Genomic DNA, 53,325 nt, shown 5'->3' with positions numbered 1-53,325 from the left:
CGTAGCAGCGGCCGCAGGCCGCGTCCAAGGCCTAAAACATCAAATACCAGAACATCGCCACCTCGCTGGTCTGCGGGTCGATGCCGCGGTAGCGCAGGTGGTCGATGCCGCCCAGCTCGAAGCCAAAGCCTTCATACAATCGGCACGCCGCCAGGTTGTTGTTCTGGGTCTCCAGCATGATCCCCGGCAGACGCTTCTTGCGCGCCCACCACTGCGTCACCCCCAGCAAGGCGCGGGCCACGCCATGGCGGCGGGCCGGGGCGTGCACCGCCAGTTCGTCGACGTGGGCCAGGCCGTTCCAGTTGGTGCTCACCACCACGTGCCCCACCGGGCGGCCGTCCAGCCAGGCGACGAAAATCGCGCTGTCGTCCTTGTCGCGGTAGCTGCGGAACTCGTCCGGGTCGATGCCGTAGCACTTCTGGTACGGCGCCACCGCCTGCACCGGCCACTGGGCCACGGGCTTGCCGATCTGCGGGCACGCATAACCGCGCACCTCGAAGGCGTATTCGCTGTCCAGCACATAGGGCGCGAAGGCGTCATCCGCCAGGCGCACGGCAATGGCCGGGTTGACCGTACTCATGACTTCTCGGTCTCCTTGATGCAGTCGACCGTGTAAGGGCCGTATTCGTGTTGCAAGCCGTGCACGTCGGCGACAAAGCCGGGGAAGCCCTGGTCGAACGCGCGGGCGAAGGCCAGGTAGTCGATCACCGAACGCGTGGAATCGCTGAAGCGCTCCCCCGGCATGATCAACGGGATGCCCGGCGGGTAAGGCACCAGCATGACCGCTGCGATGCGCCCCGGCAACTCGTCTATGGGCACGGCTTCCACTTCACCGCGCACCAGCGCGTCGTAGGCGTCGGCCGGGCTCATGGCCGCTTCGGGCAAGGTCGTGTACATGCGCTTGAGGTGCTTGGCCGTGGCGTTGCTGCGGTAGCAGCCGTGCAGCTGGTCGCACAGGTCGCGCAGGCCCATGCCCTGGTAGCGCACCGGGTCCAGGCGCGCCACGCAGGGCAGGCACTGCATCAGTTCGACGTTGGCGTCGTAGCTGCGCTTGAACTCCAGCAGCTCAGTGAGCAGCGTGCTCCACTTGCCTTTGGTAATGCCCATGGAGAACAGCACCAGGAACGAATACAGCCCGGTCTTCTCCACCACCAGCCCGCGCTCCCAGAGGAACTTGCTGACCACTGCCGCCGGTATGCCGTGCTCGCTCAAGGCGCCCGAGGCGGTCAGCCCCGGCATCACCAGGGTCACCTTGATGGGGTCGAGCAGCACATAGTCCTCGGCCACCTCGCCGAAGCCGTGCCAGTCGGCCTCGGGCGCCAGCAGCCAGTCGCCGGTGCTGACCTGCTCCGCGCCCTCCACCCCCGGCGGCTGCCAGATGCTGAACCACCAGTCATCGGCGCCGAACGACTGGCGCAGGTTGGCCAGGGCACGCCTGAAGCTCAAGGCCTCGTCGAACATTTCCTGCAACAGCGAGCGCCCGGCCGGGCCTTCCATCATCGCCGAGGCCACGTCCAGCGAGGCGATGATGCTGTACTGCGGCGAGGTAGAGATGTGCATCATGAAGGCTTCGTTGAAGCGGTCGCGGTCCAGTTGGCGCAGGCCGCCGTCCTGCACGTGGATCATCGATGCCTGGCTGAACGCGGCCATCAACTTGTGGGTGGAGTGGGTGCTGAACACCAGCGGGCTGTCGTCGTTGCGGGTGGTGCCCATGCCGTAGCGGCCGGCGAAGAACTCATGGAAGGCGGCATAGGCGTACCAGGCCTCGTCGAAATGCAGCACCTCGACGCTGCTGCCCAGGGTCCGCTTGATCAGCTCGGCGTTGTAGCACAGGCCGTCGTAGGTGGAGTTGGTGACCACCGCCAGCTTGACCTTGGGCGGCCGCCCGCGCGTGAGCGGGTTGGCGGCGATCTTGGCCTGGATCGACCCCGGGCTGAACTCGCCCAGGGGAATGGGGCCGATGATGCCCAGTTCATTGCGCTCCGGCGTCAGGTACAGCGGGATGGCGCCGGTCATGATGATGGCGTGCAGCACCGACTTGTGGCAGTTGCGGTCCACCAGCACCAGGTCGCCGCGGGCGACGGTGGCGTGCCAGACGATCTTGTTGGCGGTGGAGGTGCCATTGATGACGAAAAAGGTGTGGTCGGCGCCGAAGTTGCGCGCGGCCCGCGCTTCGGCCTCGGCCAGCGGCCCGGTGTGGTCGAGCAGCGACCCAAGCTCGGGCACCGACACCGACAGGTCCGAGCGCAGGGTGTTTTCCCCGAAGAACTGGTGGAACGCCTGGCCCACCGGGCTCTTGCGGTAGGCCACGCCACCGCCGTGGCCGGGGGTATGCCAGGAATAGTTGGATTGCGCGGTGTGCTGCACCAGCGCCTTGAAGAACGGTGGCAGCAGGCCATCCAGGTAATTGCGCGCAGCGCGGGCGACCTGCCGGGCCAGGAACGGCACGGTGTCTTCGAACAGGTAAAGGATGCCACGCAGCTGGTTGAGTTCGCTCAAGGCATCGGCCGAGGCGTTCTCCAGCGTCACCTGCTCGCCCAGGGCGAAAATCGGCAGGTTTGGCGCGCGCACCCGCGCCAGGCGAATCAGCGTCACCATGTTCTTCAGCAGGTGGGTGTGCTCGCCGGCGCCCTCGGCGGCAATCAGCATGCAGGCCAGGCCATGGTGGGTGGCCGCCACCAGCCGCGCTTCGGCGTCGTCGGTGGCCAGCAGGATGCTGAATCCTTCCTGCTCCAGTTCCTGGGCAATGCCCCGCACCCGCGCGCCGGCCACGGTGTCGGCCTTGACGTCGCGGTGCACGATCAGCACGGGAAACTTCAGGTCTTTGTACATCGCAGGCAGCCCCGAGACGGCCGCAAAAAGGCGGCCCATGGTCTCAGGGTAGAAGGTTGGCGGCCTGCGTGTCAGGCAAGACGGTGCGGGTGTAATAAAAGGTCGCCCCTGGATAATTCAGGGGCAAAGCGCTATCAGGCGGGTGCGCCCTGCTCCGCTTCCAGCAGCTGGCTCCACAGCGCCGGGGCACCGGCCGACTTGGCGATGATTGCCAGGCGCGCCTCGTGCTCGGCCAGCTCGGCCTCGCTGGCGCGAATCACCGGGGCGTGGCGGCGGTCGGCGGGCAGGCGGCGAATTTCGCTACCCTGGTTGCCCGAGCCGTCGCCGGCGCCGTCGCTGGAGTTGCCAGCCAGCGACAGGCTGGTCTGGCCACCGGTCATGGCCAGGTAGACGTCCGCCAGAATCTCGGAGTCGAGCAACGCGCCGTGCAGTTCACGGCCGGAGTTGTCTACGCCATAGCGCTTGCACAGGGCGTCGAGGCTGTTGCGCTGGCCGGGGTGGCGCTCACGGGCCATGGCCAGGGTGTCGAGCACCGTGCAATAAGTGGTGACGTCGGCCCGGTCCTGCTGGCCCATCAAGGCGAATTCGTTGTTGATGAAACCAACGTCGAACGCCGCGTTGTGGATGATCAGCTCGGCGCCCTTGATGAACTCGAAGAACTCCTCGGCCACCTCGGCAAAGCGTGGCTTGCCGATCAGGAACTGGTCGGTGATGCCGTGCACGCCGATCGCGCCTTCGTCGCTTGAGCGGTCCGGCTGCAAATAGACGTGGAAATTGCGCCCGGTCAGGCGCCGGCCGATGACTTCGACACAACCGATTTCGATGATCCGGTGACCATCGGTGACCGGCATGCCGGTGGTTTCAGTATCGAGGACTACGTATCTCGTCGCCATGGGTGCAACACTCTCGTCATTTCAACAGCGGGGACAGCCGCGCACTTTAGCATAAGTGGGGGCTGTTAGAGGTGTCGCGGTGCGTCCATTGCCTTGTGCAGGATCCGCACAATGGCGATGCCATAAATCTGTACCGTCAGGTAGACCGTATGATGCTCGATCGTGATAAGGCGGTAAGCCTCTCGAATTTCATTGCACGCCCTTGCTTTGGATGGACGAGCTGCCAAGTCACCGAACGCTCGTGTCAGTGCATCTGTGTAAGCGTTGGCCTGCTCAACGCCCCACCGTTGCTCCGTGTACCGCCATATGCCTTCGAGATCCGCCACGGCAGCTGGCGTCAGACGATATTCAGGCACGTGTGGTGGTCATTCTTTGCTTGAACGCTTCGGCGTCGAAGGGCTGAGGCTCTCCGCTGGCCTCACCGACAATGAGCGCGGCACGAATGGCGTCGCGACTATGCCGATATTCCTGCTCGCGACGAATGAGGTCGCGGATGCATTCACTGTCATTGGTGTATAACCCAGAATCAATCTGGGCCTTGATCCAGCTGTCCTGCGCGTCGGTCAGGGTGATGGTTTTGCGTACCGTGGCCATGATTTCACCTAAGGGTCTGAGTCTGCTGTCGCAGATTATCATACTATTGGTGCAGTCTTGTGCGCGGAGTGTGGAGATGTTTGTTGAAGTCACGATGGCGCTTCCCGTTTGTCAGGCGTCGAGCCTACCAATCAGGGACAGCCAGGCAACGATTGCTTTGTTAGAGGAGATGTCTCCGTAGCAGCTGCCACCAGGCGGCGCCCAAGGCCGGTAGCCGTCTCCACAAGTGCAGCACCAGCAAAAATACCGCATATTATCGCCCTCGCCCGCCCAACCCATGGAGACCCGCGTGGCCAACACATTCAACCTGGACACCGTCCACGACCGCCACAACACCGGCAGCACCAAGTGGAGCCGCTTCCCCGCCGACGTGCTGCCCATGTGGGTGGCCGACATGGACTTCGCCGTGGCACCGGGCATTGTCCAGGCCCTGCAGGATCGCCTGATGCACCCGATGCTGGGCTACAGCGTGGCCCAGGACAGCCTGCGCGGTACTCTGGTCAAGGCCCTGCGCGAGCTGTTCGACTGGCAGGTGGCGCCCGAGGAGCTGGTGTTCCTGCCCGGCGTGGAAGGCGGCGTGAACATGGCGCTCAATGGCCTGCTGGCACCCGGCGCCGGGGTGGTGGTGCAGACGCCCAACTACCGACCGCTGCTGAACGCCGCCGGGCACTGGAACCTGCCACGCATCGACCTGCCGTTCCACGTGGACGCCAACGGCCTGTACCCCACTGACCTGAAGGCGCTGGACCAGGCCCTGGGCCAGGCCGGGGCGATGATCCTCAGCAACCCGCACAACCCGCTGGGCAAGGTGTTCGAACGCGCCGAACTGCAGGCCATCGCCGACGCCTGCGTGGCCCACGACACCCTGCTGATCAGCGACGAGATCCACGCGCAGATCCTGTTCGACGGGCGCAAGCACATTCCCATCGCCAGCCTGAACGATGACATCGCCCAGCGCACCATCACCCTGATGTCGGCCACCAAGGCGTTCAACATCGCCGGCATGAAGAACGCCTTCGCGGTGATCAAGAGCCCCTCGCTGCGCCACCGCTTCAACAACGCGCGGCTGGGCATGGTCGACAGCGTCAGCACCCTGGGCCTGGTGGCCACCGAGGCGGCCTTCACCCATGGCGGCGCATGGCTGGCCGAGGTGACCGCCTACCTGCAGGCCAACCGCGACTACCTGGCCAACGCCGTGGCCACCCGGCTGCCGGGCGTGACCATGACGCTGCCACAAGGCACCTACCTGGCGTGGCTGGACTGCACGGCGCTGGGGCTGAACGACCCGCACGCCTTCTTCCTCAAGGAAGCCAAGGTGGGGCTGAGCCCAGGCACCGATTTCGATGACGCGGTGGGTGGGCAGTTCGTGCGCTTGAACTTCGGTTGCCCGCGGGCGCTGCTGGAGGAAGGGATTGCCCGGATGGAGCGGGCGCTGAAGGCCCGCTAGGCATCACGCAATCTGTAGCCGCTGCCGAAGGCTGCGCTGGCCCGGTGCCTCACTGGGAGCCTGCAGTGTACTCGGGGGCCAGCGCAGCCTGGCGGCAGCGGCTACGGGTTCGAACGTCAGCGCTTGAGCGCGCGAACCTCATCCACCCCACGGTTCGCCAGCTGGTCCGCCCGCTCGTTGCCATGGTGGCCCGTATGGCCGCGTACCCATTTCCAGGTCACGGTGTGGCGCCCCACCTGCTCATCCAGCAGTTGCCACAGGTCGGCGTTCTTCACCGGCTGCTTGGCGGCGGTCTTCCAGCCGCGCTTCTTCCAGTTGACCATCCACTCGTTGATGCCCTTCATCACGTACTCGGAGTCGGTCACCAGCAGCACCTCGCAAGGGCGCTTGAGTTCTTCCAGGCCGCGGATGGCCGCCATCAGCTCCATGCGGTTGTTGGTGGTGGCCGCCTCGCCGCCCCACAGTTCCTTTTCCACGCCCTTGCATACCAGCAGGGCGCCCCAGCCACCGACGCCCGGGTTGCCCTTGCAGGCGCCGTCGGTGAAGATTTCAACGCTATCGCTCATTACTACCTATCCGTCGATGTCAGGGTTCGCTGTTGCGTCGATTGACCTTGGCCATCGGCAACGGAATCAACTTGCCCATGGGTTCGCGACGCACCTGGCGCAGCGGGCGCAGGCCCACCACCAGTTTGCGCGCGACCAATATATAGAAGCCGCCACCGGCACTTTGCCAGTGGCCGGCGCGGCGCTCCCAGCCGGCCAGGCGTGCCTGCCAGGCGGGGGACGCAAGCGGCGGACGATAGCACCCGAACCGGCGTTTCTCCAGCGCAAAGCCCAGCAGGTTGAGCCAGTCACCCACCCGCGAGGCGGAAAAACAGCGCGCCTTGCGCAGGGCATCATGGGCGAAGGCACGGCGCAGGCCCCAGGCGCTCCAGGGGTTGATGCCGACGATGATCAGGTGGCCGCCGGGACGCACGGCGCTGGCCGCCTCGCGCAGCAGCCCATGTGGCGACAGGCTGAAATCCAGGCCGTGCTGCAGCACCACCACGTCGGCGGCGTGCTCGCTCAACGGCCAGGCCTGTTCCTCGCAGACAATCTCCACCCCCGGCAGCGGCGCGCCCAGGCGTACGTTGCGCTGCACCTGCGGGGCCTGGGGTGGCAGCTGGGCGCTGGGGCCGTAATGCACCAGGTAGCCGCCGAAGAAACGGCCCAGCTCTTCCTCCAGCAACGCCTGCTCTTCAGTGAGCAGGAACTGGCCCAACGGGCCCTCGAACCAGTCCCTGGCCTGGCCGATCAACTCCAGCCACTCCGGGTCGGCCTGCGCAAACGCTTTATCGGTCATTGCCTTCTCCCATCGAAGAGGTTCACCAATAGCCCCAACAGGTTCTAAGATGCACCATTATTCAACGCTTAGCGAATCGCGCCATGATACAGATCGACGCACTGCCAGCCTTCACCGATAACTACCTGTGGTTGTTACAAGACGCTGCAAGCAAACGCTGCGCCGTGGTCGACCCGGGCGACGCCGCGCCGGTGCTGGCCTGGCTGGCCGCCCACCCGGGCTGGCAGTTGAGCGACATCCTGGTCACCCACCACCACCACGACCACGTCGGCGGCGTGGCCGAGCTCAAGCAGGCCACCGGCGCCACGGTGTACGGCCCCGCGAATGAAACCATCCCGGCCCGCGACGTGGCCCTGGACGACGGCGCCCGCATCGAGGTGCTGGGCCTGGGCTTCGACGTGATGGCCGTACCTGGCCACACCCTGGGCCACATCGCCTATTACCACGCCCAGGCAGAGACGCCGCTGCTGTTCTGCGGCGACACCCTGTTCGCCGGCGGTTGCGGCCGCCTGTTCGAGGGCACGCCTGCGCAGATGCATGATTCGCTCCAGCGCCTGGCCGCCCTGCCCGCCGCCACTGCGGTGTACTGCACCCACGAATACACCTTGAGCAACCTGCGCTTCGCCTGCGCGGTGGAACCGCAAAACCCGCAGCTTGCCCAACGTTTCGCTGACGTTACCGCCCTGCGCGAGCAAAATCGCATCACCCTGCCATCAAGCATGGCCCTGGAATTGCAGACCAACCCGTTTTTGCGTGTCAATGAAGCAGGTGTCAGAAAAAAAGCAGACGAACGGACAGGCGTCGTAAACCCTTCTCCCGTGGCCGTTTTTGCTGCGCTTAGGGCATGGAAAGATAAGTTCTAAAGCCCTCGCGCTTGCGTCCAAAAATTCTGAAAGGTTGACCCGGGGGTGGGCAGTTTCTAGAATCGCCCGACATTTTTGCCCGGATCACCTTCCCAGCCAATGTCGTCCAACACTCGAAAGCCCTTCAATTCAGACGCATTGACGCGGTTGGCACAGGCCATCGCGCTGACCCTGCCGGTGATTCTGGCGGGCTGCCAAAGCACGGGCCAGGTTCCGGATGCCGAGAGCGTCAGGCTGCACAGCCTGAACGCACGCATCAAGCAGAAACCCATCTTCCCGGATGCCCAACAGGCCCACCAGCAAGCGCCCCAGGACGTCTGGGAACGCATGCGCCAGGGCTTCCAGCTGCAGGATGGCGTGGCGGTGAACCCGCGGGTCGAGCAACAACGCCTGTGGTTCGTCAGCAACCCGTCCTTCCTGGAAAACGCCAGCGGCCGCGGCAGCCTGTACATGCACTACATCGTCGAGCGCCTGGAAGAACGCAACATGCCGCTGGAGCTGGCCCTGCTGCCAGTGATCGAAAGCGCCTACAACCCCATGGCCTATTCGCGCAGCGATGCCCGCGGGCTGTGGCAGTTCATCCCCTCCACCGGCCGTTACTTCAACCTGCGCCAGACCCGTTTCTACGACGGCCGCCGCGACGTGACCGCGTCCACCGCTGCCGCGCTGGACTACCTCAGCCGCCTGCACGACATGTTCAACGGCGACTGGCTGCTGGCCCTGGCCGCCTACAACGCCGGCGAAGGCACGGTCAGCCGTGCCATCGAGCGCAACGAGAAGCTGGGCCTGCCCACCGACTACTGGAACCTGCCCCTGCCCCAGGAAACCCGCGACTACGTGCCCAAGCTGCTGGCACTGTCGGAGCTGGTGATGTCCCCCGAGGCCTACGGCGTGAACCTCAACCCCATCGCCAACCAGCCGTATTTCGAGGTGGTGGAGGTCAACCAGCAGATGGACCTGGGCCGCGTCGCGGCGCTGGCCAACATCGACGAGGACGAGCTGTTCCAGCTCAACCCGGCCCTCAAGCAGCGCGTCACCGTGGACGGCCCCCAGCACCTGCTGGTGCCAACCGCCAAGGCCCACCTGCTGACGGAGAGCCTGGCCAAGATGGGCCCCGAGGAACTGCTGACCCTGGCGCCCAAGCGCAAGCTCGTCGAAGACGTGGCTCGCGTGGACATGCCGGCACGCCGCCGCACCTACAAGGTCAAGCGCGGTGACAACCTGGGCCTGATCGCCCGCGCCAACAAGGTTGACGTGAAAGACCTGCAGCACTGGAACAAGCTGTCGGGCATGCACCTGAAGGTCGGCCAGACCCTGGTGATGCAGGACAACAGCCGTCCTGCCACCAAGGCCCGTGGCAAGACCACCGCCGTGGCCAGCGCACGCACCAGCAAGGGCGGCAAGAGCGGCCAGGTCGCCACCCGCTACAAGATTCGCAAGGGCGATTCGCTGTACGTGGTGGCCCAGCGTTTCAACGTCGAGGTCAACCACCTCAAGCGCTGGAACCCCAACACCGCACGCGCGCTGAAGCCAGGCCAGACCCTGGTCGTCTACCGCGACCGCTGATACCCCCACATCCCCGTAGGAGCCGCGCTTGCGCGCGATGAGGCCGCGCCTGACACACCGCGGCGCTACCATCGCGACCAAGGTCGGCTCCTACGCGAAACCTTTTACGCAAGGCATCTCCATGACCACCGAAACCCCTGAAGCGCTCAAAGCCCGCAAACTCGCCCACCTCGACGCCGTGCTCGAAGCCCTGGCCGCCGAGACTCGCGACGTGTCCCGCGCCTTCTACCACGGCTGGGTGCTGTCCGCCGCCATGGAGCTGTGGGACCGCGGCGTGCTCAGCCAGCAAGAGCGGCTGGACATCGAAGCCAAGGTCAAGGCCATTACCCAACCTCCGGCCGCCACCGAGTAAGCCCGGCGGACTCTTCTTCAACCAGAGACAAACTGTTACTGTACCGGTAATAAATCGGATCTCTGACTTGATGCGTTCGCTCCTGCTCTCACTAGGCCTGGTCCTGAGCTGTCACGCTGGCGCGACGGTGTTCCAGAGCCATGGCTACGCCCAGTTCGGCACCCTCAAGTACCCGGCCAGCTTCACCCATTTCGACTGGGCCAACCCCCAGGCGCCCAAGGGCGGCACCCTGCGGGTGATGGCGTTCGGCACCTTCGACACGCTCAACCCCTACACCTTCAAGGGCAGCAGCCCGGTAAGCACGCCGAACTTCATCCAGTACGGCGTCAGCGAGCAGAACGAAACCCTGATGGTCGGCACCGGCCAGTACGACCCGTCCGGCGACGAGCCCACGTCCAGCTACGGGCTGATCGCCAAGAGCGTGGAATACAGCGAAGATCGCAGCTGGGTGGTGTTCAACCTGCGCCCCGAGGCGCACTTCAACGACGGCGTGCCGATCACCGCGCGCGACGTGGCCTTCTCCTACCGCACCCTGCTCAAGGAAGGCCACCCGCAGTACCGCACCAGCCTGCAGGAAGTGCAGCGCGTGGACATTCTCGGCCCCCAGCGCATCCGCTTCGTGTTCAAGCGCAGCGCCAACCCGCTGCTGATTTTGCGCATGGGCGAGCTGCCGGTGCTGCCCGAGCACTATTGGCAAGGCCGCGACTTCCAGGCCACCACCTTTGAGCCACCGGTCACCAGCGGCCCCTACCGCATCACCCAGGTGGTGCCGGGCCGGCGCCTGGTGTTCGAGCACGTCAAGGACTGGTGGGGCCAGGACCTGCCGGTGAACCGCGGCAAGTACAACTTCGACCGCGTGGAGGTGGAGTTCTACCGCGACAACGACGTGGCCTTCGAAGCCTTCAAGGCCGGCGAGTTCGACATCTACCTGGAACACCAGGCGAAGAACTGGGCCAACGGCTACAACTACCCCGCCGTGCTGCGCGGCGACGTGATCAAGGCGCAGATCCAGCACCAGATCCCCACCCAGACCCAGGGCCTGTTCTTCAACACCCGGCGCCCGGCCCTGGCCGATGTGCGCGTGCGCGAGGCCCTGGGCCTGCTGCTGGACTTCGAATGGACCAACAGCGCGCTGTTCAACGGCGCCTACCGCCGCGCCACCAGCTACTACCCCAACAGCGAATTCAGCGCCAGCGGCCTGCCCGCCGGCAAGGAGTTCCTGCTGCTGGCACCCTACCGTCAGCAACTGCCCGCCACGCTGTTCACCCAGCCGTACAACGTGCCCGTCACCCAGGGCCGCGGCATCGAGCGCGAGACCCTGCGCCGCGCCCTGGGGCTGTTGGCCGACGCCGGCTGGAAGCTCGACAGCCAGCGCCTGCTGAACGCCCAGGGGCAGCCGTTGCGCCTGGAGTTGCTGCTGGTGAACCCGGGGCTGGAAAGGATCCTGCAACCTTATGTCGAAAACCTTCGCGGCATCGGCATCGATGCGCGCTTGCGCACCGTCGACCGCGCCCAGTATAAGCAGCGGCTGGACCAATTCGACTTCGACATGATTCTGATGACCCTCAACCAGACCCTCAGCCCCGGCCTCGAGCAGTGGCAGTACTTCCACTCGAGCCAGGCGACGGTCAAGGGCAGCAAGAACTACGCCGGCATCGCCAACCCGGTGGTCGACCACCTGCTCGACGACCTGCTGGCCGCCCACAGCCGCGATGACCAGGTGGCCGCCGCGCGCGCCCTGGACCGCGTGCTGCTGTCCCAGCACTACATGATTCCCAATTGGTACCTGGACGCCCATCGTCTGGCCTACCGCAACCGTTTCGCTTTCGTCACCACGCCGCCCTATACCCTGGGCCTCAACACGTGGTGGCTCAAGCCTGTGGAGACCCACCCATGACGCGCCTACGCGCCCTGTTGCCGGCCGCCTGCGGGTTGCTGCTGAGCGGGCTGGCCTGCGCCGCCCCGCAGCACGCCGTGACCCTGTACAACGAGGCCCCCAAGTACCCGGCCGACTTCCAGCACTTCGACTACGTGAACCCCGACGCGCCCAAGGGCGGCACCTTCCGCAACGCCGCCTCGGGCGGCTTCGACAGTTTCAACCCGTTCATCAGCAAGGGCGTACCCGCCGACGACATCGGCCTGATCTACGACACCCTGGCGCGCCAGAGCCTGGACGAACCGCTGACCGAATACGGCCTGGTGGCCAAGACCATCGAGAAGGCCCCTGACAACAGCTGGGTGCGCTTCACCCTGCGCCCCGAGGCGCGCTTCCACGACGGCCAGCCCATGCGCGCCGACGACGTGGTGTTCACCTTCAACCTGCTGATGAAGGACGGCTCGCCGCTGTACCGCACCTACTACGCCGACGTCGCCAAGGTGGAAGCCGAAGACCCGCTGCACGTGCGCTTCGACTTCAAGACCCGCGACAACCGCGAGCTGCCGGTGATCCTCGGCCAGCTGCCGGTGCTGCCCAAGCACTACTGGGCCACCCGCGACTTCAGCCGCGCCAACCTCGAATTCCCCCTGGGCAGCGGCCCCTACAAGGTGGCGGCGGTGAATGCCGGGCGCTCGGTGCGCTACGAGCGGGTCAAGGACTACTGGGCCAAGGACCTGCCCATCAACCGCGGCTCGTACAACTTCGACGTGCTGACCACCGACTACTACCGCGACAACAACGTGGCCCTGGAAGCCCTGAAGGCCGGCGCCTTCGACTACTGGCTGGAGATGACCGCAAAGAACTGGGCCACCGCCTACGACGTGCCGGCAGTGCGCGAGAAACGCCTGATCCGCGAAGAGCTGCCCAACGGCAACCCGGTGGGCATGCAGGGCTTTGTCTTCAACCTGCGCCGGCCGCTGTTCCAGGACGTGCGCGTGCGCCAGGCGCTGGGCCTGCTGTTCGACTTCGAATGGAGCAACCGCCAGCTGTTCAACGGCGCCTACACGCGCACCGACAGCTACTTCGAAAACTCCGACCTGGCCTCCTCCGGCCTGCCGGACGCCGAAGAGCTGAAAATCCTCGAACCGTTGCGCGGCAAGGTCCCCGACGCGGTGTTCACCACGCCGTTCAAGAACCCGGTCACCGACGGCAGCGGCATGATCCGCGACCAGCAGCGCCAAGCCTACAAGCTCCTGCTGGAGGCTGGCTGGCACGTGGTCAACGACCGCATGGTGGACGCCAGCGGCAAGCCGGTGAGCATCGAGTTCCTGCTGGCCCAGCCCGAGTTCGAGCGCGTGCTGCTGCCCTACAAGCGCAACCTCGCCGACCTCGGCATCGAGCTGGTGCTGCGCCGCGTCGACGCCTCGCAGTACGTCACCCGCCGGCGCAACCGCGACTTCGACATGATGGTCTCAAGCTTCCCGCAGTCAGACTCGCCGGGCAACGAACAGCGCGAGTACTGGGAGTCGAGCAGCGCCGACCGCAGCGGCAGCTACAACATCATGGGCATCAAGGACCCCGCCGTGGACCAGCTCACCGAGAGCCTGATCAACGCCGACACCCGCAAGAGCCTGATCGCCCACTCCCACGCCCTCGACCGGGTACTACTGAACAACTACTACCTGGTGCCCAACTGGCATATCAAGACCTGGCGCGTGGCCTACTGGAACCACCTGGGCCACCCGGCCGTGTCGCCGCGCTATGACGTCGGCACCATGACCTGGTGGGCCAAGCCGGACGTCAAGCCGGCCATCCCCATTACCACCGACACCGACTCGCCCGGCAAGGAGCGCTGAGATGCTGGCCTATATCTGCAAGCGCCTGCTGCTGATCATCCCGACGCTGTTCGGCATCCTGATCATCAACTTCCTGATCATCCAGGCCGCCCCCGGCGGCCCGGTGGAGCAGGCCATCGCCAAGCTTGAAGGCTTCGAGGGCGCCACCAGCCGCTTCAGCGGCGGCGGCTCGGAGGTGTCCATGGGCGGCTCCAGCTACCGTGGCGCCCAGGGCCTGGACCCGGCGCTGATCAAGGAGATCGAAAAACAGTACGGCTTCGACAAGCCCGCGGGCGAGCGCCTGTGGATCATGATCAAGAACTACGCCCACTTCGACTTCGGCTCCAGCTTCTTCCGCGACGCCAAGGTCACCGACCTGATTCTGGAGAAGATGCCGGTCTCCATCTCGCTGGGGCTGTGGAGCACGCTGATCATGTACCTGGTGTCCATCCCCCTGGGCATCGCCAAGGCCACCCGCCACGGCAGCCACTTCGACGTGTGGACCAGCTCGGCGATCATCGTCGGCTACGCCATCCCGGCGTTCCTGTTCGCCATCCTGCTGATCGTGGTGTTCGCCGGCGGCAGCTACCTGGATTGGTTCCCGCTGCGCGGCCTGACCTCCAACAACTTCGACCAGCTGAGCCTGGGCGGCAAGGTGCTGGATTACTTCTGGCACCTGGCGCTGCCGGTGACGGCCCTGGTGATCGGCAACTTCGCCACCATGACCTTCCTGACCAAGAACAGCTTCCTCGACGAGATCGGCAAGCAGTACGTGGTCACCGCCAAGGCCAAGGGCCTGAGCAACAACCGCGTGCTCTACGGCCACGTGTTCCGCAACGCCATGCTGCTGGTGATCGCCGGCTTCCCTTCGGCGTTCATCGGCATCTTCTTCACCGGTTCCTTGCTGGTGGAGGTGATCTTTTCCCTCGACGGCCTCGGCCTGATGAGTTTCGAGGCCGCGGTGAACCGCGACTACCCGGTGGTCTTCGGCACCCTGTTCATCTTCACCCTGCTGGGGTTGCTGGTGAAACTGATCGGCGACCTGACCTACAGCCTGGTCGACCCACGCATCGACTTCGAACGCCGGGAGCACTGAGATGAGCCTTTCCCCCCTCAACGCCCGTCGCCTGCAGCGGTTCAAGGCCAACAAGCGCGGCTGGTGGTCGCTGTGGCTGTTCATGATTCTGTTCGTGGCCAGCCTTGGCGCCGAGCTGATCGCCAACGACAAGCCCTTGGCCGTGCACTACGACGGCAGCTGGTACTTCCCGGCGTTCCAGCGCTACCCGGAAACCACCTTCGGCGGTGAATTCCCGCTGGAGGCCAACTACAAGAGCCCGTACATCCAGCAGCTGCTCAAGGCCAAGGACAGCTGGACCCTGTGGGCGCCCATCCCGTTCAGCTACCAGAGCATCAACTACGACCTCAAGGTACCGGCGCCAGCGCCACCTTCCGCGCAGAACTGGCTGGGCACCGACGATCAGGGCCGCGACGTGCTCGCGCGGGTGATCTACGGCTTCCGCATCTCGGTGCTGTTCGCCCTGACCCTGACCATCCTCAGCTCCATCGTCGGCGTCATCGCCGGCGCCCTGCAGGGCTTCTACGGCGGCTGGGTGGACCTAGCCGGGCAGCGTTTCCTGGAGGTGTGGTCGGGGCTACCGGTGCTGTACCTGCTGATCATCCTGGCCAGCTTCGTGCAGCCCAACTTCTGGTGGCTGCTGGGCATCATGCTGCTGTTCTCGTGGATGAGCCTGGTGGACGTGGTGCGCGCCGAGTTCCTGCGCGGCCGCAACCTGGAGTACGTGCGCGCCGCCCGCGCCCTGGGCATGCGCGACGCCAGCATCATGTTCCAGCACATCCTGCCCAACGCCATGGTCTCGACCATGACCTTCATGCCGTTCATTCTCACCGGCGCCATCGGCACCCTCACCGCCCTCGACTTCCTGGGTTTCGGCCTGCCGGCCGGCTCGCCGTCGCTGGGCGAACTGGTGTCCCAGGGCAAGTCCAACCTGCAGGCGCCCTGGCTTGGCATCAGCGCCTTTGCCGTGCTGGCGTTGATGTTGAGCCTGCTGGTGTTCATCGGCGAAGCCGCCCGCGACGCGTTCGATCCAAGGAAATGACATGCACCCTGACAACCTGATCGAAATCCGCGACCTGGCGGTGCAATTCGACAACAACGAACGCTCGGCCCGGGTGGTGGAAGGCGTGAACTTCGACATCCGCCGCGGCGAGACCCTGGCGCTGGTGGGCGAAAGCGGCTCGGGCAAGTCGGTTACCGCGCACTCCATCCTGCGCCTGCTGCCCTACCCCATCGCCAGCCACCCCAGCGGCACGGTGACGTACGAGGGCCAGGACCTGCTGCACATGGACGAAAAGCGCCTGCGGCAGATTCGCGGCAACCGCATCGCCATGATCTTCCAGGAGCCCATGACCTCGCTGAACCCGCTGCACAGCATCGAGAAGCAGATCAACGAAGTGCTTGGCCTGCACAAGGGCCTCACCGGCAAGGCCGCCACCGCGCGTACCCTGGAGCTGCTGGAGATGGTCGGCATTCCCGAGCCGCGCCAGCGCCTCAAGGCCCTGCCCCATGAGCTGTCCGGCGGCCAACGGCAGCGCGTGATGATCGCCATGGCCCTGGCCAACGAGCCGCAACTGCTGATCGCCGACGAGCCCACCACCGCCCTCGACGTCACCGTGCAGCTGAAAATCCTCGAACTGCTCAAGTCCTTGCAGCAGCGCCTGGGCATGGCCCTGCTGCTGATTACCCACGACCTCAACCTGGTCAAGCGCGTGGCCCAGCGGGTGTGCGTGATGCAACAGGGCTGCATCGTTGAACAGGGCGACTGCGAGCAGTTGTTCAACCACCCGCAGCACCCCTACACCCGCGAACTGCTGGGCGCCGAACCGCGCGGCGAGCCGGCCGCCACCGTGGCGGGTGAGCCGATGCTGGAAGTCGACGACCTGAAGGTGTGGTTCCCGATCAAGAAAGGCCTGTTCAAACGCACCACCGACTACGTCAAGGCCGTGGACGGCATTCAGTTCAGCCTGCCGCGCGGGCAGACCCTGGGCATCGTCGGCGAAAGCGGCTCGGGCAAATCTACCCTGGGCCTGGCCATCCTGCGGCTGATCTCAAGCCAGGGCGCCATCCGCTTCCACGGCCAGCCGCTGGAGCGCCTCAACCGCGAACAGATACGCCCCCTGCGCCGGCAGATGCAGGTGGTATTCCAGGACCCGTTCGGTAGCCTCAGCCCGCGCATGAGCGTGGCGCAGATCGTTGGCGAGGGCTTGCGCATTCACGGCATCGGCACGCCTGCCGAGCAGGAAAAAGCCATCATCGAAGCGCTCCAGGAAGTGGGCCTCGACCCCGCCACCCGCCACCGTTACCCCCATGAATTCTCCGGCGGCCAACGCCAACGCATCGCCATCGCCCGGGCGCTGGTGCTCAAGCCGGCGCTGATATTGCTGGACGAACCCACCTCGGCGCTGGACCGTACGGTGCAGCGGCAGGTGGTGGAACTGTTGCGGTCGCTGCAGCTGAAATACAACCTCACCTACCTGTTCATCAGCCATGACCTGGCAGTAGTCAAGGCCTTGAGTCATCAGTTGGTGGTGATCAAGTCAGGCCAGGTGCTGGAGCAAGGCCCCGCAGCACAAGTGTTCTCAGCCCCGCAGCACCCCTACACCAAACAGCTGCTGAAAGCCGCCTTCATGGCGTAACCCGTAGCAGCGGCCAAAGGCCGCGTCCCGGGACGCCGCGGTGCCCCAGGTACTGCGTGACGCCCTCGGACGCGGCCTGCGGCCGCTGCTACGGGTTGTTTGCTGCGCCTTTCAACACGGCGTTTGTCGTTGCGAAGAAACTCCACCATTCCACCACACCCTGCGTAGCCGCTGCCGCAGGCTGCGCTGGCCCTGCGCTTCACGGAAAATCTCCAGACACCGGCCAGCGCAGCCTGGCGGCAGCGGCTACGGGTTGTGTGTCGCGCCTTTCAACACGGCGTCCAACAGCGCCTGCGCGCTTTCCACCGACTGCACCACCGACCACACCAGGCCCGGGCAACCGCAGCCGTTGTCTGTCAGTTCATACGCACTTTCATGAGCGCACTTGAGCAACAACGCCAACTGCGCCAGCGCCGTTTCCGCCTTCACGCCTGCGCGTACCTCGAACAGCGGTTCGTCGTTGTCGTCGAGGGGGCCGAAGGTACAACTGGCGGTGCGGGGATCTTGAAGGGATTCTGTAGCGGGGTGATCGAACGTGAGCTTATCCACTAAAACGCTTTCCTTGATCGGTGAAACCGTCCCGAGTCGCTACCAAACGAATAGGGTGGCGGCTGTTTGCAGGTTGGTAGACCGGGGATCAAGAAACCCGGCGCGCACAGGGGCGCCCCGCGCACAGCCGCCATGAAGCAGCGGTACTGACGCGCCTTGATCTGAGCCGGGCTACCAAACCCGATCGCTGAAGGGTTCAGCGACGAAGGGAGGGTATGGAGAGCAGCCGGCCTAAACAAGGCAGCGAGGCGATAATAGACGCTTCCTACGCGTAGGGGTTAGGCTGCCCACAGATTCGGCCATTTCGCCACATCCTGCGTAGCCGCTGCCGCAGGCTGCGTAAGGCAATGCGGTGGTGTGCCAGGCATGACGGATTGTTCACCCCCCAAAAATTGTGGGCGCAGCAACGGCACATTAAAACTAAGGCTGCCAAAATGTCAGGCATACTCCAAACTCATCAAGGGGATCATCCGCAATTTCGAACCGAAAAACCTTCTCCGGAAAACAGTCTGACAAAGCACGAGTCCAATGCCTGGTTATTTGCTCGGCAAATAGATGGTAGAGGCGATAATCTTCCTCAGAGAGACCCACCTTAAACACTGACCGTTCCGAAGAGCCCTCCCACTTTGAAAAAAAACTGATTAATTGAAATAACATTCTTGCGAACTGGCACATCTCTTCGTACAGGGGCTAACTCCCGATCACACACAATGCAGTAATAATTTGGTCTGGGTGATGTGCAAGCGGCACCCCCCAACCGCTAACTTCAAGCCCACCAAACTGACTATCGGTGTAAAACCACTCCTCTCCCTCATCAAATTCCAACCCTGTAAACTTCAAGAGATCAGCAACCAAACTCCCCAACCCTATTCCACCTGGCAGGACACCTTTATACACAAGCTCCCCCACTGACTCCCCGGGAAAACTAAAATCATACACTTTTACTGCGTAAACCTTACCCCCCCTGATAGAAATAGTGAGCGCAGGCGTCCCCGCATTCAACTTATTAATCAAACCCTCATCAAAGAGAGAGAATAGGTAACCACCATCCCCATTAGCATCGAGTTGAAAGCACTGTCCCTTCAACAGAGGAGCCCCATCGAATTTATAAGCAGCGGAGTGTTCGGAGAGCAAACGACTTGCCACAATTTTATCCACCACTGCAGCGTCAGCGCACAGCGGAATACCAGCAAGGGAAACAGATGGAACAATCGGGGCATTCCATGAAATTAAAAACTCGTTGGCATCGTTCACTCAGGTACCCATGCGGTGCTGATTTTGTCAAAGTTGACCTGCTGTCCCAAGGGGAGTGGGAGGCGGCATCCGCGTATTAAATGGGCAGAGCGACCGCGTGGCAAGCTGCCGAAGGCTGACTCTTGCAACGCGGTGTGCCAGGGCGGCGCCCTTGGACGCGGCCTGCGGCCGCTGCTACTAAGGACTACGAGGCGTGGGAGGCCATTGACTCGTCGAGGCTGTTCACCGCCACCCGCTCCACCAGCGCCAAGGCATCGATCAGGCTCAACGGCCGCCCCAGCAGGTACCCCTGCACCTTGTTCGCCCCCAGCAACCGCAGAGCATCCAGCTCCGACTGGGTTTCCACCCCTTCGGCGACGATGGTGCTGCCGGTCTCGCGGGCAAAGGCGATGAGCGCCGAGGCCATGGCGCGTTTCTGGGGGTCGTGGTCGATGCCCTGGGTCAGGCTCATGTCCAGTTTGATCATGTCCGGGCGCAGTTGCAGGATGTGGCGCATGCTGGCGTAGCCGGCGCCGGCGTCGTCGATGGCGACGCGCACGCCGTTCTGGCGCAGGGGCTTGAGGGCCTTGAGTAGCCCGGTGTAGTCATTGACGATGGCGTGCTCGGTAATTTCCAGCACCAGGCGGCTGGCCGGGCACGGGCTGAGCAGGTCGGTCAGGCGGCCGCTGAGCATCAATTGCGGCGAGCAGTTGATGGTCAGGTAGGTGCCCGAGGGCAGCGCGTCCATGCCCTTGAGGGCGGCGGCGATGGCGTGACACTCCAGCTCCACGCCCAAGCCGGCCTCGGCGGCTTCCTTGAACCATTGGTCCGGGCTGCGCACCGGTTCCAGGTTGAAGCGCGACAGGCACTCCCAGCCGCAGATGCTCATGCCCTGGAAATCGAAGATCGGTTGGTAGACGATGCCCGGCTGCTGGCTGGCCAGCACCGCGGAGATGCGCCGGTGCTTGGCCACGCGGTCACGCACCAGGGTCAGGTCGCCCTCGATGCGGTCGGCGATCAGCTCGGCAAACACCTTCATCACCAGCAGGTCGCGCTGGCCCAGGCTGCTGTCGGCGCTGTAGCCAAAGCAGCAGAAGGTGCCGTACAGCCGGCCGTCGCTCAGGTAAATAGGCACGCTCATGTGCGAACCGATGGGCAGTGCCAGGGTTTCCGGGATGGCCAGGGCCTCGGGCACCTCGCCGGTGTTGGCGATCAGCTCGGGCAAATCGCCCTCCACCACCTTCAGGCAGTAGCCCACGTCCAGCGGCAGCGCATCGCCCGGCCGGATCGGGCCATCGCCGTCGGTGTCGACGTGGATGAACACCCGGTCACTGGTGCGAAACTGCGAGACGAACGCCACGTCCATGCCCAGATGGGTGCGCAACGCCCGCAACACCTTGTCGATACAACCCGTGCCCGTCGGTGCCTCGGATTTCAGGCTTACCACGCTGGCAAGCTGTGTGGCTGACATGTCCATGACGGCCTCCTTGATCCCTGGATCCCAAGATTCTAGGACTGTGACCTCGGAATTTCGCCGACCGCTCGGCGCTTCCTGACGAAATGCAAGGGAAATGCGAAAGGTGTCACAAAACGTTTAACCCTGCGTGAGGACTTGGCGAACGGCCGCGGCCGACACTGGCCCCATGATTCGGCCCACCAGGAGCGCCACCATGCAATCCAGACGATGGTTTTTGATCCAGGCCGCGGCAGTGACCTCGCTGGCCGCCTACGCGCTGATGAGCGGCCGCATGCGCCTGGCCATGGCGGCGGACAGCACGCCGGGCGAGACCTTCGCCGTGCAGCACAGCGATGAACAGTGGCACCAGCTGCTCAGCGACGAAGCCTTCGACGTGCTACGCCGCGCGGGCACCGAGCGGCCCTACAGCAGCCCTTTGAATAACGAACACCGCAGCGGCCGCTTTGCCTGCGCGGGGTGCCAGCTGCCGCTGTTTTCCTCCAGCGCCAAGTTTGACAGCGGCACCGGCTGGCCGAGCTTTACCGCGCCGTTGCCGGGCGCGGTCAACGTCAGCCGCGACACCACCCTGGGCATGGAACGCAACGAGGTGCATTGCCACCGCTGCGGCGGGCACCTGGGCCATGTGTTCGACGACGGCCCGGCGCCGACCGGGCTGCGCTACTGCATGAATGGCGTAGCCATGGCCTTCACCCCCGGCACCGCATAACCCCGTAGCAGCTGCCGAAGGCTGCGTCCGCGGCATACCTGGCCTACCGCGGCGCCTGGGACGCGGCCTGGCGGCCGCTGCTACAAGGGGGCGGAGGCGCGGGAATCGCATTAGATGCGGGAATTACGGATAGAGCTCGTCCAGCACTTGCATCAGCGCCCGTTTGCGCGGGCTTTCCAGGCCGGTCCAGGCCACGCCGATGCCGGCGCCGCTCATGGCCAGCGCCAGCGGCCGGGTAACCACCCCGGCGGGCAGCGCCGACGCCGCGCCCGCCGGCACGATGCCCACGCCCAACCCCGCTGCCACCAGCGCCAGCAAGGTGGTGAACTCGCCCATCTCCCGGGCAATGGTCAACGTCACCTTGCGCCGATGAAAGCCCACCAGCATCTGGTCATGCAGCCCCGGCGCGTACTTGCGCGCCAGCACCAGCGCCGGGCGCCCGGCCAGGTCCTGGGGCTGGAGGCGGCGTTGGGCGCACAGCGGGTCGGCGGCCGGCAGTGCCACCACCAGCGACTCCTCGAACAGCATCCGCGTGTGCACCCCGGGCACGTTCAGCGGCAGGCGCACCAGGCCGAAATCCAGGGCGTTGTCCTGCAGCGCCCGGGCCTGCAGCAGCGAGGGCATGTCCTTGAGTTCCAGCTCGATGCGCGGGTAGCGCTGTTCCATCTGCCGCACCAGGTCGGGCAACAGTTGCGACAGCACCGACGACACGAACGCCAGGCGCACCACGCCCACCTCGCCGGCCGCCGCCTGTTGCAACACCTCGCGCGCGCGCCCGGCCTGGCGCAGGGTGGCCAGGGCCTCGGGCAGGAACAACGCGCCCTCCTCGGTCAGTTCCACGCCATGGCGGTCGCGCTCGAACAGCTGCGCGCCGACGTCCTCTTCCAGCGCGCGAATCTGCGCGCTCAAGGCCGGTTGCACGATGTGCAGGCGCTCGGCCGCGCGGCCGAAATGCAGTTCCTCGGCCAGGGCCGCAAAGGCCCGCAAGTGTTTGAGTTCCACACAGCCTCCGTTGCTGGTGATCACGAACGGTGATCACGGCATCACCATAAACGATTGGCAGGCCCCGGCGATAGCGGTTGAAAGTAGTGCCATCCCTATTCCATAAATCCAATACCGGGAGACTCACATGACAGCAAGCTTTCGCCTGGACGGCCGGCGCGCGCTGATTACCGGCTCGGTACGCGGCATCGGCCTGGCCCTGGCCCGCGGCTTGGCCCAGGCCGGCGCCCAGGTGGTGCTCAACGGCCGCGACGCCGAGCGCGCCCAGGCCGCCTGCGCCTTGCTGCGCGACGAAGGCCTGGCCGCCGAATACGCGGTGTTCGACGTCGCCGACCACGACGCCAGCGCCCAGGCCATCGATGCCCTGGAACAGCGCCTGGGCGCTATCGACATTCTCGTCAACAACGCCGGCATCCAGCACCGCCAGGCCCTGCAGGACTTCAGCAGCCAGGACTGGCACCGGCTGATGAGCACCAACCTCGACGGCGTGTTCAACGTGTCCAAGGCCGTGGCCCGGCACATGATCGCGCGCCAGCACGGCAAGATCATCAACATCGCCTCGGTGCAGAGCGAACTGGCCCGCCCGTCCATCGCCCCCTACGCCGCCAGCAAGGGCGCGGTGCGCATGCTCACCCGCGGCATGTGCGCCGACTGGGCCGGCCATGGCCTGCAGATCAACGCCCTGGCCCCCGGCTACTTCCGCACCGAACTGAACCAGGCTTTGGCCGACGACCCGGCGTTCGACGACTGGCTGGTGAAACGCACCCCCGCCGGGCGCTGGGGCAAGGTCGAGGAGCTGTGCGGCGCCGCCGTGTTCCTGGCCTCGCCCGCCGCCGACTTCATCAACGGCCAGACCCTGTTCGTCGACGGCGGCCTGACCAGCGTCGTCTGACCCACTTTTTCCAAGGATGCCACCATGCCTCAATCACTCCCTACCCTGTGCGGCTCGATCATGGGTTCGCCGTTCTCGCTCTCGGCGAAGATCCACAACGCTGCCTACGCTGCCCTGGGCCTGGACTACACCTTCGTGTGCTTCGGCGTCGAAGACCCGGTGGCCGCCGTCGGCGCCATCCGCACCCTGGGCGTGCGCGGCATGAACGTGTCCATGCCCTACAAGCAGGCGGTCATGCCGCACCTGGACGCCATCGATGAATCGGCCCAGGTGATTGGCGCGGTCAACACCATCAACAACGTCGACGGCGTGCTCACCGGCTACAACACCGACTACCTGGGCGCCGTGCGCGCGCTGCAGGAAGTCACCCGCCTGAACGACAAGCGCATCGCCGTGATCGGTGCCGGTGGCGCCGCCCGCGCGGTGGTCTACGGCTGTGTGAAAGCCGGCGCCCAGGTCACCGTGTTCAACCGCAGCGCCGAGCGCGGCAGCGAGCTGGCCCAGTCGTTGAAAGCGCGCTGGGGCGGTGCGGTGGAGCGTTTCGACGCCAAGGCCTTCGACATCGTCATCAACGCCACCTCGGTGGGCTTCAAGCAGCCCGACAGCAACCCGCTGGACGGCCGCCTGCAAAGCCACCTGATCGTCATGGACGTGGCCTTCATGCCGGTGCAGACCGCGCTGCTGCGCCAGGCCCGCGCCCTGGGTTGCGGCACCGTGGCAGGCACGCGCATGCTGGTGCACCAGGCGTGCCGGCAGATCGAGCTGTACACCGGCCACGACGCGCCCATCGATGTGATGGAGCAGGCCATGCTCCAGGAAATCCAGCGGTTGAACCTGTAACCCATCCCGGTTGCCTATCAATAACAAGACGCCATGAAGGCGCCTGGAGGAACGAACATGACCCACGCCCGCTCCCCGTCCGACACCGCTGAACCGGTTGACCCGCAGGTGAAGAAAGACCTGCACCGCGCCGCCTGGGCCTGTTCCCTGGGCAGCGCCCTGGAGTACTACGACTTCGCCCTGTACACCCTGGCGTCGGCGCTGATCTTCGGGCCGCTGTTCTTCCCCGAACAGACCCGCGCCATGAGCCTGATCGCCAGCTTCGGCACCTACTTCCTCGGCTTTGCCATCCGCCCCCTGGGCGGCGTGCTGTTCGGCATGATCGGCGACCGCGTGGGGCGCAAGTTCGTGCTCTCGGCCACGGTGCTGCTGATGGGCGTGTCCAGCACCCTGATCGGCGCCCTGCCCACCTTTCACCAGGTGGGCTACCTGGCGCCGGTGCTGCTGGTGGTGCTGCGCCTGCTGCAAGGCCTGGGCGCCGGTGCCGAGCAGGCCGGCGCGGCGGTGATGATGACCGAGTACGCGCCCAAGGGCCGTCGCGGCTTCTACGCCGCGCTACCGTTCCTGGGCATCCAGTTGGGCACCATCATGGCCGCCCTGGTGTATTTCCTGGTGGTCAGCGGCAACGACAACATCACCCAGACCAACCTGTGGCGCGTGCCGTTCTTCATCAGCGTGATCATCGTCGCGCTGGGCCTGTACATGCGCCTCAAGCTCAAGGAGTCGCCGACCTTCGTGCGCCTCAAGGCGTTGAAGCGTGAATGCGCCAACCCGCTGAAAAGCGCCATGACCCACTCCAAACCGACCCTGCTGCTGGGCATCGGCCTGCGCCTGGCGGAAAACGGCGGTTCGTCCATCTACCAGGCCCTGGCGGTGAGCTACATCGTCGGCGTGGTCGGCCTCAAGGGCCCGGTGGGCGTGCTGACGCTGATCTGCGCCGCCAGCCTGGGCGCGCTGACCGTGCCCATCGCCGGCAAGCTCAGCGACCGCTTCGGCCGCGTGGTGGTGTACCGCGCCTTCGCCCTGCTGCAACTGGCGCTGGCGTTCCCGGTGTGGTGGGTGCTGAGCCTGGGCAATATCGTCGCCAGTATCGTTGCCATCTCCATCGCCCTGGGCATTGGTACCTGGGGCATGTTCGGCACCCAGGCAGCGCTGATGCCCGAGCTGTTTGGCTCACGCCACCGCTACATGGGCGTGTCGATTGCGCGGGAAGTGTCGGCGGTGATCGCCGGCGGCATCGCGCCGATGATTGGCGCTGGCATCATCGCCGTGGTCATGGCCACCCATGAAGGCGACAGCAACGCCGGCATCGGCGCCTGGGTGCCGATTGCCTGCTACCTGGCGCTGCTGACCGCGACCACGCTGTACACCACGTTCAAGACCCCGGAAACCCTGAACCGCGACCTGGATGAACCGCGTGACGCGTGGGAAGTGGCGAAGGCCGATGAAGCGGTAAAAGAACACCACCACGCCGCCACCGCTAACCCGTAGCAGCTGCCGCAGGCTGCGTCCTGCACCAGCGCGGAAGGGCCGAGACGCGGCCTGTGGCCGCTGCTACAGGGTTTGGGGGGCGAGCACGTCGCCTAGCCAGGCGTTGAGGTCCTCGATTTCGGTCTTGCTGATGGAGTGTTTCAAGTCGGCATAAGCGTGGAAGTCCGGCTCCAGGCCCAGCTCATGCAAAATGCGCTGGGCCTCGCTGGCGTCGGTGAACGGCACCTGCGGGTCGTCCACGCCATGGCCGATGAAAATCGCCAGCGACTTCAGCGCCGGGTCCGGCTTCAGTTCGCTGCGCAGTACCGGCAGGATCTTGCCACTCAACACCGCAATGCCCCGTACCGCCTGCGGTTCGCGCAGGCCCAGCTCGTAATTCATGATGGCGCCCTGGCTGAAACCGATCAGCACCACCTTCGACTTGTCGGTGTGGTACTTGGCCACGGCCTGGCTGATGAAGTCCTTGAGCGCCTGGCGGCTGCTGGCCAGGTCCGCGGTAACGCCGTCGTAGGGGCCGTCGCCCTGGCGGTGGAACCACTGGTAGCTGCCCTCTTCCAGGGTCTGCGGCGCGCGCACCGACAGGTAGGTGTAGCCGTCGGGCAGCGAGTCTTTCAGCTCGAACAGGTCGGCCTCGTTGCTGCCGTAGCCATGCAGGAAAATCACCAGCGGCTTGTCGCGCGTGACTGTCGGTGCCTGCTCCAGGTATTTCAGCGGCAGGTCGGTGTGCAGCACAGGGTCGGCGGCGTGGGCCAGGCCCGACACCAGCAACAGCGCAAGGGCCATTCGTTTGATCATGGAGTCTCCGATTTAACTGCGCAGAAGGCAGCGGTCGTATAAGGGACAGTGACTTCGGCCTTGCCGGCCAGCAGAGGTTCACTGGCGATCAACGCGCGCACCTGGGCGTCCACCGCTTCGCGCTGGGCAGCGGGCAGCCCGGCGATGAAACTGGTGGAGCGCACGCGGTCGACGATCACCGTGTCGGGGCTGCCGGTGTGGCCGTTGCCAAAATGGGCTTCCTGCAACGCGCTGAAGCCGGGCGCGGGGAACACCTGGCGCCAGGCGCCGCTGTAGTAGCGCGGCGTGTCGCCTTCGTAGTGGTTGACCAGCGTATCGAGGCGCGCCACCCACGGCACGCTGTTGTCGCGCAGGTTCCACACCAGGCCCAGGCGGCCGCCGGGCTTGAGCACGCGGCGGATCTCGGCCAGGGCTTCGGGGGTGGCGAACCAATGGAACGACTGCGCGCACACCACCGCGTCCAGGGAGGCATCGGGCAGCGGGATGGCGTCGGCGCGGCCGTCCAGCGCCTGCACGTGGCCATAGCTGGCGTGCAGTTTCTCGCGCATGGCCGGCACCGGTTCCACCGCCACCACGCGGGCGCCGGTGGCCAGCAGCCGCGGGGTGAACTTGCCGGTGCCGGCGCCCAGGTCCAGCACCGTGCTGCCGGTGTGCAGGCCCAGGGTGTCGCGCAGCCAGGCATCCAGCGCCGGCGGGTAGTCCGGGCGGCCGCGAGCGTAGGTGTCGGCGGTGGCCTGGGTGTCGTAGCCTTCGGCGGCGTGGTGAATGCTCATGGTGCGCCCCTGCTGGATGAGAAGTGCATCATCATAGGCTGCGGCTGCGCATCACACCAAATCCCGTAGCAGCTGCCGCAGGCGGCGTCCGCAAACACCGTGTGGCGGCAATGACGCAGCCTGCGGCAGCTGCTACGGGGCGCTGCGGCCGGCGAAGCGCTTGCGGTACTCGGCGGGGCTTACGCCCACGGCCTTGCTGAACGCGCGGCGCAGGGTGTCGGCGTTGGCGAAGCCGCAGTGGGCGGCCACCTGCTTGGGGGTTTCATGGCCCTGTTCCAGGCGTTCGCGGGCGGCCTGAATGCGGGCCTGCTCGACCCAGCTGGCCGGGGTTTCGCCGACCTCTTGGTGGAACAGCCGGGCAAAGTGCCGCGGGCTGAGGCCGGCGCGCTCGGCCAGGGCCTTGATGCTGTGGTCTTCGGCCGGGTGCGCGGCCACGTAGCGCTGCACCTCTTGCAGCGCCGAGCGCCCGGCTGGCAGCGACTCGCCCTTGCGGCTGAACTGCAACTGCCCGCCGGGGCGCTTGAAAAACATCACCAGTTGGCTGGCCACGCGCCGGGCGATGTCCTCGCCCAAGTCTTCCTCCACCAGCGCCAGCGCCAAGTCCAGGCCGGCAGTGACCCCGGCGGCGGTGCGCAGCTTGCCGTCGCGCACATGGATGGCGTCGGCGTCTACCTGCACCTGCGGGTAACGGCTGGCCAGCGCCGCGGCGGCCACCCAATGGGTGGTCACCCGGCGGCCGTCCAGCAGCCCCGCCGCTGCCAGCGCAAAGGCCCCGGTGCACACCGAGCCGAAGCGCCGTGCCTGGGGCGCGTGCAGGCGCAGCCAGTCCAGCAGCGCCTGGCTGAAATGCGCGTGCGGGGCATTGGGCGCGCCGGCCACCAGCAGGGTGTCGATACCGGCCAGGGCATGGTCGGTGCTGGTCTCGGGCAGCAGCCGGGTGCCCGATGAGCTGGTCACCGGGCCGCTGCCGCAGCCCACCAGCAGCAGCCGGTAGCGCTCGCGGCCGGCCTCGCGGTTGGCCTCGGCGAACACGTCCAGCGGGCCGCTGACGTCGAGCAGTTGCACGTTGGGCAAGGCCACCACGGCGATGGTGCGTACGGGAGTCATGACGGCGTCCGCTTGGGAAGGGAAATGGCAGTATATGACGTATTACGCCAATTGAGGCCATACCCCGACCAGCTGATACTGGCCTCACCCCCACCCCTGCTTGCGGAGACACCCCATGACCTTCAGCCTCGACGACATCAAGATCCCCGACACCGCCATGGCGCGGGAAATCACCGAACTGGTGCGCGACACCGAGTCGGACCTGCTGTTTCACCACTCCAGCCGCGTGTACTACTTCGGCGCCCTGGCCGGCCGCAAGCGCGGGCTGAAGTTCGACGCCGAACTGCTGTACGCCGGCTGCATGTTCCACGACATGGGCCTGGTGCACCAATGCAGCAGCGCCTGCGAGCGCTTCGAGGTGGACGGCGCCAACGCCGCCCGCGACTTCCTCAAGGGCCACCACATCAACCAGCACGACATCGACACCGTGTGGACCGCCATCGCCCTGCACACCACCCCCGGCATCCCCCAGCACATGCACCCGGTGGTGGCGCTGGTGACCGCGGGCGTGGAGATGGACGTGCTGGGCCTGACCTACCCGCAGTACAGCGACGCCGAACGCGACGCCATCGTCAGCGCCCACCCGCGCAGCGCGCAGTTCAAGGAAGACATCATCCAGGCGTTCTACGACGGCATCAAACACAAGCCCGAGACCACCTTCGGCAACGTCAAGGCCGACGTGCTGGCCAGCAAGGACCCGCTGTTCCAGCGCGGCAACTTCTGCGAGGTGATTCGCGGGTCGGCGTGGAAGGCGTGAATCGCGGACGCGGCCGCCGGCCGCTGCTACGTAGCAGCGGCCCTAAGGCCGCGTCCAGCCGCACCACCCTTCGCCAGCCTGGCCCGATACGCCCCCGGCGCCACGCCGGTAAGGCGCCGGAAGATAATGCGGAACGTCGCCGGGTCCTGGTAGCCCACGCTCCAGGCCACCTGGTCGACGCTGTCGCGGGTCCACTGCAGCAACTCCCGCGCAGTATTCACCCGCAACTGCTGGCAGTACTGGGTGGGCGACAACCCGGTGGCCGCGCGAAAGCGTCGCAGCAAGGTGCGCGCCTCAAGCCCCGCCTGGGCCGCCATGGCCGCCGCGCTCACGCCCAGGGCGCCGTTGGCCTGCAGCCAATGCTGCAGCTTCAGCACCTGTGCATCGCCGTGGTCCAGCACCGGCGCGAAATACCCCTCGCCCTGCAACGGCGCCGCCACCGCCAGGAAGTGCGCAGTCTGCCGCGCAATGTCAGCCCCCAGCAACCGCGCCACCAGGCGCAGGCCCAGGTCGGTCCAGGCCATCAGGCCGGCGCTGGTCAGCAGCTCGCCATCGTCGATGATTGGCACTTCGCTGTGCACCCGCACCGCCGGAAAACGCGCGGTGAATTCCGCTGCCTGGCTGGCATGGGTGGTGGCGCGGCGGCCGTCCAGCAGGCCTGTGTCGGCCAACAGGAACGCGCCGATGCACACCGCGCCCAGCACCGCGCCGCGAGCGTGTTGCTGCAGCAGCCACGGGCGGCAAGCGGCGACGGTGTCGGTGCTGGGCAAGCTGCCCAGCGACGGCGGTATCACCACCACGGCCGGGCTGCCGGCTGCATCATCGCCAGGCTGCCACTGGCTGACCTGCAAGGCCGCGCGGCCGCAGGCCTGGCCCAACCGGCTGGCCACGGCGAACAGGTCGACCAGCCCGTGCACGGCCGCCGCTTGGGCGCCGGGGTACACCAGCAGGGTGATTTCATGTGTGTCGGCCATGGCCGCCGGGCTCCAGGGTTGCATTGCAGCCTTCACGATATCAGCCCTGGGCCAGGAACGCCTCGGTCGCCAGCAGTTGCGCGTAGCCGAACGCCAGCGCCGCCATGGCCCCGGCGTGCACCTGGGCGGCCGGTACGGTGTGGCCATCGAAGACCAGTTCGCGGGTGGCGCAGGCGTCGTGCAGCACGGCAACCCCATAACCCAGGTCCGCCGCCGCGCGGCCGGCGGCTTCGATGCACATGTGGCTCATGGCGCCCACCAGCACCAGTGACTCGATGCCCTGCTGGGCGAGCACGGCGTGCAGCTCGGTCTCACGAAAGCTGTTGGGGTAGTGTTTGACGATCACCGGCTCGTTGGCCGCGGGGGCCACCGCGCCGTGAATCTGCGCGCCCGGGGTGCCGGGGCGGAAGAACGGCGCATCGGCCGCCAGGGATTCGTGACGCACGTGGATGACCGGCTTGCCGGCCTGGCGGAACGCTGCCAGGACCCGGGCGGCATTGGCGGCGGCCGGCTCGATGTTGTCCAGCGGCCACAGGCCGTTGGCGAAGTAATCGTGCTGCAGGTCGATGAGGATCAGGGCTTGCTTGCTCATGGGGACGGCTCCTTGGAAGAGCGCCCAGTTTGCGCGCTGGCGACGGGCAGCGGGATAGGCGCAGCGGACAACCACCGAGGGTTTTCGGACACGCCCTTTTTCGCATAACTGCTGTGCCGCCCGGGCGGTTAATCTCGCGGCACGCCGTTCGTATAGTGGCCTCACTTCCTCACAACAAGAGCCATGCCCATGAACAGCGCCGTGAAGCCCGATGCCACCCTGGACGCCGAGTACTTCGAGTACAGCAAGGCGGCCAACCCCATCAGCGCCAAGCTGATCAGCCGCGTGCCCTACCACAGCTTCCCCGCCGCCCTGTGCGCCGACGGCCCGTCGCGGGTGGTGCCGCTGGACCTCAGCGAGGCGCTGGGCTGCCAGGGGCCGGCCACCGGCCCCGGCCTGTGCGCCCATTTCATTCGCCTGAACGCCGGCGACAGCCTGCGCCTGGCGCCCACTGCCACCTCCCAGGTGCTGTACGTGATTGCCGGCGACGGCCAGTTGCAGCAGGGCGACAGCCAGTTCGCCTGGAACACCGGCTGCTTCATCGCCCTGCCCGGCCTGCAGCCCACCGTGCTGACCGCCCGCGCGGACAGCCGCTTCTACTACGTGCACGATGAGCCGCTGCTGCGCTACCTGGGCGTGCGCCCGGCCGAGGATCGCTTCACCGCCACCCTGTACCCCGCCGAGGTGGCCAACACCAAGCTGCGCGAGGCTGCCGATGACCCGCGCGCCCAGGACCGCAGCCGCATCAGCATCCTGCTGGGCAACCGCCACTTTCCCCAGACCCGCACCGTCACCCACGTGTTGTGGGCCATGTACGGCATTCTGCCGGCGGGTTCGGTGCAGAAGCCCCATCGCCACCAGTCCATCGCCCTGGATTTCATCATCGATGCGCCCCAAGGTTGCTACACCCTGGTGGGCACCGAGCTGGACGACGACGGCCAGATCCGCAACCCCACCCGCGTGGACTGGACCCCGGGCCTGGCCTTCGTCACCCCGCCCGGCTACTGGCACGCCCACTACAACGAGTCGGGGCGCGAGGCCTACCTGATCCCGATCCAGGACGCCGGCCTGCAGACCCACCTGCGCGCCCTGGACATCCGCTTCAGCTGAGCCAGTACGGCGGCGTGCCGATGCGCTCGAGCATGAAGTCGATGAAGCTGCGCACCTTCGACGAGACGATGCGCTTGGGCGGGTAGACGAACCACAACGCCGCCTCGGCGTCGGCGACCTGCCAGTCTGGCAGCCAGCGTTGCAGGGCGCCGCTGCGCAGGCCGTCGGCGGCCAGCCACAGCGGCAGCAGGGCCACGCCCAGGCCCTGCTCGGCGGCCAGGCGCCGGGCGTCCAGGTCATTAAGGCGCAGCGCGCCTTGCAGGGTGACCGTCGCGTGCTGGTCGCCCTTGCGCAGCACCACTTCCTCACGGCTGCCCAGTATCGCCGGGAAATCACCCAGCGCTGCCGGGGCTGTCGGTGGCGCGGCGAAGCCCTTGGCCGCGCATAGCACCCACTGCTGATCGGCGATTCGGCGCGCCTTGAGGCCAGAGTCGGGCAAGGTGCCGATGCGGATCGCCAGGTCCATGCCGGCGTCGATCAGGTTGACCCGCGCCTCGTCCAGCACCAGCTCCACGCGAATGTCCGGGTAGCGCTGCAGGAAGTCGCCCAGCCAGGGCAGCACATGGTGGCGGGAGAAGGCCGGTGGCACGCTGACCTTGAGCAGGCCGCGCGGTTGCTGGTTGAGCGCCGAGGTGGCGGCGCGCGCCTGGTCCAGTTCCGCCAGCACGCGGCGGGCATGGTGCAGGAAGGTCTGGCCGCCCTCGGTCAGATGCAGGGTGCGAGTGGAGCGGTTGAACAGGGCAATGCCCAGGTCGTGCTCCAGCTCCTTGATGTAGCGCGACACCGTCGACGCCTTGATATTCAGGCGTTCGGCGGCGCGGGAGAAGTTGTTGCCGTCGGCGGCCTCGACGAAGGCGGTGAGTGCGGCGAAGTAATCCACGGGCAATTCCCATCAGCCGGGGTTGGCATCTGGATAATACACCACCCGGCCCCCGTAGCCGCGGCCGCCAGGCTGCGCTGGCCATCGTTTACGCTGCACATCCCCAGCGTGGCGTGGGGCCAGCGCAGCCTGCGGCAGCGGCTACGGGATTGCGGTTGGTTCGGAATCAACGATTGCGGCGGCGCCAAAGGACTATCAGGCCCAGCAGCACCAGCACCGCAATCACCATCGCCGGCACAATGTACGGCTGCACCACCGCCAGCAACGGCTTCTCGCCGCCCTGGCGCGCAATCATCACGTCATGGGCGCTGATCTCGTGGGACGGGTTGCCGAAGTTGCGCAGCACGTAGTTGGCGATGTCGGCGACCTGCTGGTCGTTCAACTGCGCCACGTAGCTGACCTCGTCGAAACGGGGCATCAGCACATGGTGCCCGGCTTCCTGGCGGTCGACGCCGTAGAGAATCGCGGCGATCAGGTTGGCCGAGTTGGCCATGCCGGTGGCGGTGTTGTGGAACAGGGACGGGTAGGCCTGGTTGGCACTGCCCTGCCCGCCCGGCTGGTGGCAGCTGGCGCAGTAGCCGCTGTACAGCTGGGCGCCGGTCTTCACGCTGTCATGGGCATTGGACGGGGCCGTGCCGCGCACCTGGTCTTCGCCGCTGTGCTTGGCGCCGAACTCGTAGGCGGGGCGCACTTCGCCTTCGCTGCGCACCGGCGCAGTGCTTTTCAGGTAGGCGGCGATGGCCGCCAGGTCGCTGTCGGGCAGGAACTGCAGGCTGTTCTGCACAGCCTCGGCCATGCCGCCGGCGGCCTGGTTCTTGCCCTCGGCGTGGCCGGTGCGCAGGTATTGCACCAGCTCGTCGTTGCTCCAGCCGCCGATGCCGCTGACCTTGTCGGAGGTGATGTTGGGTGCGTACCAAGGCCCCACCATGCCGCCGGACAGGGCCTTGTCCTTGATCTCGGCCATCAGCGGGTTGCGCGGGGTGTGGCAGGCGCCGCAGTGCTCCAGGGTGTTGGTCAGGTACTCGCCGCGCACCAGTTCCGGGGTGGGCATGGGTGCTGGCGTGGCGGTGCGGCTGTCGAGGAACAGCAGGTTCCAGCCGGCCATGGACAGGCGGATGTTGAACGGGAAGTTCAGCGCCGTGGTCGGCGCCGGGGTGTCCACCGGCTGCACCGCGTGCATGAAGTAGGCATAAAGGGCCGCCACGTCACTGTCGCTCATGTGCACGTAGGAGGTGTACGGCATGGCCGGGTACAGGTAGCTGCCATCGGCGCGCACGCCGTCGCGCACCGCATGGGCGAACTGCGCCTCGGTGTAGTGGCCGATGCCGGCCGTTTTCGACGGCGTGATGTTGGTGGAGTAGATCGAGCCGAACGGCGAGTTGATCGCGTAGCCGCCGGCGAACGATTTGCCGCTGTCGGGCACGGTGTGGCAGGCCATGCAGTCGCCGGCCACCGCCAGGCGGCGGCCCTGCTCTTCCTGGGACAGCACGCCGCCCACCGGCGTGACTGCCGGCGCCGGTACGGTTTCTTCAGCCTGGGCCAGGCCACTGGCCGCCAGCAGTGCCACCAGCAGGTGGGCTTTGATCGAGAAAGTCATTCGCTCAACCCCGCGCCAGTGCTTTGCTCATGTCGTCGGCGGCCTTGATCGCCAGCGCCGCCATGGTCAAGGTGGTGTTGACGACACTGGCCGAAGCCATGGCGCCGCCACCGGGCAGCCACAGGTTGGCGTGGTCGTGGGTGCGGCAGTCGCCGTTCACCACCGAATCGCGCGGGTCCTTGCCCATGATGGTGCCGCCCATGATGTGGTTGTTGGCGTTGAGGCTGGTGGTGATGTTGAACTCGGTGGCGCCGAACAGGCTGCCGATGTGTTCCAGCTGCGCATGCGCCGCCTCGGCGCCCTTGCGTACGTAGTCGCCGACGTCGTAGTAGATGTCCGGGCAGGCCAGGCCGTGGGGGTCCTTGCGGGTGGTGCTCAGGGTCAGGCGGTTGTTGGGGTCCGGCAACGGCTCCAGGCTGATCGACAGGTCGACGCCGTGGGTGGAACGGCGGCGGATCTCGGCCTCCAGCGCCTTGCCCACCAGGCCCATGGCCAGGGCCTGCTCGGTGGCCTTGGCGACCTGGGTGATGTTGTTGAGGATCATCTTGTTGGCCGAGTACTTGGAGCGGAACTCGCCGTCACGCGGGCCGACGATGCAGCTGCTCTGCGCCGGGCCGCGGCCGATCCACAGCGGCTCGTTGGCAATGAACGAGCAGTGGAAGCCGGAGTGGTCCATCATGTTGCGCCCCACCTGGTCGGAGGAGTTGGCAATGCCGTGCGGGTTGCGCTCGTTGGCTGCCAGCAGCAACAGGCGCGGGGTTTCCAGGGCGTTGCAGGCCAGGGCGAAGACCTTGCCGCTGGCCTTGTGCGACTTGCCGTCGGGGCTCAGCCAGTGCACGGCGGTGACGCGGTTGCCCTCGTCGGTGTCGATCTTGTAGACCACCGCCTCGGTCAGCGCCAGGGCGCCATTGCGCTCGGCTTCCTCGATGGTGTGGATGGCGTTGTACATGGCACCGATCGGGCAGATCGGCTGGCAGTTGTTGTTGCCACAGCAGGTCGGCCGGCCTTTCCACGGGCGCGTGCTGCGGCCCTGGGGAATGGGGATGTGGTTGTAGCCGTGGGCGTTGACCACCTCGGCGAAACGCTTGTCGCCGTAGCCCCACGGCACCATGTCCATGGGGTATGGCTGGCTGCGCTCGCGCGGGCTCTGCATGTCCGGATCGCTGGGGCCTGCCACGCCCATGGCTTCCTCGGCACGGCAGTAATAGGGTTCCAGCTCGTCATAGCTGATGGGCCAGTCGCGGCCCACGCCGTATTCGGACTGCATGCGCATGTCCACCGGCAGGTGGCGCCAGCACGACGCCGCCCAGTGCCAGGTGGTGCCGCCCAGGGTGCGCAGGTAGCCCTGCTGGAAGCTGCTGCCGCTCGGGCCGCTGAGGCCCACGTAGTTGTTCTTCGGGAAGTACAGCGGCGCCGGCGCGTGCTCGGCCTGCGGGTACAGGCCCTGGAAGTCGGAGCCGATGCGGTTGTCGAACGGCATGTTGCGCCAGTTCTCCACGGCCTGGGCGCGCTGGATGCGCAGGCCCGCTTCGAGGATCAGCACCGAGTGCCCTTCGGCCACCAGCTGGTTGGCGATCAGCGCCCCGGCCACGCCGGAACCTACCACCACCACGTCGGCGGTCACGTCGCCATTGGCGTCAAATACGGGCTTTCTCATGCTGCGTTCCTCGGGCCATAGATGGATGCGTTCGCGTCAGGTACCGCGGCGGTCCACCACAGCGGGCCGTTGCCGCAGTAGGTGGGCACGATCAGCCCGTCACTGGCGGGGCGGTACATCAGCGCATCCTTGTAAGTAATCAGCACCGCGTCCTGGCCATGGCCAACGGTGCCCTTGAACCAGGCGGCCACCACGGCCAGCGCGGCGTCACCCTCGTTGATCCCCTTCGCCGCGGCCAGCAGCGCTTCGGCGCTGTCACGGTTGGCCGGCACGGCCGCCAGCTTGCACAACGCCGCCAGCGAACCGGCCATGGCCGGCTGCTTGGCAATCAGCGCGCGAGCAATGCGCCCGGCAATCAGCGGGTCGAGGTCGTCGTAACCGGTCAGCACCTGGGACACGGTGAAGAAGCCTTGCGCGTCCACGTCCGGCCCATCGGCCAGCGCCAGCGGCGACCAGCCTAGGGTGCTGGCCATGCCGGCCTGCACGGCGGCCACCGCCAGGGCGGTCAGCACGGTGCGGCGTTTGAGCGGCGCATGCCACGGGGAAGGTTGCGAAGGATCGGGATCAAGGGGTTGCATGGTTTTTTTCCTGTCAGGCAGTGCACGGCTGCGTCGAGCTCTGTTTTATCTGGTCTGAAACCGGTTTCAGACACACACCAAAAAAAACCTGCACGGGTCTCCGGGCAGGTCGTCCTTGGGGTGTGAGGTGGCATCCAGCCAGCTGCCGCGCGGTTGTGTGCGGCAGAGTGTCGCGAGTGTATAGGAAAGTGCCATCAGGCCAGGAAAGATTTGGTTACATATTCTGTAAAACATTGTTTTCAAAGGCGTAACAATTGCACCCATCGGTCTTAGGCCATGCGCCAAGGCCACCAACGCCGATCCATCAGGCCATGGCACGTTGCAACAAATGTAGATGCTGCCGCCAGGCTGCGTCGCGCCGCGCGGGCGGCGCTCGATCTCAAGCGCACCAAAACACCCAAGACCTGCACCTGCACGCCACACCGCGGTCCCGTAGCTGCTGCCTTCGTGTGCACTGGAGATCTACAGCGAGGCGCAGGGCCAGCGCAGCCTGACGGCAGCGGCTACGCGGACTTTTGCGGGGGGCCCCGGCGGCCGGTCGCAAAATTGCATCAAGGCCACCAGGCGCATGCCATTGCCTCTCCGGCGTCCTCAAGACCGAGCGCCGCCCGCGCGGCGCGACGCAGCCTGGCGGCAGCATCTACATTTGTTGCAACGTGCCATGGCCTGTGGGATTGGTGTCGCCAGCCTTGGTGTATGGCGCTACATAAGTAGCGCAGCCAAGAGGCCACCAAGAATGGCGCGGCCCACCGGCGGCAATCCCTGTTCGGCAACGGCCAGCTTCTGCCGCCCCACTTGGCGGTTCGCATGCCCGTTGCGCAAGCGCAAGCCCCGTATTCATTGGCCTTTGCGCCCTGCCCCAGCCCCTGGCACCCATCTTGCTGTAAATCCCCACCACCTACACTCAACAGGAGGTGAACGGTGATTATCAACAGTACCAACCGCACCACCGCAACAACCGTCACGCCGGCTATTGCGTCGCTGTCGTCGCAGCAGCCGGATCAATACACCACGATCGCCACCTCGGCCACGCCGGTAGCGGCGACGTCGAGCAGCACCGATTCGTCGTCGCAGTCCAGCACCGACAGCTCTTCGTACGACGAAGCCTTCGCCCGGATGATGGTGAATCTGAAGGCAGCGATGGCCAGCACCGTCGACGACGCCACCGCCACCCAGGCGGCGACGGCGTCGGTGGCTTCGGCCGTGGCGGCAGCGGACAACAGCGGCACGGCGACCAGCACCGCCGCCACGTCGGACTCGCAGGCCAATTCGGCCAGCGTGGCCATTGCCGCCTCCGACCTGTCGGGCAGCAGCACCACCACCGCGTCCTCCGCCGCCCAGGAGTTCTCGGACTACATGAGCCAGAGCGACGCGGAAAAAGCCCGCCAGCAGCTGACCGGGGTGACCAAGGAAGAGTACGACGCCATGACGCCGGAGCAAAAAGCCGAAGTCGACAAGAAGGTGGCGGACCTGACCAAGGAAAAGGCCCAGGTAGCGCAGCAGGACATCAATACCAAGATCGCCATGATCAAGTCCGAACTGGCGTGACCCCGTGCGCGGCGGCCGGGCAGTTCAGGCCCGCCGCGCCTCCGCGTGCTCGCGGATCACCTGGATCAGCGCGCGCAGCCCCGCCGGCGCATGCCGCCGCCCCGGGTAGTACAGGCACAGGCCATCGAGCGGTGGCGTCCACTCTTCCAGCACCCGCACCAGCGTGCCGGCGGCCAGGTCCGCGGCCACGTTCCATTCGGTCAGGTAGGCCAGGCCCAGCCCTGCCCGCGCTGCCGCCAACATCAATTCCGGCTCATCCAGGGTCACGGCGCCCTCGCCGTTGATGCGCAGGGTTTCACCGAAACGCTCGAACTCCCAGTGATACAGCAGGCCGCTGGGCAGGCGCGCGCGGATGCAGCGGTGCTGATGGAGTTCCAACGGCGTCCGGGGTGCCGCGTGGCGGGCGAAATACGCCGGGCTGCCGACCACGGCAAAGCGTTGCCGGTCGCCGAACGGCACGGCGATCATGTCCTGGGGCACGATGTCGTTGAGGCGGATGCCGGCGTCGAAGCCGTCGGCGACGATGTCCACCAGCCGCCCTTCGGTCACCAGGTCCAGGTGCATGGCCGGGTAGCGCTGCAGGAAGTCGATGAGCACTGGCATCACCTGCCGCGCCGCGCCCGCCGAGGTGTTCAGGCGCAGGGTGCCGGACGGCGTGGCGCCCAGGCTGCCGGCCTGGTCGATGGCGTCACGAATGGTCGATAGCGCCGGCGCCACGCTGTCGACGAACTGCGCGCCCGCCTGGGACAGCGACACACTGCGCGTGGTGCGGTTGAACAGGCGCACGCCCAGGCGCGCTTCCAGGCCGGCCACCGCGTAGCTGAGCGCCGAGGTGGACAGGCCCAGGTCCTGGGCGGCAGCACGGAAGCTGCGGTGGCGGGCCACGGCCAGCACGGCTTCGAGTTCGGCAAGGCCGGAGGTTTTCATTGTCCTGATTCACTCAATGATTCATCCACAATTGTACCGCTAGTCCGGGCAATGCGCCGCGCCTATGGTGGTTGCACCTAACCCACAGGACTTCGCCCCATGCACCTTATCGACACGATCTACATCAATGGCCAGTTCGTCACCCCGCACGGCGAGGAATGGTTCGACCTGATCAACCCGTCCACCGAGCAGTTACTGGGCCGCGTGCGCCTGGCCGACGCCGAGGACGCGCGCACCGCCATCGCGGCGGCCAAGCAGGCCTTCCCAGGGTTCTCCCGGACCAGCCGGCAGCAGCGCATCGACTGGCTGATGGCCATGCACCATGCCGTCGCTGCCCGCGAAGACGAACTGTTCGAGGCCATTACCCTGGAGTACGGCGCCCCCGTGTCCCGCGGCCGCTGGATGGCCCGCCACGCCAGCCAGGTGCTGCTGGAAGCCACCAAGGTGCTGCAGGACTACCCGTTCAAGCGTCGCGCCGGCAGCGCCGAGGTGATCATGCAACCGTTGGGCGTGGCCGGGCTGATCACGCCTTGGAACAGCAACGCCGGCTTTATCTGCGGCAAGCTGGCCGCCGCCCTGGCCGCCGGCTGCACAGCGGTGGTCAAGCCCAGCGAGCTGAGCGCGCTGCAAACCCAAGTGGTGACCCAGGCGCTGCACGAGGCGGGCCTGCCGCCCGGGGTGTTCAACATTGTCACCGGCCGGGGCGAAACGGTGGGCGCGCAGATCAGCGCGCACCCGGACGTGGCCAAGCTGTCGTTCACCGGCTCCACCGCCGTGGGCAAGGGCATCCTCCGCGCCGGGGCCGAGACCTTGAAACGGGTGACCTTGGAGCTGGGCGGCAAGTCGCCGGTGCTGATCCTCGACGACGCCGACTTCGACAGCGCCGTGCCCATGGCGCTACAGGCCGGCTTCATGAACAGCGGCCAGGCCTGCATCGCCGGCACCCGCCTGCTGGTGCCCGCCGCGCGGCTGGCCGAGTTCGAGGCCAAGGTGCAGGCCGAGGTGGCCGGCATCCAGGCCGGTGACCCGCGCGACCCGCACACCAGCGTGGGCCCCATGGTCAGCGGCAAGCAATGGCAACGGGTGCAAGGCTATATCCGCCAGGGCCTCGACGAAGGGGCGCGGCTGATTGCCGGTGGCGAAGGCCGCCCCGAGGGCGTGGCCGCGGGCTGGTTCGTGCGCCCGACGGTGTTCAGCGACGTGCACAACCACATGGTGATCGCCCGCGAGGAGATCTTCGGGCCGGTGCTGGCGATCATTCCCTACCGGGACCTGGAAGAGGCGATCAGCATCGCCAACGACACCGTCTACGGCCTGCAGGCCTACGTGTTCGGCACCGACCCGCAGCGTGCCCGCGCCGTGGCCGCGCGCCTGGAGGCCGGGCGCGTGCAGGTGAACACCCTGGAGCATGAGCCGGCGGCGCCGTTTGGCGGCTTCAAACAGTCGGGGATTGGCCGCGAATACGGCACCTACGGCCTGGAGGCCTTCCTGGAACCCAAGGCCATCCTCGCCGCCTTGTAGCAGCGGCCGCCAGGCCGCGTCGGCGGTGGACCTGGAGGGGCGCAGCAGCCAGGACGCGCCCTTCGGGCGCTGCTACGGAATTTTCTGTGTGCCCTACAACTAATTTCCCACGCAACTGTCACTGTTTGACTAATAATCAGTGCGGCGCACGGCGCCCACTGAAAAGAAAAAACCATTCTGGAGCACATGGACATGGCAGCACTGCAGCAACGTACCCTCGACGCACTCAACAAGGCTCACGCCGAGCTGCTGGCCCAGTGGTTCAGCGAACAGGAAGCCAGCGGCGCGACGCGCAATCTCAAGGACGAGGACGTGCGCCAGCAGCAGGGCGAATTCCTCAGCCTGCTGGTCAGCGGTTCGCAGAACGGCGACTCGAAAAACCTCGGCGCCGGCAACTGGGAGGCCACCCGCCAGTTCCTCGAAAAGCTTTCCCACACCCGCGCCATGGCCGGCCAGGACTCGCAGCAGACCGCCACCTTCATCTTCGCCCTCAAGGGCCCGCTGTTTGCCCTGCTGCAGCGTGAATACGAAGACAGCCCCGCCACCCTCGCCGAGCAGACCTGGGAGATCTCGCAGCTGCTGGACGGCCTGGGCCTGCACACCATCCGCACCTTCCAGAAATCCCGCGAGGCGGTGATCAAGCGCCAGCAGGAAGAACTGCTGGAGCTGTCCACGCCGGTGGTCAAGCTGTGGGAAGGCGTGCTGGCCCTGCCGATGATCGGCACCCTGGACAGCCAGCGCACCCAGGTGGTGATGGAATCGCTGCTGCAACGCATCGTCGACACAGGGTCGGAAATCGCCATCATCGACATCACCGGCGTGCCCACCGTGGACACCCTGGTGGCCCAGCACCTGCTGAAAACCGTGACCGCCATCCGCCTGATGGGCGCCGATTGCATCATCAGCGGCGTGCGCCCGCAAATTGCCCAGACCATCGTGCACCTGGGCCTGGACCTGCAGGGCGTGGTCACCAAGGCCAACCTGGCGGACGCCCTGGCCCTGGCCCTGCGCCGCCTGGGCATGACCGTCAGCAAGGCGGTATAAGCCCATGGAGCGCATTCCCATCCTGCAAATGGGCAACTGCCTGCTGGTGACCATCCAGGTCGACATGCATGACCAGCTGGCCCTGACCCTGCAAGACGACCTTTCCGAGCGCATCAGCCGCACCTCGGCGCGCGGCGTGCTGATCGACATCTCGGCGCTGGACATCGTCGATTCGTTCATTGGCCGCATGATCGGCACCATCTCTGGCCTGTCACGCATCATGGACGCCGAGACCGTGCTGGTGGGCATGCAACCGGCCGTGGCCATCACCCTGGTGGAACTGGGCCTGACCCTGCCCGGGGTGAGCACCGCCCTCAACGTGGAACGCGGCATGAAGCTGTTGCGCGAACGAGTGGACCTGCAATGACCCAGCTCAGCAGCGGTACCCAACCGGTTCGCATCGAGCAAGACGTGGTATTGGCGCGCCAGACCGCGCGCAAGCTGGCCCAGGACTGCGGCATGCGCCTGATCGACCTGACCAAGCTGGTGACGGCGGTCAGCGAGCTGGCGCGCAACACCATGGTCTACGGCGGTGGCGGCGACATGGACTGGGAAATCGTCGAAGAGAACCACCGCACCGGCCTGCGCCTGGTGTTTCGCGACGAAGGCCCGGGCATTGCCGACATCAAGCTGGCCATGACCGACGGCTGGACCTCGGGCAGCGGCCTGGGCCTGGGCCTCACCGGGGCCAAGCGCCTGGTGGACGACTTCGAGCTGGACACCGCGCCAGGCAAGGGCACACGGGTGACCATCACGCGATGGACCTGACCTTCCCGAGTTCGATCACTCAAGTGTTGTTGATCGAAGACAGCAGCCAGATCGGCCACGCCCGCCGCACCGCCCAGAAGCTCGCCGAGCGGCTGGGCTTCGACGACGCCGACGCCGGCCGCGTGGCGCTGGTGGTGACCGAGCTGTGCAGCAACATTCTCAAGCACGCCAGCCATGGCGAGCTGCACCTGCGCACCCTGCCCCGGCCCGAAGGCCAGGGCCTGGAGGCCATCGCCGTGGACCGCGGCAATGGCTTCGACGTGCACGCCTGCCTCACCGACGGCTACTCCACCGGCGGCACCCAGGGCATTGGCCTGGGCGCCGTGGCGCGCCAGGCCGAGGTGTTCGACGTGCACGCCGACAGCCGCGGCGCGGTGCTGCTGGCGCGCTTCTTCCGCCGGGGCGACAAGGCCCGCGACCTGGCCGTGGGCGTCACCCAGCACTCGCTGCACAACGACCCGGCCTGCGGCGATGCCTTCCAGGTCAACATCGGTGAACAGGGTATCAGCGCCCTGGTCATCGACGGCCTGGGCCACGGCGAGGACGCCGAACGCGCCGCCCGTGCCGGGGTGCGCGCCTTTGCCCTGGCGCCGTTCGCCAGCCCGGCGCTGCTGATGGACGACCTGCACCAGGCCATGACCGGCAGCCGCGGCGGCGCCGTGGCCGTGGCGCAGTTCAACCCGGGCGCCGACCGCCTGGACTTCATCGGCATCGGCAACATCGGTGCCAGCCTGCTCAGCCGCAGCCATGACCGCGGCCGCGGCCTGGCCTCGCACCCGGGCATCGTCGGCGCCCAGTTCCGCAAGGCACAGAGCTTCGACTATGCTCAGGTCAGCGGCCATATCCTGATTCTGTATAGCGACGGCCTGCAATCGCGCTGGAACCTGCACGATTACCCGGGCCTGATTTTCCGCCACCCCGCCGTGATTGCCACGGTGCTGCACCGTGACTTCTGCCGCGGCAGAGACGACGTCACCGTGCTGGTCATAGACCTGGAGATGCCCCATGCCTGACCTCACCTCCCTGGCCGCCAACGCCCAGGCCGCGCGCGTGGCGCAGCTGGAACGCGAAGCCGAGGCCCTGCGGGTCGAGCTGGAAGAGACCAACCAGGGCGTGCTGGCGTTGTATGCGGAGCTGGACAACCAGGCCGAGCAACTGCGCCAGGCCTCGGACCTGAAAAGCCGCTTCCTGTCGTACATGAGCCACGAGTTCCGCACGCCCCTGGGCTCGATCCTGAGCATCACCAGCCTGCTCAAGGACGAACTCGACGGCCCCCTGAGCGCCGAGCAGCACAAGCAGGTGGCCTTCGTCAGCGGCGCCGCCCGCGAGCTCAGCGACATGGTCGACGACCTGCTGGACCTGGCCAAGATCGAAGCCGGGCGCATCACCATCTCGCCGGCCTGGTTCGACATGTTCGACCTGTTCTCGGCCCTGCGCGGCATGTTCCGCCCCATCGTCGACGCCACCGCGGTGGACCTGGTGTTCGAGGAGCCGGTGGGCCTGCCGCGGCTGTACAGCGACGACAAGAAGCTGGCGCAGATCCTGCGCAACTTCATCTCCAACTCGCTGAAATTCACCCAGCGCGGCCATGTGCGGGTGTCGGCCAGCCTGGAGAACGAGCATGAGATACGCTTCGCCGTGAACGACACCGGTATCGGCATTCCCGAGGAAATGCACGGCACCCTGTTCGAAGACTTCAGCCAGGTCGACTCGCCGCTGCAGAAACGCCTGCGCGGCACCGGCCTGGGCCTGTCGCTGTGCAAGCGCTTCGCCGAGCTGCTGGGCGGGCGCGTGGGCGTCGCCAGCGAGCCGGGCGTGGGCTCGACCTTCTACGTGATCATCCCATTGGCCCTGGCCCAGGACACCCCCGATGAAGGCTGACAGCTGCCTGCTGATCGTCGATGACAACGCGGCCACCCGCTACGCCCTGCGCCGGCGCCTGGAGCGCCACGGCTACCGCATCCTCGAGGCAGGCACCGGCACCGAGGGCCTGGCCCTGCTGGCCGAACAGCAGTTCGATGCGGCGATCCTCGACGTCAACCTGCCGGACATGAGCGGCTTCGACATCGTCCGCCAGCTACGCGCCGAACCGCGCACCGCGCTGCTGCCGGTGATCCACGTGTCGGCGGCGTCGATCCAGACCGGCGACATCATCACCGGCCTCGACAACGGCGCCGACGCCTACCTGACGCACCCGGTGGACCCGGACGTGCTGCTGGCCACCCTGCGCACCCTGCTGCGGGTGCGTGACACCGAGCACGCGCTGCGCGAGAGCGAGGCGCGCTTCCGCGAGATCTTCCTCAACATCGGCGCGCCCATCGCGGTGATGGACGCGGCGCTGAACGTGATCGAATGCAACCAGGCCTTCACCGACCTGGTGCAGGACAACCGCACCAACGCACAGCTGCAGGGCTGCTTCGCCCCTGACCAAGAGGGCGTGCTGGCCGAGCTGCGCCTGCGCCTGGCCATCGGTGAGCGCTGGCGCGGCACCCTGAACATGCTGGTGGAGGGCGTGCTGCGCGAGACCGAATGGCAGATCTCGCCGTACCGCACCCCGGGCCATAGCCTGGTGTTCATCGAGGACGTCACCGAGCACCGCCAGCGCGAACGCTCGCACCGCCAGGAACTGGACAGCGCCAACGACCAGCTGGCCAAGGAAGTGGCCGAACGCGCGCGCACCGAGGCGCAGCTGCTGCAGGCGCAGAAGATGGACGCCCTGGGCAAGCTCACCGGCGGCATCGCCCACGACTTCAACAACCTGCTGACCGGCATCATCACCGGCCTTGAGCTGATCAAGAAGCGCGTCAGCGAAGGCCGCAGCGACGCGGTGCTGCGCTACACCGACGCCGCCCTGGGCTCGGCCACCAGCGCTGCTTCGCTGACCCACCGGCTGCTGGCTTTCGCCCGCCAGCAGCCGCTGGACACCCGCCCCACCGACGTCAACGAGCACATCCTGTCGCTGGAAGACCTGCTGCGGCGCACCATCGGCGAGCGTGTGCAGCTGACCCTGGAGCTGACCAGCAAGGCCGCCATCGCCCTGGTCGACCCCATCCAGCTGGAAAGCGCGGTGCTCAACCTGGTGATCAACGCCCGCGACGCGCTGCCCCAGGGCGGGCACATTCGCCTGAGCACCTTCGCTGCCCACTCCCACGGCGACATGAAACTGGCCGACGGCGCCTACGTGGTGCTGAGCGTGCAGGACGACGGCGTAGGCATCGAGCATGGAGTGATCGGCAAGGTCTTCGACCCGTTCTTCACCACCAAGCCGCTGGGCCAGGGCACCGGGCTGGGGCTGTCGACCATTTATGGTTTTGCCCGCCAGTCGGGGGGCGACGCGCGGATTCGCAGCGTGGTCGGCCATGGCACCGAGGTGACCTTGCTGCTGCCGGCCGGCCTGGCCAACCAGCACCCCGACCTGCCCGCGCTGCTGCCGACGCGGCCGGGCAGTGGCGAGCACATCCTGATCGTCGAAGACATGCCCGCCGTGCGCCTGTTCGTCACCGAGGTGCTGGAAGACAACGGCTACCGCTGCACCCAGGCCGACGACGTGCACCACGCCGTGAGCCTGTTGCAGGAGGACGACAGCATCGACCTGCTGCTGACCGACGTCGGCCTACCACAGATGAACGGCCGCGACCTGGCCGACATCGCCCGCCGCTACCGCGCCGAGCTGCCGGTGCTGTTCATGACCGGCTACGCCGAGGACGCCGTCAGCCGCCAGGATTTCCTCGGCGAGCGCATGGACATGGTGATCAAGCCGTTCCAGATCAGCGACCTGGTGGGCAAGGTACAGCGCATGATCGACACCCGCGGCTGACCGCAGACGCAGGCCGCGTCCGAGGACGCCGCGCCGTTCCACCGACACCGCGTTGGTGCCGGACGCAGCCTTCGGCAGCTGCTACGCCGCAACCCCCGTAGCAGCGGCCGCAGGCCGCGTCCGAGGGCGCCACGCCATTCCACCGACACCGCGTTGGCGCCGGACGCAGCCTTCGGCAGCTGCTACGCCGCAACCCCCGTAGCAGCGGCCGCAGGCCGCGTCCGAGGACGCCGCGCCGTTCCACCGGCACCGCGTTGGTGCCGGACGCAGCCTTCGGCAGCTGCTACGCCGCAACCCCCGTAGCAGCGGCCGCAGGCCGCGTCCGAGGGCGCCGCGCCGTTCCACCGGCACCGCGTTGGCGCCGGACGCAGCCTTCGGCAGCTGCTACGCCGCAACCCCCGTAGCAGCGGCCGCAGGCCGCGTCCGAGGGCGCCGCGCCATTCCACCGGCACTGCGTTGGCGCCGGACGCAGCCTTCGGCAGCTGCTACGCCGCAACCCCCGTAGCAGCGGCCGCAGGCCGCGTCCGAGGGCGCCACGCCGTTCCAGCTGCACCGCGTTGTTGCCGGACGTAGCCTTCGGCAGCTGCTACGCCGCCCCCCCGTAGCAGCGGCCGCAGGCCGCGTCCGAGGGCGCCACGGGGTTATGGTTTGAGCAGCTGCATCTGCTGCCGGTAATCGTCGGTCACCTGCCGGGCCTGGCTGTTGCTGGTGACCACGCGCGGGGTGATCAGCACCAGCAGCTCGGTGCGGTCCTTCGATTTGGTGGTGCTGCCGAACAGCCAGCGCAGGCCCGGGATGCGGCCCAGGTAGGGGACGCTGGAGGCGGTCTCGCTGTTGTCCTGTTTGATCAACCCGCCCAGCAATACGGTCTGGCCGCTCTGCACCGCCACCTGGGTGGAGACCGAACGGGTGGAGATGTTCGGGTTGGTCTGGGTGCTGGTCTCGTTGCTGGTGTCGGCGTCGCTGACCTGCTGCTGCACGTCCAGGTACACCAGGCCACCCGGATTGATGCGCGGGGTGACGTCGAGGATCACGCCGGTCTGCACGTATTCGACGCTGCTCAGGGTGGTGTCCGAGGTGCTGGTGTTCACCGTGGTCTGGCTGATGGGGATGTTGTCGCCCACCTGGATCTGCGCCTGCTGGTTGTTCATCACCACCAGCGACGGCGCCGACAGCACCTGGGTGCGGCCATTGGTTTCCAGCGCATGCAGCGCCACCTGGAAGTTGCTGCTGACGAAGGAATAGAACGCCGTGTCGGTGGACCCCAGCCCTGCCCCGCCACTGCCCAGCGCGCCCTGGCTGCCCTTGGTGTTGGCCACGGTGGTGCTGGAGGAATTGCCCGCCAGCTTGCCCAGGTACCACTGCACGCCCAGGTCCAGCTCGCCGCTGAGTTTCACTTCCAGAATGCGCGTCTCGATCTGCACCTGCATGGGCGGGTTGTCGAGGCGCTTGATGGCCGATTCGATCTCTTTCCACTGCGCCGGGCGCGTGCGCACCAACAGCTGATTGCTGGCCTTCTGCGCGGTGATGCGGGTGCTGTCGTCCAGACTCTTCTGCTGGCCGCCGCTGGCGCTGCCCGCGCCGCCGGTGTCGTCCGCGCCCTCGTCGCTGTCCTCGTCAGGGCTCTGCATGGAATTGTTATTCAGCGAATTGCCGCCGCTCAGGCCTTGGGTGCCGGTGCTGGTCAGCCCGGTGGTACCGGTGCTGCCGATACCCGAACTGTTGCTGCCATTGAGCGACGACAGCGTGGTGGTGCGCAGCCCGGGCGCCACCTTGGCGGCGCTGTCATCCTTGATCTGGCCGTTGCCGTAGATCTGCCGCAGGTACTTGGCCAGGTCCGTGGCCTTCATGTTGCGCACGTCGTACACGTACATCTGCGGCTCGTTGCCACCGCCCTCGTCGATGGTCTTGATCCAGTCGCCCACCTCACGCAGGTACTCGGGCTGGGCCGAAATGGCGACCACCGAGTTGGTGCGCTCGTTGGGCAAAAACTTGACCATGCCCGCCAACGGCATGCCGCTGTCGGGGCCGAACATCTTCTGCAACTGCGGCATCAGCTCGGCCACCGAGGCGCGTTGCAGGCCGTACACGCCGATGGACATGCCCTTGAGCCAGTCGACGTCAAAGGTGTCGATGGTGTCCTGATAGTTGGCCAGTTCCTCGGGGGTGCCGGACATGCTCAACACGTTGCGCGACGGGTCCACCAGCAGGAAGGCGTTGTCACGGGCGAAAGGCTTGAGCAGCTTCTGCATCTCGGTGGCCGAGATGTACTTGAGCGGGTACAGCCGCGCCGACAGGCCGTTGGACGGCTGCGACACGGTCATCTCCGGCACCAGCTTGCCGGCCACCGCCTGGCTGGCGGGCAGGATCACGTAGCGGTTGCCCTGGCGGATCATGGCGTTGTTGGTCCAGGACAGCAGGGTCTCCAGAATCGACAACGCTTCTTTCTTGTTCACCGGCTTTGAGGTGGAGAAGCTGACGTCGCCGCTCACGCCCTGGGCGATGCTGTAGTTCTCGTGCAGCAGGTCGCCCATCACCGTGTTGATCACCGCCTCGATGGGCTGGTTGGTGAAGTTGAAGACGATGTCGCCGCTGCCCTGTTCATCCTCGCCCTTGACCGGCGCCGGCGGCCGTACGAAGCGCTGGTTGCCGCTGATGATCTGCCGCTTGGGCATCACCGCGGCGTTGTTGCTGGCAGGTTGCGCCACCGGCGCCTCGGCCACGGGCTGGCGCTGGTCGCCGGTGCCGTTGAGGGCCTCGTGCATCAGCGCCGGGTCATTTTCAAAGGTGTGGGGCGCGGTCGCACAGCCGCCGAGGGCGACGGCGGTGGCCAGGCAGAGCAAGGGGGTGCGCAACGGTGTGACTCCAGGGAACAGTGTTTTCAAGGTTCGGTTACCGGCGGCAGCGTGAGCATGGCCGCGCGTGAAGGGGCTGGAAGACGCGGCGCCGGCAAGCGCAGGCTGCGGGTTTGGCCCTGGTAGGCGAACTGCGCCTCCAGGGGGGAAAGCTGTTGCAGGGTCCAGCCGTTGGGCAGGGCCTGGCCCTGGTGGACGCGCAGGGGGTGGCCGCTGGCGTCGCGCAGCAACGCCAGCTTGAGGTCGTCGTTGACCACCACGCCGGTCAGCACCAGGCCGGCCAGGTCGGCGCTGGGCCCCTGGGCGTTCTGGTCCGGGGCGCGGTTGGGGCTGAACAGCGGCGTGTGCCAGGCCGCGTCGAGGCTGTCGAGGCTCACCTGCGGCAGCTCGCTGGCCGCCACATGGGCTGTCGCCAACGGGTGCGCAGGCCCAGGGGGCAGCCAGCCCGGCGCGCTGCCCAGGCCGCCGGCAATGCCGGCGGCGGTGGCGGCCAGGGTGCCAGCGCACAGCAGCAGCGCTGCGCGCAGCGGCGTGAGGCGCAGCTTCATGGCGCTTCCCCTTGCGCCGCTGCCGCCTTGGCCAGGTAGCCGCGCACCAGCAGGTGCACGGTCAGCCGCCCTGCCCCGCCCGTGGCCGGCGCGCTGCTGGCGCGGCGCACGCTGAGGTTGTCGACGAACAGGAACGGCCGGTGGAATTCCAGGGTGTGCAGCAGCGCCATCAGCGGCTCGATGCTGCATTCCAGGGTCAGGCTGACCTTGATCTGCCGGTACGGCTGGGCGCTGTCCTGCTCGGGGGTGATGGGCATGCGCTGGGTCAGCGCGCAGCCGGCGCCGTCGTCGGCCTTGGCCTTGATCAGGTCGGCGATGCGCTGCATCAGGTCGGCGGCCACGGCGCTGGGGTCGCTGCCGGGCAGCAGGCTGAGGCTGCTGGCAGGGTCATGGCGGGCGGCAGCCAGTTGCTTGTCCAGCAACGGCCGTTGCGCCAGCTGGCCGGCGTAGCGCTGCTGCTGTTCGCGCAGCTGCTCGATCTGCGCGTTCACCTCGCCCAGCGGGCCGGCGAACCAGCTCTGCACCAGCAGCCAGTACAGCGCCGCCAGCACCAGCGCCAGGGCGATCAGCGCGGCGCCACGGCGCTCACGTTCAGTCAGCGGACGAGCCATGGGCGGCCTCCTGATGCAGGTGGGCGCGCAGGCTGAAATGGTCCTTGCCGGTGTCGCCGTCGGGCTGGATCACGCCCTGGAACTGCGGGTCGTCGAGGCTGTGGCAGGTCTTCAGCTGGCCGATCAGGGCGCTGGCCTGGGTGCTCTGGCCGGTCAGCGTGACCTGGCCGCCGTCGTCCACTTCCAGCTGTTCCAGCCAGGTGCCCTCCGGCAGGCAGTGGCTGAGGTCGGCGATGACGCTGGCCAGCGCCGGCTGCGCGGCCTTGCGCTGGATCAGGTAGCGCGCCGCGCCCTGGGTGTTGGCCAGGGTCTCGCGCACCTGCTGCAACTGGCCGATCTGCGCCTGCTGCTGGCGCACCTGGGCCTGCATCTCGATCAGCAGCGCCTCGCGCGATTGCAGCCACATGACCATCACCGTCAACAGCAGGCCGGCGCAGGTCAGCAGCAGGCCACGGTTGAGGCGCCCGCCGCTGCTGGCTTGCGGCCGTAGGCCTTCGGGCAGCAGGTTGATGCCCAAGCGCTCGCCGTCGCGCACGTCGACGCCGTGCAGGGTGAAGCCGGCGCAGGCGGCGAGGATCTGCTCCAGGCGCTCGCGCACGATCACCACCAGCCGCACCTTGATGGTGCTGCCGCCCTGCCCCAGCACCTGGGCGCAGAAGCTCACCTGTTCGGCACGGTAGGGGGTGTATTTGTCCAGCTCGAAGCCCAGCACGTTGTGCAGGTCGCGGGCGGCCGCCGCCGGCAAGCTCAGGGTCTGCACCAGCACCTCGCTGCGCGGCAACACCAGCACCCGCGGCGGCGTGGGGTCGGCCGGCTCGTCCAGCGGCCAGTGCAGCACCTGCAACGGTGCGCCGCCGGCCAGCCGCGCGCGCCAGCGTGGCGGCAACAGGCCCAGCAACTCGGCCAGCCAGGCCTGCCACAGGCGCTGGGCGCCGCTGCCGCGCCAGTGCCGCTGCAACGCGGCGCGCCCTTGGGCGTAATAGGTGTTCAGGTTCATTCTTGCCAATGCAGGACCCGATACGGTCGGGCCCCCTCCGTGGAAGGGTTGAGAAGCAGGGTCACGACCAGCGTCGCGTTGAAGCCGCCAGGCAACTGCGCGACGCTGGCCAGGGTTAGGATGGGGCCGGGGTCGGCGCCGCTGACTTTGAGGCTGGGCAGGCCCAGCAACCGCCGCAGCAGCGGCGTGGCGAACGCCGGATCGGGCTGCTCCTGGCCGCTCCACAAGGTGACCTGCGGGGCGGCGCAGGCGAACACGCCGCGGTTCATGCCGGGCAGCTGGCGCAGTTCCTCCACCACCCGCAGCGGTGGCTGGCCGTTGCCACGGCGCTGGTCCAGGGCCGCTGCCAGGCCGCGCGCGCCGCCGCACGCCTGCATCAGCCGGGCGATGTCGGCGGTGCTGGCGCTGTTGAGGTCGAGCTTGCCGCGTTCGCTGAACAGGCTGACCTGCACGGTGGCGCGCTCGAAGGCCAGCGCGTGGGGACGGCCGTCGGCCGGCCAGGCGTTTTTCTGCGCCGGGTCGCTGAGGGCGGCCACTGCCAAGTTGATGCCAGCCTCGGCGGCCAACAGCGCCTCGGTGTGCTGGCGCTGCCACAGGGCCTGGCGGCTTTCCAGCTGCACCCAGCCGGCCAACCCGGCCAGCAGAATGCTCAGCAGCGCCAGCACCCACAGCACCAGCAGCAATGCCACGCCTCGCTGTTGTTTCATTGGCCGGCCACCGTCGACAGGTCCAGGCGCAGGGTCACGCTTTCCGCGGTCCAGGGCACCGGGCCGCCCAGCTGCGCATCGATCAGCACCGTGCGTGGCAGCCGCCCCGGCCACGGCCAGGTGGCCAGCCAGGCGCTCAGCTCGCCCTTGGGCGAATAGCCGCGGTAAGTGAATTGCAGGCTGCGCACCTGGTGCAGCAGTACCTGGGGTTCGCCCCAGGGCTGGCCGCCCTGGCTCAGCGCCACTTCCAGGCGCTGGCCATGCAGGGCCAGGCTGTGCAGCACGATGCCGCCGCCGAGGTTGGCCGACAGCGGCGCCATGAACGCCATGGCCTGGGCGCCGCCGACGAACACCCGCTGCTGGCCGTCGTCCAGCGGCAGCGCCTGGCCGATGGCGCGGCGCAGGAAGTCCTGCGCCGCGCGTACTTCGTCCAGGCGCTCGGTGTAGTGCTGGGCCTTGGCCACCGCGCGGTTGGCGCCCAGGATCGCCCCGCCCACCAGCGCCAGCAGCACGCCCAGCAGGCTCAGCACCAGGAGGATTTCCAGCAGCGTGAAGCCGCTTTGGCGCCGGCTCATGGCTGCGCCCCCCGCACGGTCAGCGTGGCGAAGTGCGCCTGGCGCTGGTCTTCGCGCACGCGCAGGTCCAGCTGGAACAGACGCAGATGGTTGGCCGCCGGCAGCTGGCGCACGTCCAGGTGCCAGCGGATACCCGCCCAGGTGCCGTCGCGGCTGCCCGGCTGCAACTCGCCGTCGGCCTGCTGGTCGAGAATGGAACGGCCGGCGGCGGTCAGCCGGTCGCTGGCCTGCACCTGCTTGAGCGAGCGCGCCGCCTGCCCGAAGGCCATCAGCAGCACGGCGCTGCACACGGCCAGAATGGTCAGTGCAGCGAGCATTTCCAGCAGCGTGAAGCCCTGCTGCGCCTTCATCGCAGCGCCTGCAGGTTGACCGTGCCGGTCAGCCACGACACGTCGATGCGCCAACGCTGGCCGCCATCACTGAGCAGCAGATGGCCGCCGCTGGCGCCGCCATCGGGGTAGAACTCGAACGCAGAGCCCAGTTCGGCAGCGGTGTGCAGTTGCACCTGCAGGTCCGCCGGCCACGCCTCGACGGCTTTGCCCGGCGCCTGGAAACGCCGCGCCGCCAGGTCGAATTGGGTGCGCGCCGGCTGCCCGGTGACGATGGCGCGCACGCGGGTGGCGCGCAGGGCCTCCACCACTTGCACCACCGCCTTGCGCTCGCCGGCGCTGTGCAACCCACGCTGCAAGCCATAGCCCACCAGCCCCGCGGCTACGCCGATGAGCACGATGACCACGAGCATTTCCAGCAGGGTGAAGCCGCGGGCGCGCTGCATGGTTATTCCCAGTTGCCCAGGTCGGCGTTGTAGCCTTCGCCGCCTGGCTGGCCGTCCTGGCCGTAGAAGATCAGGTCGAAGCTGCCGTGTTCGCCGGGGAAGCGGTAGCCGAACGGATGGCCGAACGGGTCTTTCAAGTCCGATGGCTTGGCGTAGGGGCCGGCCCAGTTGCCCGCCGTGGCCGGCTTGGTCAGCAACTGGTTGAGGTTGGCCGGTGGCGCGCCCATGTCCAGGGCATAGCTTTCGACCTTCATGCTCAGGCTGGCCAGCTGCGCCTTGCCGGCGCCGTACTTGCCCTTGTCGACG

53 protein-coding genes are annotated in these 53,325 nt (G+C 66.9%); 23 read left to right on the top strand and 30 right to left on the bottom strand.

What is annotated here, in order from left to right; translation table 11 throughout:
- Positions 1-31: 31 nt before the first annotated feature.
- The 5 genes from AC0Z2B_RS27715 to AC0Z2B_RS27695 form a co-directional block, all read right to left on the bottom strand.
- Positions 32-580, bottom strand: a complete 549-nt coding sequence (locus AC0Z2B_RS27715; protein ID WP_416425306.1) for a GNAT family N-acetyltransferase — start codon at positions 578-580, stop codon at positions 32-34.
- Complete coding sequence (locus AC0Z2B_RS27710; RefSeq protein WP_476300902.1) at positions 577-2,832, bottom strand: Orn/Lys/Arg family decarboxylase; 2,256 nt, start codon at positions 2,830-2,832, stop codon at positions 577-579. The genes AC0Z2B_RS27715 and AC0Z2B_RS27710 overlap by 4 nt, the downstream gene beginning before the upstream one ends.
- A 134-nt stretch (positions 2,833-2,966) precedes the next feature.
- On the bottom strand, positions 2,967-3,725 hold the full coding sequence (gene dnaQ / locus AC0Z2B_RS27705; RefSeq protein ID WP_416425308.1) for a DNA polymerase III subunit epsilon: 759 nt from the start codon (positions 3,723-3,725) through the stop codon (positions 2,967-2,969).
- A 65-nt stretch (positions 3,726-3,790) separates the two neighbouring features.
- A complete protein-coding gene (locus AC0Z2B_RS27700; RefSeq protein WP_476300901.1) occupies positions 3,791-4,081 on the bottom strand; it encodes a type II toxin-antitoxin system RelE/ParE family toxin in 291 nt (96 codons plus the stop codon).
- Positions 4,074-4,319, bottom strand: a complete 246-nt coding sequence (locus AC0Z2B_RS27695) for a type II toxin-antitoxin system ParD family antitoxin (RefSeq protein WP_416425310.1) — start codon at positions 4,317-4,319, stop codon at positions 4,074-4,076. Before AC0Z2B_RS27695 ends, AC0Z2B_RS27700 begins: the two co-directional genes overlap by 8 nt.
- Positions 4,320-4,596: 277 nt before the next feature.
- On the opposite strand from AC0Z2B_RS27695, the gene AC0Z2B_RS27690 reads away from it, so the two are divergent.
- Positions 4,597-5,766: a MalY/PatB family protein gene (locus tag AC0Z2B_RS27690; protein ID WP_476300900.1), complete on the top strand. Its 1,170-nt coding sequence runs from the start codon at positions 4,597-4,599 to the stop codon at positions 5,764-5,766.
- Between the two features lie 116 nt (positions 5,767-5,882).
- On the opposite strand, the gene rnhA is transcribed toward AC0Z2B_RS27690, so the two are convergent.
- Positions 5,883-6,332 (bottom strand): ribonuclease HI, encoded by a 450-nt coding sequence (rnhA, locus tag AC0Z2B_RS27685; RefSeq protein ID WP_158153797.1) that lies wholly within the window; start codon positions 6,330-6,332, stop codon positions 5,883-5,885.
- Positions 6,333-6,351: 19 nt separating this feature from the next.
- The gene (locus AC0Z2B_RS27680; RefSeq protein ID WP_416425313.1) at positions 6,352-7,110 is read right to left on the bottom strand and encodes a class I SAM-dependent methyltransferase; all 759 of its coding nucleotides are present in this window, start codon (positions 7,108-7,110) and stop codon (positions 6,352-6,354) included.
- An 83-nt stretch (positions 7,111-7,193) separates the two neighbouring features.
- Between AC0Z2B_RS27680 and gloB the strand changes: the two genes are divergently transcribed.
- From gloB to AC0Z2B_RS27640, 8 genes are all read left to right on the top strand, one after another.
- Positions 7,194-7,973, top strand: a complete 780-nt coding sequence (gene gloB, locus AC0Z2B_RS27675; RefSeq protein WP_476300899.1) for a hydroxyacylglutathione hydrolase — start codon at positions 7,194-7,196, stop codon at positions 7,971-7,973.
- A 99-nt stretch (positions 7,974-8,072) separates the two neighbouring features.
- Positions 8,073-9,539, top strand: coding sequence for a transglycosylase SLT domain-containing protein (locus AC0Z2B_RS27670; protein ID WP_476300897.1), 1,467 nt, complete (start codon positions 8,073-8,075; stop codon positions 9,537-9,539).
- Between the two features lie 121 nt (positions 9,540-9,660).
- Complete coding sequence (locus tag AC0Z2B_RS27665; RefSeq protein ID WP_416425316.1) at positions 9,661-9,891, top strand: hypothetical protein; 231 nt, start codon at positions 9,661-9,663, stop codon at positions 9,889-9,891.
- Positions 9,892-9,961: 70 nt separating this feature from the next.
- A complete protein-coding gene (locus tag AC0Z2B_RS27660) occupies positions 9,962-11,788 on the top strand; it encodes an extracellular solute-binding protein (RefSeq protein ID WP_476300903.1) in 1,827 nt (608 codons plus the stop codon).
- Positions 11,785-13,623 (top strand): extracellular solute-binding protein, encoded by a 1,839-nt coding sequence (locus tag AC0Z2B_RS27655; protein WP_476300896.1) that lies wholly within the window; start codon positions 11,785-11,787, stop codon positions 13,621-13,623. Before AC0Z2B_RS27660 ends, AC0Z2B_RS27655 begins: the two co-directional genes overlap by 4 nt.
- A gap of 1 nt (position 13,624) precedes the next feature.
- A complete protein-coding gene (locus AC0Z2B_RS27650) occupies positions 13,625-14,698 on the top strand; it encodes a microcin C ABC transporter permease YejB (protein ID WP_416425318.1) in 1,074 nt (357 codons plus the stop codon).
- 1 nt (position 14,699) lies between these two features.
- A complete protein-coding gene (locus AC0Z2B_RS27645; RefSeq protein WP_416425319.1) occupies positions 14,700-15,719 on the top strand; it encodes an ABC transporter permease in 1,020 nt (339 codons plus the stop codon).
- 1 nt (position 15,720) lies between these two features.
- Entirely contained in the window at positions 15,721-17,316 is a 1,596-nt protein-coding gene (locus tag AC0Z2B_RS27640; protein WP_476300894.1) for an ABC transporter ATP-binding protein, read from the top strand.
- Positions 17,317-17,562: 246 nt separating this feature from the next.
- Here the strand turns inward: AC0Z2B_RS27640 and AC0Z2B_RS27635 are convergent, their stop codons facing one another.
- The 3 genes from AC0Z2B_RS27635 to AC0Z2B_RS27625 all read right to left on the bottom strand — a co-directional run bounded on the left by AC0Z2B_RS27635 (position 17,563) and on the right by AC0Z2B_RS27625 (position 20,575).
- Positions 17,563-17,865, bottom strand: a complete 303-nt coding sequence (locus AC0Z2B_RS27635; RefSeq protein WP_476300893.1) for a hypothetical protein — start codon at positions 17,863-17,865, stop codon at positions 17,563-17,565.
- Between the two features lie 690 nt (positions 17,866-18,555).
- Positions 18,556-19,119 (bottom strand): hypothetical protein, encoded by a 564-nt coding sequence (locus AC0Z2B_RS27630; protein ID WP_476300891.1) that lies wholly within the window; start codon positions 19,117-19,119, stop codon positions 18,556-18,558.
- 184 nt (positions 19,120-19,303) lie between these two features.
- The gene (locus AC0Z2B_RS27625) at positions 19,304-20,575 is read right to left on the bottom strand and encodes a sensor domain-containing phosphodiesterase (protein ID WP_476300889.1); all 1,272 of its coding nucleotides are present in this window, start codon (positions 20,573-20,575) and stop codon (positions 19,304-19,306) included.
- Positions 20,576-20,768: 193 nt separating this feature from the next.
- Between AC0Z2B_RS27625 and msrB the strand changes: the two genes are divergently transcribed.
- Positions 20,769-21,281: a peptide-methionine (R)-S-oxide reductase MsrB gene (gene msrB / locus AC0Z2B_RS27620; protein WP_473003217.1), complete on the top strand. Its 513-nt coding sequence runs from the start codon at positions 20,769-20,771 to the stop codon at positions 21,279-21,281.
- 123 nt (positions 21,282-21,404) lie between these two features.
- On the opposite strand, the gene AC0Z2B_RS27615 is transcribed toward msrB, so the two are convergent.
- A complete protein-coding gene (locus AC0Z2B_RS27615) occupies positions 21,405-22,283 on the bottom strand; it encodes a LysR substrate-binding domain-containing protein (RefSeq protein WP_476300886.1) in 879 nt (292 codons plus the stop codon).
- Between the two features lie 127 nt (positions 22,284-22,410).
- Here AC0Z2B_RS27615 and AC0Z2B_RS27610 point away from each other — a divergent pair, with 127 nt between their 5' ends.
- Genes AC0Z2B_RS27610 through AC0Z2B_RS27600 form a run of 3 tightly spaced genes read left to right on the top strand, consistent with a single transcriptional unit; the run spans position 22,411 to position 25,506 of the window.
- Complete coding sequence (locus tag AC0Z2B_RS27610; RefSeq protein WP_476300885.1) at positions 22,411-23,175, top strand: glucose 1-dehydrogenase; 765 nt, start codon at positions 22,411-22,413, stop codon at positions 23,173-23,175.
- Between the two features lie 24 nt (positions 23,176-23,199).
- The gene (aroE, locus tag AC0Z2B_RS27605; RefSeq protein WP_473003221.1) at positions 23,200-24,015 is read left to right on the top strand and encodes a shikimate dehydrogenase; all 816 of its coding nucleotides are present in this window, start codon (positions 23,200-23,202) and stop codon (positions 24,013-24,015) included.
- 57 nt (positions 24,016-24,072) lie between these two features.
- Positions 24,073-25,506, top strand: a complete 1,434-nt coding sequence (locus AC0Z2B_RS27600) for an MFS transporter (protein ID WP_476300883.1) — start codon at positions 24,073-24,075, stop codon at positions 25,504-25,506.
- A 63-nt stretch (positions 25,507-25,569) separates the two neighbouring features.
- Here the strand turns inward: AC0Z2B_RS27600 and AC0Z2B_RS27595 are convergent, their stop codons facing one another.
- From AC0Z2B_RS27595 to AC0Z2B_RS27585, 3 genes are all read right to left on the bottom strand, one after another.
- Positions 25,570-26,301 carry an alpha/beta hydrolase gene (locus AC0Z2B_RS27595; RefSeq protein ID WP_476300881.1) on the bottom strand — a complete coding sequence of 244 codons (732 nt, stop codon included), beginning with the start codon at positions 26,299-26,301 and terminating at the stop codon, positions 25,570-25,572.
- Positions 26,298-27,074 (bottom strand): class I SAM-dependent methyltransferase, encoded by a 777-nt coding sequence (locus tag AC0Z2B_RS27590; protein ID WP_476300879.1) that lies wholly within the window; start codon positions 27,072-27,074, stop codon positions 26,298-26,300. Before AC0Z2B_RS27590 ends, AC0Z2B_RS27595 begins: the two co-directional genes overlap by 4 nt.
- Positions 27,075-27,206: 132 nt before the next feature.
- Positions 27,207-28,181, bottom strand: a complete 975-nt coding sequence (locus AC0Z2B_RS27585) for a GlxA family transcriptional regulator (protein ID WP_476300877.1) — start codon at positions 28,179-28,181, stop codon at positions 27,207-27,209.
- Positions 28,182-28,296: 115 nt separating this feature from the next.
- Here AC0Z2B_RS27585 and AC0Z2B_RS27580 point away from each other — a divergent pair, with 115 nt between their 5' ends.
- Positions 28,297-28,938: an HD domain-containing protein gene (locus tag AC0Z2B_RS27580; RefSeq protein ID WP_473003228.1), complete on the top strand. Its 642-nt coding sequence runs from the start codon at positions 28,297-28,299 to the stop codon at positions 28,936-28,938.
- 26 nt (positions 28,939-28,964) lie between these two features.
- Here AC0Z2B_RS27580 and AC0Z2B_RS27575 read toward each other — a convergent pair whose 3' ends face one another.
- Entirely contained in the window at positions 28,965-29,912 is a 948-nt protein-coding gene (locus AC0Z2B_RS27575; RefSeq protein WP_476300876.1) for a GlxA family transcriptional regulator, read from the bottom strand.
- Between the two features lie 40 nt (positions 29,913-29,952).
- Positions 29,953-30,504 carry a cysteine hydrolase family protein gene (locus AC0Z2B_RS27570; RefSeq protein WP_476300874.1) on the bottom strand — a complete coding sequence of 184 codons (552 nt, stop codon included), beginning with the start codon at positions 30,502-30,504 and terminating at the stop codon, positions 29,953-29,955.
- 189 nt (positions 30,505-30,693) lie between these two features.
- On the opposite strand from AC0Z2B_RS27570, the gene AC0Z2B_RS27565 reads away from it, so the two are divergent.
- Positions 30,694-31,614, top strand: coding sequence for a cupin (locus AC0Z2B_RS27565; protein ID WP_476300872.1), 921 nt, complete (start codon positions 30,694-30,696; stop codon positions 31,612-31,614).
- On the opposite strand, the gene AC0Z2B_RS27560 is transcribed toward AC0Z2B_RS27565, so the two are convergent.
- The 4 genes from AC0Z2B_RS27560 to AC0Z2B_RS27545 all read right to left on the bottom strand — a co-directional run bounded on the left by AC0Z2B_RS27560 (position 31,607) and on the right by AC0Z2B_RS27545 (position 36,326).
- Complete coding sequence (locus AC0Z2B_RS27560; RefSeq protein WP_476300870.1) at positions 31,607-32,494, bottom strand: LysR substrate-binding domain-containing protein; 888 nt, start codon at positions 32,492-32,494, stop codon at positions 31,607-31,609. The two genes, AC0Z2B_RS27565 and AC0Z2B_RS27560, sit on opposite strands and share 8 nt — an antisense overlap.
- A gap of 166 nt (positions 32,495-32,660) precedes the next feature.
- On the bottom strand, positions 32,661-34,091 hold the full coding sequence (locus AC0Z2B_RS27555; protein WP_476300868.1) for a c-type cytochrome: 1,431 nt from the start codon (positions 34,089-34,091) through the stop codon (positions 32,661-32,663).
- 4 nt (positions 34,092-34,095) lie between these two features.
- Positions 34,096-35,748, bottom strand: a complete 1,653-nt coding sequence (locus AC0Z2B_RS27550) for a GMC family oxidoreductase (RefSeq protein WP_476300866.1) — start codon at positions 35,746-35,748, stop codon at positions 34,096-34,098.
- On the bottom strand, positions 35,745-36,326 hold the full coding sequence (locus tag AC0Z2B_RS27545; RefSeq protein WP_476300865.1) for a sugar dehydrogenase complex small subunit: 582 nt from the start codon (positions 36,324-36,326) through the stop codon (positions 35,745-35,747). The genes AC0Z2B_RS27550 and AC0Z2B_RS27545 overlap by 4 nt, the downstream gene beginning before the upstream one ends.
- Before the next feature lie 921 nt (positions 36,327-37,247).
- Between AC0Z2B_RS27545 and AC0Z2B_RS27540 the strand changes: the two genes are divergently transcribed.
- Entirely contained in the window at positions 37,248-37,874 is a 627-nt protein-coding gene (locus AC0Z2B_RS27540; protein WP_476300864.1) for a hypothetical protein, read from the top strand.
- Positions 37,875-37,898: 24 nt separating this feature from the next.
- Here the strand turns inward: AC0Z2B_RS27540 and AC0Z2B_RS27535 are convergent, their stop codons facing one another.
- On the bottom strand, positions 37,899-38,801 hold the full coding sequence (locus AC0Z2B_RS27535) for a LysR family transcriptional regulator (RefSeq protein ID WP_476300862.1): 903 nt from the start codon (positions 38,799-38,801) through the stop codon (positions 37,899-37,901).
- A 99-nt stretch (positions 38,802-38,900) separates the two neighbouring features.
- Between AC0Z2B_RS27535 and AC0Z2B_RS27530 the strand changes: the two genes are divergently transcribed.
- The 7 genes from AC0Z2B_RS27530 to AC0Z2B_RS27500 all read left to right on the top strand — a co-directional run bounded on the left by AC0Z2B_RS27530 (position 38,901) and on the right by AC0Z2B_RS27500 (position 45,951).
- The gene (locus tag AC0Z2B_RS27530) at positions 38,901-40,322 is read left to right on the top strand and encodes an aldehyde dehydrogenase family protein (protein ID WP_476300860.1); all 1,422 of its coding nucleotides are present in this window, start codon (positions 38,901-38,903) and stop codon (positions 40,320-40,322) included.
- A gap of 192 nt (positions 40,323-40,514) precedes the next feature.
- Positions 40,515-41,366: an STAS domain-containing protein gene (locus AC0Z2B_RS27525; RefSeq protein WP_416425342.1), complete on the top strand. Its 852-nt coding sequence runs from the start codon at positions 40,515-40,517 to the stop codon at positions 41,364-41,366.
- A gap of 4 nt (positions 41,367-41,370) precedes the next feature.
- Positions 41,371-41,733: an STAS domain-containing protein gene (locus tag AC0Z2B_RS27520; protein ID WP_416425343.1), complete on the top strand. Its 363-nt coding sequence runs from the start codon at positions 41,371-41,373 to the stop codon at positions 41,731-41,733.
- Positions 41,730-42,134, top strand: a complete 405-nt coding sequence (locus tag AC0Z2B_RS27515; RefSeq protein ID WP_416425344.1) for an ATP-binding protein — start codon at positions 41,730-41,732, stop codon at positions 42,132-42,134. The genes AC0Z2B_RS27520 and AC0Z2B_RS27515 overlap by 4 nt, the downstream gene beginning before the upstream one ends.
- Positions 42,125-43,147 carry an ATP-binding protein gene (locus AC0Z2B_RS27510; protein ID WP_476300857.1) on the top strand — a complete coding sequence of 341 codons (1,023 nt, stop codon included), beginning with the start codon at positions 42,125-42,127 and terminating at the stop codon, positions 43,145-43,147. Before AC0Z2B_RS27515 ends, AC0Z2B_RS27510 begins: the two co-directional genes overlap by 10 nt.
- Positions 43,140-44,015, top strand: coding sequence for a sensor histidine kinase (locus AC0Z2B_RS27505; protein ID WP_476300856.1), 876 nt, complete (start codon positions 43,140-43,142; stop codon positions 44,013-44,015). The genes AC0Z2B_RS27510 and AC0Z2B_RS27505 overlap by 8 nt, the downstream gene beginning before the upstream one ends.
- Complete coding sequence (locus AC0Z2B_RS27500) at positions 44,005-45,951, top strand: response regulator (protein ID WP_476300854.1); 1,947 nt, start codon at positions 44,005-44,007, stop codon at positions 45,949-45,951. The genes AC0Z2B_RS27505 and AC0Z2B_RS27500 overlap by 11 nt, the downstream gene beginning before the upstream one ends.
- A gap of 641 nt (positions 45,952-46,592) precedes the next feature.
- Here the strand turns inward: AC0Z2B_RS27500 and gspD are convergent.
- From gspD to AC0Z2B_RS27455, 9 genes are all read right to left on the bottom strand, one after another.
- Entirely contained in the window at positions 46,593-48,836 is a 2,244-nt protein-coding gene (gene gspD, locus AC0Z2B_RS27495; RefSeq protein WP_476300852.1) for a type II secretion system secretin GspD, read from the bottom strand.
- Positions 48,833-49,354 (bottom strand): hypothetical protein, encoded by a 522-nt coding sequence (locus AC0Z2B_RS27490; protein ID WP_476300851.1) that lies wholly within the window; start codon positions 49,352-49,354, stop codon positions 48,833-48,835. Before AC0Z2B_RS27490 ends, gspD begins: the two co-directional genes overlap by 4 nt.
- Positions 49,351-49,965: a type II secretion system protein GspM gene (gene gspM, locus AC0Z2B_RS27485; RefSeq protein WP_476300849.1), complete on the bottom strand. Its 615-nt coding sequence runs from the start codon at positions 49,963-49,965 to the stop codon at positions 49,351-49,353. Before gspM ends, AC0Z2B_RS27490 begins: the two co-directional genes overlap by 4 nt.
- Positions 49,946-50,962 carry a PilN domain-containing protein gene (locus AC0Z2B_RS27480; RefSeq protein WP_476300847.1) on the bottom strand — a complete coding sequence of 339 codons (1,017 nt, stop codon included), beginning with the start codon at positions 50,960-50,962 and terminating at the stop codon, positions 49,946-49,948. The genes gspM and AC0Z2B_RS27480 overlap by 20 nt, the downstream gene beginning before the upstream one ends.
- Positions 50,959-51,669 (bottom strand): type II secretion system minor pseudopilin GspK, encoded by a 711-nt coding sequence (locus AC0Z2B_RS27475; RefSeq protein ID WP_476300845.1) that lies wholly within the window; start codon positions 51,667-51,669, stop codon positions 50,959-50,961. Before AC0Z2B_RS27475 ends, AC0Z2B_RS27480 begins: the two co-directional genes overlap by 4 nt.
- On the bottom strand, positions 51,666-52,244 hold the full coding sequence (locus tag AC0Z2B_RS27470) for a prepilin-type N-terminal cleavage/methylation domain-containing protein (protein ID WP_476300843.1): 579 nt from the start codon (positions 52,242-52,244) through the stop codon (positions 51,666-51,668). Before AC0Z2B_RS27470 ends, AC0Z2B_RS27475 begins: the two co-directional genes overlap by 4 nt.
- The gene (locus tag AC0Z2B_RS27465) at positions 52,241-52,594 is read right to left on the bottom strand and encodes a type II secretion system protein (protein WP_416425354.1); all 354 of its coding nucleotides are present in this window, start codon (positions 52,592-52,594) and stop codon (positions 52,241-52,243) included. Before AC0Z2B_RS27465 ends, AC0Z2B_RS27470 begins: the two co-directional genes overlap by 4 nt.
- The gene (locus tag AC0Z2B_RS27460) at positions 52,591-53,019 is read right to left on the bottom strand and encodes a prepilin-type N-terminal cleavage/methylation domain-containing protein (protein ID WP_473003262.1); all 429 of its coding nucleotides are present in this window, start codon (positions 53,017-53,019) and stop codon (positions 52,591-52,593) included. Before AC0Z2B_RS27460 ends, AC0Z2B_RS27465 begins: the two co-directional genes overlap by 4 nt.
- 2 nt (positions 53,020-53,021) lie before the next feature.
- On the bottom strand, positions 53,022-53,325 hold a 304-nt coding region (locus tag AC0Z2B_RS27455; RefSeq protein WP_476300841.1), incomplete at its 5' end, for a type II secretion system protein GspG.

The organism is Pseudomonas sp. GYB4201 (genome assembly GCF_056312595.1).
The sequence above is the reverse complement of the archived record's forward strand: the minus strand, read 5'-3'. Positions and strand labels throughout refer to the sequence as shown.

What these genes read in the sequence shown, in the direction of transcription:
- gloB (WP_476300899.1), top strand. Translation starts at nt 7,194, where the DNA reads ATGATACAGATCGACGCACTGCCAGCCTTCACCGATAACTACCTGTGG.
- AC0Z2B_RS27670 (WP_476300897.1), top strand. Translation starts at nt 8,073, where the DNA reads ATGTCGTCCAACACTCGAAAGCCCTTCAATTCAGACGCATTGACGCGG.
- AC0Z2B_RS27505 (WP_476300856.1), top strand. Translation starts at nt 43,140, where the DNA reads ATGCCTGACCTCACCTCCCTGGCCGCCAACGCCCAGGCCGCGCGCGTG.
- AC0Z2B_RS27490 (WP_476300851.1), bottom strand. Translation starts at nt 49,354, where the DNA reads ATGAAGCTGCGCCTCACGCCGCTGCGCGCAGCGCTGCTGCTGTGCGCT.
- AC0Z2B_RS27645 (WP_416425319.1), top strand. Translation starts at nt 14,700, where the DNA reads ATGAGCCTTTCCCCCCTCAACGCCCGTCGCCTGCAGCGGTTCAAGGCC.
- AC0Z2B_RS27665 (WP_416425316.1), top strand. Translation starts at nt 9,661, where the DNA reads ATGACCACCGAAACCCCTGAAGCGCTCAAAGCCCGCAAACTCGCCCAC.
- AC0Z2B_RS27515 (WP_416425344.1), top strand. Translation starts at nt 41,730, where the DNA reads ATGACCCAGCTCAGCAGCGGTACCCAACCGGTTCGCATCGAGCAAGAC.
- AC0Z2B_RS27640 (WP_476300894.1), top strand. Translation starts at nt 15,721, where the DNA reads ATGCACCCTGACAACCTGATCGAAATCCGCGACCTGGCGGTGCAATTC.
- AC0Z2B_RS27475 (WP_476300845.1), bottom strand. Translation starts at nt 51,669, where the DNA reads ATGAAACAACAGCGAGGCGTGGCATTGCTGCTGGTGCTGTGGGTGCTG.
- AC0Z2B_RS27650 (WP_416425318.1), top strand. Translation starts at nt 13,625, where the DNA reads ATGCTGGCCTATATCTGCAAGCGCCTGCTGCTGATCATCCCGACGCTG.
- AC0Z2B_RS27565 (WP_476300872.1), top strand. Translation starts at nt 30,694, where the DNA reads ATGAACAGCGCCGTGAAGCCCGATGCCACCCTGGACGCCGAGTACTTC.
- AC0Z2B_RS27660 (WP_476300903.1), top strand. Translation starts at nt 9,962, where the DNA reads ATGCGTTCGCTCCTGCTCTCACTAGGCCTGGTCCTGAGCTGTCACGCT.
- AC0Z2B_RS27570 (WP_476300874.1), bottom strand. Translation starts at nt 30,504, where the DNA reads ATGAGCAAGCAAGCCCTGATCCTCATCGACCTGCAGCACGATTACTTC.
- AC0Z2B_RS27535 (WP_476300862.1), bottom strand. Translation starts at nt 38,801, where the DNA reads ATGAAAACCTCCGGCCTTGCCGAACTCGAAGCCGTGCTGGCCGTGGCC.
- AC0Z2B_RS27655 (WP_476300896.1), top strand. Translation starts at nt 11,785, where the DNA reads ATGACGCGCCTACGCGCCCTGTTGCCGGCCGCCTGCGGGTTGCTGCTG.
- AC0Z2B_RS27625 (WP_476300889.1), bottom strand. Translation starts at nt 20,575, where the DNA reads ATGGACATGTCAGCCACACAGCTTGCCAGCGTGGTAAGCCTGAAATCC.
- AC0Z2B_RS27695 (WP_416425310.1), bottom strand. Translation starts at nt 4,319, where the DNA reads ATGGCCACGGTACGCAAAACCATCACCCTGACCGACGCGCAGGACAGC.
- dnaQ (WP_416425308.1), bottom strand. Translation starts at nt 3,725, where the DNA reads ATGGCGACGAGATACGTAGTCCTCGATACTGAAACCACCGGCATGCCG.
- AC0Z2B_RS27575 (WP_476300876.1), bottom strand. Translation starts at nt 29,912, where the DNA reads ATGGCCGACACACATGAAATCACCCTGCTGGTGTACCCCGGCGCCCAA.
- AC0Z2B_RS27590 (WP_476300879.1), bottom strand. Translation starts at nt 27,074, where the DNA reads ATGAGCATTCACCACGCCGCCGAAGGCTACGACACCCAGGCCACCGCC.
- AC0Z2B_RS27530 (WP_476300860.1), top strand. Translation starts at nt 38,901, where the DNA reads ATGCACCTTATCGACACGATCTACATCAATGGCCAGTTCGTCACCCCG.
- aroE (WP_473003221.1), top strand. Translation starts at nt 23,200, where the DNA reads ATGCCTCAATCACTCCCTACCCTGTGCGGCTCGATCATGGGTTCGCCG.
- AC0Z2B_RS27510 (WP_476300857.1), top strand. Translation starts at nt 42,125, where the DNA reads ATGGACCTGACCTTCCCGAGTTCGATCACTCAAGTGTTGTTGATCGAA.
- AC0Z2B_RS27600 (WP_476300883.1), top strand. Translation starts at nt 24,073, where the DNA reads ATGACCCACGCCCGCTCCCCGTCCGACACCGCTGAACCGGTTGACCCG.
- AC0Z2B_RS27555 (WP_476300868.1), bottom strand. Translation starts at nt 34,091, where the DNA reads ATGACTTTCTCGATCAAAGCCCACCTGCTGGTGGCACTGCTGGCGGCC.
- AC0Z2B_RS27460 (WP_473003262.1), bottom strand. Translation starts at nt 53,019, where the DNA reads ATGCAGCGCGCCCGCGGCTTCACCCTGCTGGAAATGCTCGTGGTCATC.
- AC0Z2B_RS27690 (WP_476300900.1), top strand. Translation starts at nt 4,597, where the DNA reads ATGGAGACCCGCGTGGCCAACACATTCAACCTGGACACCGTCCACGAC.
- AC0Z2B_RS27595 (WP_476300881.1), bottom strand. Translation starts at nt 26,301, where the DNA reads ATGATCAAACGAATGGCCCTTGCGCTGTTGCTGGTGTCGGGCCTGGCC.
- AC0Z2B_RS27610 (WP_476300885.1), top strand. Translation starts at nt 22,411, where the DNA reads ATGACAGCAAGCTTTCGCCTGGACGGCCGGCGCGCGCTGATTACCGGC.
- AC0Z2B_RS27465 (WP_416425354.1), bottom strand. Translation starts at nt 52,594, where the DNA reads ATGAAGGCGCAGCAGGGCTTCACGCTGCTGGAAATGCTCGCTGCACTG.
- AC0Z2B_RS27525 (WP_416425342.1), top strand. Translation starts at nt 40,515, where the DNA reads ATGGCAGCACTGCAGCAACGTACCCTCGACGCACTCAACAAGGCTCAC.
- AC0Z2B_RS27580 (WP_473003228.1), top strand. Translation starts at nt 28,297, where the DNA reads ATGACCTTCAGCCTCGACGACATCAAGATCCCCGACACCGCCATGGCG.
- msrB (WP_473003217.1), top strand. Translation starts at nt 20,769, where the DNA reads ATGCAATCCAGACGATGGTTTTTGATCCAGGCCGCGGCAGTGACCTCG.
- AC0Z2B_RS27715 (WP_416425306.1), bottom strand. Translation starts at nt 580, where the DNA reads ATGAGTACGGTCAACCCGGCCATTGCCGTGCGCCTGGCGGATGACGCC.
- AC0Z2B_RS27550 (WP_476300866.1), bottom strand. Translation starts at nt 35,748, where the DNA reads ATGAGAAAGCCCGTATTTGACGCCAATGGCGACGTGACCGCCGACGTG.
- rnhA (WP_158153797.1), bottom strand. Translation starts at nt 6,332, where the DNA reads ATGAGCGATAGCGTTGAAATCTTCACCGACGGCGCCTGCAAGGGCAAC.
- AC0Z2B_RS27585 (WP_476300877.1), bottom strand. Translation starts at nt 28,181, where the DNA reads ATGACTCCCGTACGCACCATCGCCGTGGTGGCCTTGCCCAACGTGCAA.
- AC0Z2B_RS27680 (WP_416425313.1), bottom strand. Translation starts at nt 7,110, where the DNA reads ATGACCGATAAAGCGTTTGCGCAGGCCGACCCGGAGTGGCTGGAGTTG.
- AC0Z2B_RS27545 (WP_476300865.1), bottom strand. Translation starts at nt 36,326, where the DNA reads ATGCAACCCCTTGATCCCGATCCTTCGCAACCTTCCCCGTGGCATGCG.
- AC0Z2B_RS27710 (WP_476300902.1), bottom strand. Translation starts at nt 2,832, where the DNA reads ATGTACAAAGACCTGAAGTTTCCCGTGCTGATCGTGCACCGCGACGTC.
- AC0Z2B_RS27480 (WP_476300847.1), bottom strand. Translation starts at nt 50,962, where the DNA reads ATGAACCTGAACACCTATTACGCCCAAGGGCGCGCCGCGTTGCAGCGG.
- gspM (WP_476300849.1), bottom strand. Translation starts at nt 49,965, where the DNA reads ATGGCTCGTCCGCTGACTGAACGTGAGCGCCGTGGCGCCGCGCTGATC.
- AC0Z2B_RS27520 (WP_416425343.1), top strand. Translation starts at nt 41,371, where the DNA reads ATGGAGCGCATTCCCATCCTGCAAATGGGCAACTGCCTGCTGGTGACC.
- AC0Z2B_RS27470 (WP_476300843.1), bottom strand. Translation starts at nt 52,244, where the DNA reads ATGAGCCGGCGCCAAAGCGGCTTCACGCTGCTGGAAATCCTCCTGGTG.
- AC0Z2B_RS27500 (WP_476300854.1), top strand. Translation starts at nt 44,005, where the DNA reads ATGAAGGCTGACAGCTGCCTGCTGATCGTCGATGACAACGCGGCCACC.